The organism is Bradyrhizobium sp. BRP23, from assembly GCF_020194135.1.
Classification (GTDB): Bacteria; Pseudomonadota; Alphaproteobacteria; order Rhizobiales; family Xanthobacteraceae; genus Bradyrhizobium; species Bradyrhizobium yuanmingense.
In genome coordinates this window covers 340713-396323 of the sequence record NZ_JADYVW010000001.1, presented here as the reverse complement: position 1 = coordinate 396323, position 55611 = coordinate 340713, and the positions used below count along the sequence as shown (strand labels likewise).

Here is a 55611-nt window from a genome sequence, read left to right as displayed (position 1 = left end):
CCACGTCTCGGCATTGCCGGCCTCGACGATTCCGACGACATCGTGCAGGGCATCGTCCTGATGCGGCGCGGCGAGCAGAGCTCGCCGACCATCAAGCGTGTCCACGAGCTCGTTCAATCCATCAACAATTCCAGCATCCTGCCGCCTGGCGTGCGCATCGAGCGCATCTACGACCGCGGCGACCTGATCGAGCTCACCACCCACACCGTGCTGCACAACATGGTGGTGGGCATCCTGCTGATCGTGCTGTTGCAGTGGATCTTCCTCGGCGATCTCCGCAGCGCGCTGATCGTCGGCGCCACCATCCCGTTCGCGCTGTTTTTCGCGGTCATCATCCTGGTGCTGCGCGGGGAATCGGCCAACCTCCTGTCGGTCGGCGCGATCGATTTCGGCCTCATTGTCGATGCCACCGTGATCATGGTGGAGGCGATCTTCCGCCGCCTCACGCAAACGACGCCGATGTCGGAATCCGAGCATATGTCGCCCGAGACGCTGTTCGGCATGAAGAGCCATGCCATCCTCAGCGCGGCCGCCGACGTCTCCCGATCGATCTTCTTTGCCGCGGCGATCATCATCGCGGCGTTCCTGCCGCTGTTCACACTCTCGGGCGTCGAGGGCAACATCTTCGGACCGATGGCGCGGACCTATGCCTACGCACTGGCCGGTGGCCTGCTTGCCACCTTCACCGTGACTCCCGCGCTGTCCGCGATCATCCTGCCGGCGCATGTCGAGGAGACCGAGACGAAGGTGATGCTGATCCTGCACCGGCTCTACATGCCTGTGCTGAACTGGGCGGTCGCCAACCGCAACATCGTCCTCGGCGCCGCGGTCGGTCTGGTGTTGATGACGGTCGCGCTCGCCCGGCTGCTCGGCCTCGAATTCCTGCCGAAGCTGGAGGAGGGCAACCTCTGGATCCGCGCCACGCTGCCGCCGACCATCTCGCTGCAGGAAGGCAACAGCTACGTCAACGAGATGCGCAAGGTGATCCGCGCCCGGCCCGAGGTCGAATCCGTCGTGTCGCAACACGGCCGTCCCGACGACGGTACCGACGCCGCCGGCTTCTTCAACGCCGAGTTCTTCGCGCCGCTGAAGCCCGTGAGCCAGTGGCCCGGTACCCGCGACAAGGAAGAGCTGACCGCGCAGCTGCTCAAGCAGCTCGACGATCGCTTCCCCGGCGTCGAGTTCAACTTCTCGCAATATCTCCAGGACAACGTCTCCGAAGCCGTCTCCGGCGTGAAGGGCGAGAACTCGATCAAGCTGTTCGGTAGCGATCTCCAGGCGCTCACCGACACCGCCAACAAGATCAAGCAGGTGCTGTCGACCGTGCAGGGCGTCACCGACCTTGCGGTGTTCACCTCGCTGGGCCAGCCGACCGTTCAGATCGACATCGACCGCGCCAAGGCGGCGCGCTACGGCCTTGCACCGGGCGACATCAACGCGACCATCAAGGTCGCGATCGGCGGCGACACCGCCGGCGACCTCTATGAGCCCGGGAGCGACCGCCACTTCCCAATCATCGTGCGCCTCGCGCCGGAATACCGCCGCAGCGCCGAGGCGATCCAGAATTTGCGGATCGGCGCGCCCGGGCCGAACGGCTCCGTCACGCAGATCCCCTTAAGCGAGGTCGCGACCATCAGCCTCGTCTCGGGTGCGGCCTACATCTATCGCGAGCAACAGGAGCGTTATCTGCCGATCAAGTTCTCGGTGCGCGAACGCGATCTCGGCAGCGCGATCCGCGAGGCGCAGGACAAGATCGCCGCGCAGGTGCAGCTGCCGCCGGGCTCGCACATGGAATGGGTCGGCGAGTTCGGCAACCTCCAGGACGCGATCCGGCGGCTCTCGATCGTGGTGCCGATCTCGCTGGCGCTGATCGGCGTGCTGCTCTGGTTTAATTTCGGCTCGATGACCGACACACTGCTCGCGATGAGCGTGATTCCAATGGCGATCTTCGGCGGCGTGCTCGGCCTCTTGATCTCGGGCACCGCGTTCAGCGTCTCCGCGGCGATCGGCTTCATCGCGCTGTTCGGCATCGCGGTGATGGACGGCATCATCATCCTGTCGCAGTTCAACCAGCTGATCGAAGAGGGCATGGACCGCATGAGCGCGGTGGTGCGCACCGGCGAGCTGCAGCTCCGGCCCGTGCTGATGACTTGTGTGGTCGCGGGCGTCGGCCTCCTGCCGGCAGCGCTGTCCGAAGGCATCGGCTCGCAGGTGCAGAAGCCGCTCGCGGTTGTCGTCGTCACCGGCATGATGCTGGCGCCGGTCGTGATCCTGGTGACCTTGCCGGTGCTGATCTCCTTCTTCTCCCGCCGCGCGCGCTGACCGTCAGAACCCGTAGAGCCGCGCCGGATTGTCGACCAGGATCTTCTTGCGCACCTCGGCATCCGGCGCCCACACCGGAAGCTGGTTGAGCAGGCGACCGTCGTCGATCTGATAGAGCGGCGCGATGTCGGTGGGCTTGCGGCCCTCGACGCGGCTCGAATCCGGATGCGGCCAGTCGGTGCCCCAGACGATGCGGTCCGCATTGGCCGCGATCAGCGCGCGGGCATAGGGCACCATGTCCTGATAGTCGGGCGCCAGCTTCGACGAGCGATAGGCGCCCGAGATCTTCACATAGGCCTTGCCGGACTTCACCAGCGCGACGAGGTCGGAGAAGCCCGGCTGCTCCAGCCCGAGCGAAGCGTGAAGGCCGCCGAAATGGTCGAACACGACCGGCACCGGCGCCGTCTCGACGAGGTCCTTGATCGCGGAGATCATGGCCAGCGTGGTGTAGAGCTGCACGTGCCAGCCGCGCGCCTTCATGCGCTCGACGGCGGCGGTGAAGCGCGGCCGGCCGATATTGGGGTCATTGACGCCGCCGGTCGCCAGATTGAGGCGGATGCCGCGGAAGCCGTCCTGGTGCATCGTATCGAGCGCGCTCTCCGGCGTCTTGTCGTCGATTACGGCGACGCCGCGCGCGGTCTCGCCGCGCGCCTTCATGCCGAACAGTGTGGAGGAATTGTCGGTGCCGTAGACGCTCGGCGTCACGATCACCACGCGCTCGATATGCAGCGCCTTGTGCAGCGCCGCCATTTCTTCCGGCGAAGCCGGCTCCGGCGTATAGACGCGGCCCGTGAAGAACGGAAACTTTTCGACATCGCCATGAATGTGGGTGTGGCAGTCGCAGGCATGCGCCGGCACATCGAAATTGATCGGCGTCGCAGGCTGCGCCGCGCGGGCATGGGCTTTGCTGGTCATGGCTACTCCGGCCGCAAGGGAGGCAAGCAGGACGCTGCGTCGGCTGAGCACGGTTTCTCTCCCGGTTTGTTTTTTTATCGGCGAGTGGGAGGAGAATATCACATCAACCGGGCAACCGCTCCGCTTCGCTGCATAGCTGCTCGACAAGCTCCGCAAGCGGACGTGAGCCGTCCACGCGCACGACCGGGCAGGGCAGGCCCGAGAGCCACGCTTCGTGCTTGGCGAGACTGCGGCCTTCGCGATCGCCGGCTTCGTAATGGGAGGCCCATTCGACGAAGTCTTCGGTCTCGCCATGGCGCCAGCCGCCCGGCGCGACGGCATCAGCGCCGAAATGGGCGGCCTCGCGGGCGCGCAGTCGCATCATCCGGATCTCGCGCGGCACGCTCACGAAGACGACCAGGTCGAAGTACGAAACGAGCTCTTCGCCCCAGCCGGTGACGGACCCGCTCAGCACCCAGTCGAGACGCGGCAAGAACATCTCGCGCATCAGGCGCAGGCGGTCGGCGGCCGGGCGGGTCGTCCGATAGGGCGGCACGGTGGGCAGCCAGAAATAGTCGTCGCTGTCGTGATGCGGCAGCGCAAGCTGCCCGGCGAGCGCACGACCGATCGTGGTCACGCCGCAGCCCGAGGCTCCCATCAGATGGATGCGGCGGCTTTTCATCGGCCTCCACCAGAGAGATTTGAGGCTACTGCCCCGACGGCGTGCGCAGGCCGTGCCAAGCGTCGCGGACCTGGTGGTAGTGCACGTCGGGCAGATAATCCGGCGTGTTCAGGTTAAGCGTCTTGACGTCGAGATGGCCGATGGCGCTGAGCAGCGTGTAGGAGGCGATCACGCGGTCGCGTTGCGCGCCGATCAGGCGGGCCTTGGCCTGGATCAGGTCGGCCTGCGAGTTCAAGACGTCCACCGTCGTGCGCTGGCCGCCGGCGGCCTCGCGCTGCACGCCCTGCAGCGCGACGGTGGCCGCCTTCACCTCGGACTCCGAGGCCGAGACCGTGATCTTGGCGCCTTCGTTGGCAACCCAGGCGCTGACCGCCGCCGTACGCGCTTGATTGCGCACCTGGTCGAGCACGAGCCGGCTCTGTGCCGTGATCTCCTTGGCCTGCCGGGTCTGCGCCGCGGCCTGGCCGCCGTCGTAGATCGGCGCGGTGACATTGGCGACGATCGAAGCCTGGTCCTCGGCGAGGGTGCTGAGCGCCGGGTCGTTGTTGCGGCTTTTGCTGGCGCTGCCCTGGATCGTCGCGCTCGGCAGCAGCGTGCCTTCGGCGATGCGGATGTTGGTGGAGGCGACATCGACGTCGAAGCTGGCGGCCATCACCGCCGGATGCTGGCGGATCGCCATCGTCATGGCATCCTCGCGGCTCTTCGGCAGATAGCGGTCGACGGCCTCGGCAGGCCTGAGCTGCGAGGGCGCATTGCCGATCACCTGCGCATAGGTGGCCTGGCTGACCGCAAGCGCGACCTCGGCCGCGTTGAGATCGGCAAGGCCACGATTGAGGCGGGCCTCGGCCTGCGCGGTGTCGGTCGGCGTGACGTCGCCGGCATTGAGCCTGCGCTGGGTGACGGAGAGCGTCTCGCGCAGGAAGGCGACGTTGGAGCGCTGCGCCTCGACCAGCGACTGGTTGGCGAGAACATTGGTGTAGGCGGTGACCGCATCGAGCAGCACGCCCTGGCCGACGTTGCGGAGCGCTTCGCGGCCCGACTGCACCTGGAGCTCGGCGGCCCGCACGCCGTTGGCGGTGCGGAAGCCGTTGAACAGGCTCTGCGTCACGGTGACGCCGATGATCCAGGGCTTCAGATTGCCGGTCTGGATGGTGTTGTCCGGCAACAGATTGCGCACCGATTGCAGGCCGGCGCTGAGGCTCGCCACGATCTGCGGCCGGTAGCCGGCCAGCGCCTGCGGCACGTTCTCATCGGTGGCGCGCTGGCGCGCACGCTCGGCATTGAGCTGCGGATTGGTCTGATAGGCTTTTGCCAATGCGTCCGGCAGGGCTTCGGCCCATGCCGCGGAGGGAAGGGCGCACGAGAACGCCAGCGTGGTCCATGTCGCAAGCGCATGACCCGCGCTCGATCGACGTCGCGTCACCCCGCGACCAGCTCTGGCGGTACGCCCAATCATGTAATCTCGCTTAACCCCGGCTGTCCGCCCCCGCCGACGATGGCCTCTTAACTGTTTAGCCAGCCGAGGTCCCGCAGGCAAACTGCCGCGGGCAAAACTCCCATGTATTCCGTGCTTGTTGCAGGCGCGTCACAGGCTGTGCGCGGGAAAGCGCCAGAGCCTTACACCGGCCTGACCGGCTCGTGCGCTACCGGTTCTTGTTCACAGGCTTGCGCTTCTCGATGAACGCCGCCATGCCCTCCGAGCGGTCCTCGAGCGCGAAGGTCGAATGGAACAGGTTGCGTTCGACGCTCATGCCTTCGGAGAGCGTGGTCTCGAAGGCGCGGTTCACCGCTTCCTTGGCCATCGCGGCCGCAGGGCGCGACATCGCGGCGATCTTCTCGGCGGCCGCCATGACCTCGTCCATCAGCTTGTCGGCGGGTACGATACGGCTGACCAGGCCGGAGCGCTCGGCTTCGGCGGCGTCCATCATCCGGCCGGTGAGGCAGAGGTCCATGGCCTTGGACTTGCCGATCGCGCGCGTCAGCCGCTGGGTGCCGCCGATGCCGGGAATGGTGCCGAGCGTGATCTCGGGCTGGCCGAACTTCGCGGTGTCGGCGGCGATGATGAAATCGCACATCATGGCGAGCTCGCAGCCGCCGCCGAGCGCGTAGCCGGCGACCGCGGCGATGGTTGGCTTGCGACAGCGCGCGATGCGGTCGCCCCCGATCGCGGCGAAATCCTCGGAGAACATGTCGATGAAGCCCTTGGGCTGCATCTCCTTGATGTCGGCGCCGGCGGCAAAGGCCTTCTCGTTGCCGGTCACGACGATGCAGCCGATGGCGTCATCGGCCTCGAGATCGTCGACCGCAGCTGCGATCTCGCGGAAGACGCCGAACGAGAGCGCGTTGAGCATCTTCGGCCGGTTCAGCTTGACGATGCCGACCGCGCCGACGCTCTCGACGATGATGTGTTCGAACGTGCTCATGCTCCACCCACGCTTTCGATTGAGCGGGCAATGTGCCCGCTGGCGCGGATGCCTTCAAGGGGGCCGGACGCGGGACGCGCGCGGGGTCGCGTCCCGGCGGAACCGGCCATCAGGCCATGAACATGCGCGCGGCGGAGGCCAGGGTCAGCAATGTGCCGACGCCGATGAAGATCTTGCCGATCAGGGAGCTCTGGTCCCAGGCCGAGCTCTGCTGGCTGCTGGCCATCACCGGCGCCGGCCGCGGCTGCGCCTCGGTTGCGGCGATCACCGCCTTCTGCGGCGGCCGGGTCTCCTGCAAGGCCCGATCGATGTCGTTGAGTTGATCGGGCGCGACGACCTGGCTTTCGGGGCTCTCGGCGCTGGTATTATCGGCGGCTGCCTGGACGTTGTCGTTGGCGCGGTTCGTCATCGCGGAGGCTGCCGCGGCAGTCGGCGTGTCGGCGGCGAGCTGCGCATTGGCGTTGGCGACCTCCGGAGCCAGCTGGCTCGAGGCCGGGACCTGACTGTCGGCCTTGTCGTTCTTGGCTTCGTCGGGCTTGGCCGCCGTGTCCTTCTTGTCGGCCTTGTCCTCGGATTTCTGCCCCGTCTTCCTGCTGTCGGTGCGGCGCGAGTCTTGGCGCCGGTGCTTGGCCGTATCGGCCCCTTTGTCGGCGCTCTCCGATTTGTTGCCTGCGGCCGAGTTCGGCGCCGCCTGTGCGAGGCCCCCGGATAGCAAGACAAGCCCGGCCAAAACGATCAGGGCCGCGCGCGCGCTGGTTTTCATCATGTCGACGATCTCCCCAATTCCGCCCGTCCCGGCAGCGAACAGAGACCCCGGGGCGTGACGACAGCGGGGCAGAAAATGGGAATCTTCGGGCTACACCGGGCAAAAACGCGGCAGACCCCTCCCGCAGCCGCCCGCCCGATGCAGGACGCACCGATCGGTGTTAAGAGCCGTCGCAGATGTTTGCGGCCGCATCGGTCGCGCGGCCCGGATCTTGATCACGAGTTCGTGATATGTTTGGCGCCCGCGTAACAAATTGAAAGAGCGGCCGAATTGGATGGTGAGGGGCGCGCGTGCGCGGACGTGAGGACGAATGGACCGGCCTGATGCGGTCGGCCATGGCTGGCGATGATGCGGCGTATCATCGTCTGTTGAAGGCAGTCGCGCCGGTGCTGCGGGCCGCCGCGAGGCGTGGCTTGGCGCGGGCGGGTCAGCCGCCCGACCAGGCCGAGGATATCGTGCAGGAGATTCTGTTGGCGGTACATCTGAAGCGGCATACCTGGGACAGCGAAGCCCCCTTCGCGCCCTGGCTGTTTGCGATCGGCCGCAACAAGCTGATCGATGCGCTCCGGCGGCGCGGCAGGCGCGTGTTCGTCAACATCGACGATTTCGCCGAGACGCTGCCGGGCGAGGCGCCGCAGGACACCGCTTCAGCCGGCGAGGTCGCCGCCCAGCTCGGAACCCTGCCGCAGCGTCAGCGTGACGTGCTGCAATCGATCGCGGTCGAGGCCGCCTCGATCAAGGATACGGCGGCAAGGTTGTCGATGAGCGAGGGTGCGGTCCGGGTCGCGCTGCATCGCGGACTTGCGGCGCTGACCGCCAAATTGCGGGACCATTGATCATGGACACCGATCAACTCATTCGCTCGCTCGCCGCCGACAATCCGCACCGCGCGCCCCGCGTCGGCGCCGTGCTGAGCATGGCGCTGCTGGTGGCTGCGCCGTTGTCGATCCTGATCTTTGTGACGTTCTTCGGCGTGCGCGCCGACGTCATGAGCGCCATGCGCAACCCGTTCTTCGACATGAAGTTCGCGGTGACGTTGTCGCTCGCGATCCCCGCCATCATCGTCAGCCTTCATTTGTCGCGTCCCGAAGCCCTGCTGCGCGGCTGGGGCTGGCTGCTGCTGCTTCCCGTCGGGCTGCTCGCCGTGGCGATTGGCAGCGAGGCGATGATGGCGCCGGCGATGCCGATGACGATGCGCCTGGTGGGTAAGAACTCCAGGGTCTGCATGGTCGCGATTCCCGCAATGGCGCTGCCGCTGCTTGCGGGGGCGCTGTTCGGCCTGCGCCACGGAGCGCCGTCTCGTCCCGCGCTCGCCGGAGCGCTCGCAGGGCTGGTGTCGGCGGGACTTGCGGCGACCCTCTATGCCTCGCACTGCACCGACGATTCCCCGCTGTTCGTCGCGACCTGGTACACGCTCGCGACCGCGCTGGTGACGGCGATCGGCGCGGCGGTGGGATCGAGGGTGTTGCGGTATTAAAGCATGATCCGGAAAAGTGCGAAGCGGTTTTCCGGAAAGATCATGCGCAACCAACAACCTAAAGCGCGATGACGATTCAAAATCTCATCGCGCTTTAGCGCGCACGGCTTCATGCCGCCGGCGTCGCGTGCAACTGCATGCGGTGGAAGCGCAGCACCTGTTGCGCGGTCGATGAGCGCAGCGCCTCATAGGTGTCGCGCAGCTTCAGCATGTCGGTCTGCGACCCGCCGGAGAGCTTCTCGCGCAAGGCGATGATGGCGCGCACGCTCGACCATTGCATGCCCGCGGCCTTGGCGAGGATCATCACGCCTTCGGTGCGGCTCTCGATCATCATGGTCTCCGCCGTCTCGACCGCGATCCCCGCGAGCGCGGCCAGCGCCGCGTTCGTCTCGTCGAACTTGCCCTGCTCGGCGAAGGTGGCGACCTGGAGCTCGTTGAGGCGGCCGTCCTCGTGCAGCGACTTCACCAGCGCGCGAGCCATCTCCGTCTGTTTCGTCCTGGCGACGGCGCGAACCCGTTGGGCCGCTTCCTCGACGGCCCTCGACACCTCGTCCGCGAGCTTGGGATGCGCAGCCGCGAGCTTCCTGCGCACGCTCGAGGATGCCTTGGCGACCAGCCTCAGATAGTGATGGCGCGGCAGGTCGGGCCGCAGGCCGATGCAGCCGGCGAGGTCGTCGTCGCGCTCGGCGCGGACGACGAGGTCGGCGAGACACTCCTCCGAGAACCGCGCGCCCGGATTGCCGACCGTCGACTGCACCACGTCCTCATTGCCCCGCGCCACCAGCACGTCGGTCAGCGCTTCCGACAGCGCCCGCCGCAGCGAGATCGCCTTGAGATGCGCCTGGCTCCTGGTGCGCGCAATCTCGACCAATGTTGCCTCATCCAGCCGCTCCGACTTCGACAGCACGGGGCCGGAGACTTCGATCACCTCGTCGAGCGCGAGCGTGCGGATGATCTGCGGCGGCGCAGCCGCGATCGGCGCGAGCCGCTCGGCGAGCAGCGCCTTGGCCGACGTCTCGATCTGCTCGATCAGGCACTGGAACACGTCGTCGAACACGCGGATATGGTCGTCGGAATAGTCGACCGCGTTGCCCACGAAGAGATCGGTGACGCGGCGGAGCGTCTCCACCCGGCGCGCGACGGTGCCGTGCGAGAGGGCAGCCTGCAATTCCTCGAGCAGGCTTTCGGATGGTCTTGCGGAATTGGATCTCATTGCTCTGTCCTGGAGCGGTCGGTCCGGCAGCGGCTTCCGTCGCACCGGAGGAAAATGGATCGGTCAGCTCGTTGCAATGCAGTTGCGCCCTCGCGCCTTGGCGGAATAGAGCGCGCTGTCGGCGCGCGCGAGAAACGTGTCGGCAGTATCGACGTCGCGCAGCGTCACGACGCCCGCGGAAATGGTCACCCGCATGCTGGGGGAGAACGCGCCCCAGTCGAGATCGGCGACGATGCCGCGCAGGCGCTCGAGCGTGCGGAGCGCGACGTCACCCGACGTATCCGGCAGCAGCAGCAGAAACTCCTCGCCGCCGTAGCGGCCGAAACTGTCGGCCGGGCGGATGTTGGCGAAAATGGTGATCGCGAAGGTGCGCAGCACCTCATCGCCAATGGGATGGCCGTAAGCGTCGTTGATGCGCTTGAACCAGTCGAGATCGATCAGCGCGATCGCGAAGGGCGTGGATGCCCGCCGCGACTTTTCGATCTCGGTGTCGAGAAGCCGCATGATGCAGCGGCGGTTGTAGGAGCCGGTGAGCTCGTCGAGCTCGGCCAGTTCCTCGATGCGTCGATAGGCGGCCTTCAATTCGATGCTGCGATTGTACAGGATCTTGCGTAACGTGGCGCCGAACAGGCCGAGGAAGGCGCACTGCCCGATCACCAGCACGAAGCAGAGCATCGAGGCGGTCCGCTGCAGCCGGGTCGCGACCGGCAGTCCGATCGGCAGGTCCGACCCCAGGAACACCACGGTGAGCCCGCAGGTGGCGAGGCCCCAGGTGAGCATGGCCTGGCTCGACGTCATCCGCAGCGTGCCGAACGCGAAGATCAGAAACAATACGGCAAGGAACGCGACCCCGATGGTGGGCACCGCGAGCAGGAACACCAGTTGCAGCGCCATATGCGCCGAGATCTGATAGACGGTGAGGTAATGATCGTCGAAACGGTCGCCGAAACCGGCCTCCGACAGCACCGTGAAAGTCCCGATGATCAGAAGGCCGCCGAGCCAGAACAGCGTCGGAACGGCCATGGAGACCGCGCCGTCAAAGGCGTAGAGCAGCAGGACCGCGCCGCCCAGTGAGTAGCTCGCGACCTGGCCGATATACATCTGGCGGCGCTGCCAGACGCGGCGCGCCCTGACCTCGGGAGCCGTCGTCTCGGGCGCGAGGACGAGATCCGCGACCTCTGCGGCATTCCTCTCCGGAAAGGACGTCGCGGCCGTACCCATGGTCCCGCCAATGGTGGATGTCAGCGTAAAAACCTACGTGGCAAGCCTTTAGGTTTGGTATCCTTTGAAATCGAATCCGAACCGTGCAGCAGGGAACAAGGCGATCGTCTAGCGTGAGAATTTTACCGATGATCACGCATCGTGTGCGCTGCGGTCGAGCCGAAGCGAGGCTTGGCGCGACAAAGGTGGTGCGGGGCTACTATGGAACCGGATGAGGCCGGGCTGCCTATGTCCGGGCAGGCATTCCGCAGGGAATATCGCAGTATTATGGTACCGATTCGGATGAGCGACGCTGACCACCACGGGTGGGACAAGAAAAATGCCCGGATGTGGGGTAGCTCACACAAGCCCCCGTATGACTGCGGTAGGTTCAACAATTTTGCCCCCCACATCGAACCGGCCACCGCATCGACCCGACCAACCTTGCGAGACGGCCATTGAGCGCGACACAGGCGGCTTCAGACGAGATCCTGATCGCCAGGATCGCTCAAGGTGACCGGCTCGCCATGCAGGTGCTGTACGGGCGGCACCATGTCAGGGTTTACCGGTTCGGGCTGAGGCTCGTGCGGGACGAGCAGGCGGCGGAAGACCTCATCAGCGAGGTGTTTCTCGACGTCTGGCGTCAAGCGGGCAAATTCGAGGGCCGATCTGCCGTTTCCACCTGGCTGCTGGCAATCACCCGATTCAAGGCCCTGTCTGCGCTCCGGCGCAGGAAGGATTTCGAGCTGGACGAAGACGCCGCCAACGCGATCGAGGATACGTCCGACGATCCGGAAACGGTGGTGCAGAAGAAGGATACCAGTGAGGCGTTGCGGGAGTGTCTGACGGGCCTCTCGCCGGATCATCGGGAAATCGTCGATCTCGTCTACTACCACGAGAAGTCCGTGGAAGAGGTGGCCGAAATCGTCGGGATACCAGAGAACACTGTGAAGACGCGCTTGTTCTATGCGCGCAAGAAACTGGCCGAACTGCTGAAGGCAGCCGGCGTCGAGCGAGGCTGGCCATGATGGCTTTGAGCAAGAAGATGCTGGAGCAAGAGCCCAGTGAAATTGAACTGCTGCTGCCCTGGCACGCTGCCGGCACGCTGAACGCGCGCGATGCGCGCCGTGTCGAGGAAGCGCTGGCGCGCGATCCGGACCTGGCGAAGCAATATGCGGCGATCCGCGGCGAGTACGAAGAGACCATTCATCTGAACGAGAGCCTGGGCGCTCCGTCGGCGCGCGCGATGCAGAAGCTGTTCGCCGCGATCGATGCCGAGCCGGCGAGGGCGAGCGGCTCGCTGCCGCTGTCGGCGCGTATCTCGACCTTCTTCGCGAGCTTGTCGCCGCGCACGCTGGCGTGGTCGGCGAGCCTCGGTGCCGTCGCGCTCGTGCTGCAGGCCGGCATCATCGGCGCCGTGCTGATGAAGAACCAGCCGGCGACCTTCCAAACCGCTTCGCTCTCGACCAGCGCACCGATCACGCGCGAGCTTGGTAGCGCCGCCGCGCCGGCGCGCGCGCTGGTGCGCTTCACCCCTGAGGCGCGCGTCGCCGACATCACCGCGCTGCTCGACAGCTACCAGGCTTCGATCATCGGCGATGCCAAGGGCGGCATGTTCCGCCTCCAGTTCGACAAGGCGATGGGCCAGGACGAACTCGCTTCGCTGCTCGGCAGGATGCAGCGCGAGAAGTTCGTCAACCTCGCCGTCGCGGCGCCCTAGGCGCGCCGCCGAGCCAATGACGGGCAAATCCGAGAGCAGGGTGCGCACTGGGGCCCGCGCTTCATCCGTCGGCGTTGCGCTTCTGGTCGCCTTCTGTTTCGGCGTGGAGCTTGCGCAGGCGCAGGCGATCATGCGCACGCCGACGATCAGCGTTCCCTCGCGCACGCCGACCGTCTCTCCAAACATCACCCCGCGGGTCAGCCCGAACATCGCTGCGCGCGCGGTGAGCGTTGGCCGCGGCCCGCGGACGATGGCGAGCATTCCCACGACGTCGCGCATCCGGCCGACGACGCCGGTGCTGCCCCATGCGCGTTACTCGCCGAATCTCTATCCGGCCTGCACCGCAGCCTATCGCAGTGCCGACGGCGAATGTCTGGCGCAGCCGAACGCGGGCGGCGAGGGCACCGGAAAATCCGGCAAGAAGAGCGCCGGCAAAGGGCGTGGGAACAACACGCCGGTGGTGCTGACCTCGCGCAGCTTCGCAGGCGAATTCGTCGCCGAGATCGACGGCGCGCTGTCGACGGCCGAGGCCGACGAGCTGGCGCGTCGCCACGGCCTGACCCGCCTCGCTTCCGAGAATTTCCCGCTGATCGGAGCCACGTTCGGCCTGTTCCGCATCGCCGACGGCCGGCCCTATGAGACCGTGCGGCGCGAATTCGCGGCCGACGGCAGCGTGCGCTCGCTGCAGCCGAACTTCCGCTACGTGCTCCAGGACCAGAAATCGTCGGCCGCCACCGAGGGCGATCCTGCGCAATACGCGCTGGCAAAGCTGCGCCTGCCGCAGGCGCATACGTTGGCGCATGGGGCCAACGTCACGATCGCGGTAATCGATTCCGGCATCGACGCCCGGCATCCCGAGCTCGCCAATTCCATCGCCGACAATTTCGACGCGCTCGGCAGTGCCGAAGGGCCGCACGTCCATGGCACCGGCATCGCCGGGGCGATCGCGGCCCATGCCCGTCTGATGGGCAGCGCACCCGAGGCCCGCATCATCGCCATCCGCGCCTTCGGCGGTGCCAATGGCGGTGCAGAGAGCTCGTCCTATATCATCCTGCGTTCCCTGAATTACGCCGCCGAGCACGGCGCGCAGATCGTCAACATGAGCTTTGCCGGTCCGAAGGACGCGGTGATCGAGCGCGCGATCGCGGCGACGGCCGCGCGTGGTCTCATTCTGATCGCCGCCGCCGGCAATGCCGGGGCGAAATCGCCGCCGCTGTATCCGGCGGCCAACCCCAACGTGATTGCGGTCAGTGCGACGGATCGGCAGGACAGGCTGTTCTCCGCCTCCAACCGCGGCAACTACATCGCCGTCGCGGCCCCCGGCGTCGACATCTTCCTGCCGGCACCCGACGGCAAATACCAGGTGACGTCGGGAACCTCGTTCTCGGCCGCCTATGTCTCAGGCGTCGCGGCGCTGCTGCTCGAGCGCAACCACACACTCAAGCCGGAAGCGCTGCGCATGACGCTGGTCAAGACCGCACGCGACCTCGGCTCTCCCGGGCGCGACGACCTCTTCGGCGACGGCCAGGCCGACGCGTTTGCCGCCGTCATGGCTGTTCCTGCCGACAGCGCGACGCCGGTCGCTGCTGCCCCCGGTACAACAAAACGTGAAGATGCTCCGAAGCGTCGCGAGGAGCCCGGCGCACGCGCGATCGAGCAAACCTCGCTGTCGAGCGCGGAGGATAAATCCGCGGTTTCTCAGGCAGATAGGCCGCCGGCGCGATAGTCGCTGCGACAACTTTACGCTCACGCCAAAGGGTAAAAAATCAAACCGCGCATTTGAACGTTCAGCCCGCTGCCCCGACCAACTGATGTGGGAGCGGTCATCCCTCCCCATCAGTCATATCAGGCGCGAGCGCCCATCCACCCCAAGCGCCCATATGGCTCGACCCGTCCGGTTGTCCCCCCGGACGGGTCTCTTCTTTTCAGAGCGTTTTCGAGCGAAGTGGGTGCCGGTTCGCGTGAAGAAAACGCGTCAAGACAAGATTCTGGCGTCCGATTTTTCGAAGCTTCGCATCCGTTCAGCTTGCAGTTGAAGGTCGCCGTGGCTTCGGTCGCCGTCGCGAGCGAGTCCCGCCGCAACTCCGTCATGCTTGTGCGAAGCTTGACTCGAAAACACGGAAAATCACCGCACGACTACGGTGTTTGACGACGAATGCCGCGTCGTTGCTGGACAAGTCAAAACTTTTCCACAAAATATTCATGTCGCGTCTAAATTGATTCGTGTGCGTTGCGTCCCCCGCGTCCGTGTTTTCTCCTGACGGGCTGGTTCATGACACATCGCCAAGAATTTGCTCGCGAAGAGTTCGTTCGCGACGCGGCCGGCAGCCGCCAAATCGCGGCACGCTGGTGCGCTCTCGCCGAGCAGCGCCTGCAACATCTCTCCGAGATGTTTGAGACCGGCCGCTGGCGCCGCTATCATTCCGAGATCGCCTTCCTCGAAAACATCCAGGAAGCCAAGCGCGCCGTCCAGACTTGGCGCGCCCTTGCGACGGGGGCGGACGTCGCCGAGGCGGCTGCGAGCGTGACGCCGGCATTCGGTTGGTCGCCGGCGACGATGCCTCGCATGGCGCCGCGCGAGCAGCAGGCGCAAACGATGCAGCCCAAGGCCGTTCACATCGCTCCCGAGACCGTCATGCCGGTGAGGCTCGATCCGAAGCCCGACGTGCTCGCGGAGATCACCGAAGCCCCGATCGCGCCGCTTGCTATGCCCGTAGCTTGGCCGTCGTTCACCGCGCCTGCCGAGATGCCGCCGCTGAGGGCACCCGCTGCGAAGGCACCGTTCACTGCGCCTGCCGAGAGATCGCCGCTCGCGGAGCCGGCCGCAACACGGCCATTCGCCGCGCCGGAAGTGAGGCCGCCGGTGCCTGCCGCGAAGCCGCCGAAGACCGCGCCTGCAGCAATGGCGGCGCTCCTGCCGCAGTTCGCCCCGCCCGCCGAGGAAATCGTCGCCGCCCCCGAGCGCGTCGTCGAATTCACTTTCAGCCTCGACGGCCTGGAAGCGAAGTACCCGCTGCTGCGGAACGCCTTCTAGCGCCGCACCGCATTGCCGCCGACCACCAGCTGCGCAAAACGTTGTGCGCCGTCGGCGGATAGATCCGACGTCACCGCGCGGGCGTGATCGAGGCCGACCACGGCGCCGCGCGGCGTCTCGGAGATCATGTTGTTGTTGACGAGCGCGGTGCCGGCGCCCGGCAGCACGGAGACGCCGACGCCGGCCAGCGCCTTGCGGATCACGTTGCCCGTGATCGCGACGTCGCGCAGATATCTGCCCCAGCCGGCGACGATGCCGTAGGACGGTGCGTTCTCGATCACGTTGCCGGTCACCGAAGAATCCGCCTCGATGTAGATGCCGACGCCGGCATCATCGTCGGGCGCGGTGCCGATCGGCCGCTTCGGGATCAGGTTGCGGATGATGTTGCCCTGGACCACCGCGATGCGGCCGCCCTCGTTGAAATTGCAGACCGAGACGCCGACGGCCGCGCCGTCCACGATGTTGTTGGCGATCACCGCGGCCTCGAACGCGAACTCGGAATAGAGCGCGACCTCGCGCACGTCGCTGACGCTGTTGCCACTGATGTGGATGTTCGAAGCCGAGTTGCCGCGCACCGCCGAATAGTCGCAATTCCTGATACGGTTGCCGCGCACGATCACGTTGCTGGCGCGAAAGGCGTTAATGGCATTGCCGAACTGGCCCGAGCCGCCGGGGCCGGCCTTGATGTTCTCGATGCGGTTGTCGGCGACCAGCGTGCCGTCATCGCCGATCGCGGTGCGCAGGATCTCGATCCCGTTGTCGTTGGTGCCGAGAATCGTGTTGCGGCAGACGCTGAGGCCCCTGGCGTCGAACGACACGACCGCTGTCACCGCGATGTCGGTGAGGATATTGCCGGAAATGTCGCCCGCGACCTGCTCGAGCCAGATGCCGCTGCCGCCCGAGCTCGTGATAGCGCATTCGCTGATGCGCACGTCGCGCCCGCCGAGGGCGTGGATCAGGCCGCGCCGTGTCGGCAGCGGGATGCCGCCGCCGTCGAAGGTGATGCCGGTGAGGCCGATCGCATCGGAGCCGTCGCTCTGGATCGCCGAGGCGCCGCCGGTGAAGACGAGCTTGGTCGCGCCGCGCACGCCAATCAGCTGCGCGCCGTTTGGCAGCCGCAACAGACCGGTCCGGTACACGCCGGGTGGCAAGGCGAGCGGCAATTGCGCCCGCGCGGCATCGTCGATGGCACGCTGCAGCGCGCGGGTCTGGTCCTCGCTGCTGCCGGGCCGCACACCATATTGCGTGGCATCGCGGCCGAGCAGCGACGTCAGCGGCGCGGCGCGCGCGGCATCGGCCGGCATGGCCAGCGCACCGGCAATGCCCGCGGTCGAAGCCCCGATGAGATGACGGCGATTGAGGTTCATGACGCGTCCTCCGGCGGACGCGGGAGGTGTCCGCAGCGGTTTCGTAGCGCAGCAGGGCGAGGACCGTGAGGATTGTTCGCGGTAGGGTTAAATGTTTACGCAAAAGACGGTGCGTAGAGTGGGTTAGCCGTAGGCGCAACCCACCATGTCACCGCGAGTGTGGAACCGTTGATGGAGATGAGGTGGATTACGCTTCGCTAATCCACCCTACGAAGCGCGCGCCTTGCGCGCCAACTGCACCATCTCCATCAGCATCGCTTCCCCCGCATCCACCAGCTCCTCGAGCGTGATGCGGGCTGCGCCCTTGCGGCGCACGCCGCCGCTGCGCGCGAGCAGGGGAATGTGGATGAACGCCGCAAGCCTGGGTCCGCCCGCCTTCACGCGCTCGATCGCGCGCCAGCTTAAGTAGTTGCAGAGATAGGCGCCGGCGTCGCGCGAGGGGCGGGCGTCGATGCCGGTGAGGCGCGCGGCGCGCAGCAGCCTTGCGGTGTGCGGGCCGAACATCATCGCGTCGGCATGACCGGCGATACCGCGCTTGGTCGAGTGGGTGTTGGCGGCGTCGGGCCAGAGCATGGTGACGGCGTTGCGCGCCCGCGTCTCGATGCGCAGGTAAGGCGTGCGGGCGGCGAGGCCGAACATCAGCAGCGCGTCGGGCTTTTGCGCAGCGAGCACGTCGGGCAATTGCCGGTCGACCGCGGCATAGGTGACCGGGAAGATGTGGCTCGAGAGCACGACATCGTCGAGCGCGGGCCGGCGCAATTGCGCCAGCCGCGCCACCAGCGGCTGGGTCGGATTATGGGGCGCACCGGGAAACGGACCGAAGCCGGTGAGGAGAATGCGGAGCTTGTCGCTCATTGCAGCAACTCCAGCATCTGCTCGGCGGCGAGCGCCGGCGTAAGATGGCCATCGGCGACCTCGGCCTCGATCTTTCGGACCTTGCTCCGCACCGAGGCCTCGCTGCGCAGCCGCGCCAGCATGCGCTGCTCCAGCATCGACCACATCCACTTCACCTGCTGCTCGCGCCGCCGCGCGGCGAAATCGCCGGAGGCGTTCATCGCCTTGCGGTGATCCAGAACCTTCTGCCAGATCTTTGCGATGCCGTCGCCGGTCAGCGCCGAATAGGTCTCTACCGGCGGATGCCAATGCTCGGACCGCGGCGCCAGAATATGCAGCGCGCCGCGATAATCGGCCGCGGTGATCTTGGCGCGCTTCAAATTGTCGCCGTCGGCCTTGTTAATCGCGATCATGTCGGCGAGCTCGACCAGGCCCTTTTTGATGCCCTGCAGCTCGTCGCCGCCGCCCGGCAGCATCAGGGCAAGGAAGAAGTCGGTCATGTCGCAGACGGCGGTCTCGGACTGACCGATGCCGACCGTTTCCACCAGCACGACGCCGAAGCCGGCGGCCTCGCACAGCAGCATCGCCTCGCGCGTCTTCGCCGCGACACCGCCGAGCGTGCCCGAGGACGGCGAGGGACGGATGAAGGCTGCATCGGAAGCTGACAGCCGCGCCATCCGCGTTTTGTCACCGAGGATCGAGCCGCCGCTGCGCGCCGAGGACGGATCGACCGCGAGCACCGCGACCTTGTGGCCCTGCTCGATCAGATACGTACCCAGCGCATCGATCGTGGTCGACTTGCCGACGCCCGGCGATCCCGTGATGCCGACGCGAAACGCCTTGCCGGTGTCCGGCAGCAGCATCTGTACCAGCTCCCGCGCCAGCGCCTGATGGTCGGCGCGCCGGCTCTCCACCAGCGTGATCGCCCGGGCGAGGGCCGCACGACTGCCGGCGCGAAGGTCACGGGCGAGGGATTTGATGTCGGTGGATTTGGGACTGGTCATCGTTGCTTATGGGCGTGCGAGTCCACGTCAACTGGACGGTCGCATGCGCCCTTCGACGAAAGATTTCATTGGAAAGAGATGATCTTGAACGATCGCCCATACAATCCCAACATCCGTTGCATGATAGGCGTGGCGCAAACGATTCCCGAAATTCACCATTGCTTGCCAATCTATGCTCGACGCATCTTTCTTCATCTCGTCGGGCAACCGCCGTGCGGCCTCGCAAATGACTTCCAAATAGCGTTCAGTGGCCATACGGCTGGTCTTGTCGGCGGTGAAGCGCGCGAAGTCATAGCCCGCAAGCAACGCCTCGATCTCGACAATGGCTTCGAGAATGTCTCGCAACCGGTCCTCGACGGTGGGCCGCATTCAGAACACCTCGACCAAATCGTCGGCGATGCGTTCCGCCATGCGGGGCTTTAGTAAGTTTCGCATCGATATTTGAGTTTCGAGGCCGATGTGATCCTCGATCAGTTTCACAGCCTTGAAGTAATCGAAACGTGGCTCTTCCCCATGCGCAGTCGTCTCTACCAAAACATCGAGGTCGCTGTCGGGGCGCGCGTCGCCGCGCGCTCGGGACCCAAACACGGACAGGTGATTGATGCCCGCAGCCCTCAAGGCGGGAGCAAGCTCTCGGAGCTTCCCGACAATCGTCTGGAGTGGAATTTCTGCGACCTCAGTCATGGCCGGACATTAGCACAGGGCGAGGGCCCGGCCCAGCGATAGCGGGCCTGCTCGGCCTGCACCGGCGGGGCAGGCGAGGGCCGCCCGTTCGATATCACCGGGTCGTAGCCGCGGCGGTCTGCGGCTGTTTCACCTTGCGCCAGATCCACACCATGACCGGCCAGAGCAGCGCGCCGATCGCCATCGCGGCGAGGATGGCCGCGACCGGACGCTCGAAGAACGGCAAGATGCTGCCGTCCGACTTGATCAGCGAGGTGACGAAGGCCTGCTCCACCATGGTGCCCATGACGATGCCGAGCACCATGGCGGCGACGGGATAGCCGTTCGTCTCCATGACATAGCCGATCACGCCGAAGGCGGCGACGGTGACGACGCCGAACATGTTGTTGCCGATCGCGAACGAGCCAACCGCGCAGCACAGCATGATGATCGGCATGATCGCCGAGCGCGGTGCCAGCAGGATGTAGGTGGCGACGCGGATCATCGCGATGCCGAGCGGGATCATCAAGATATTCGCGATGATGAACATCAGGTAGATCGCATACATGCTCGACGCCTTCTCGGTGAACAGCGTCGGGCCGGGATTGAGGCCCTTCATGTAGAGCACGCCGATCGCGATCGCGGCGATGGTGTCGCCGGGGATGCCGAACAGCAGCGAAGGCACCCAGCCGGAGGCGATGCTGGCATTGTTGCTGGCGCCGGCCTCGACCAGGCCCTCGACATGGCCGGTGCCGAACTTTTCCGGCTCCTTGGAGAAACGCTTCGACATCGCATAGGAGACCCAGGCGGCCATGTCGGCGCCGGCGCCGGGCAGCACGCCGATGATGATGCCGACGATGTTCCCGCGCGTCATCTGCCAGCGATAGAGCTTGGTCAGCTTCCATTGGCCGGCCATGATGCTTCCGAATTTGCGCCGCGGCAGCGGCGGCGGTTCGGGCGTCAGCATCGCGCGCATCACCTGCGCCACCGCGAACACGCCAACGAGGGCCGGGATCGGCTCGATGCCGCCGAACAGGTCCGTAAGCCCAAAGGTGAAGCGCGGGATGCCGCCGGGATTCTCGATGCCGATGCAGGCGACGAGCAGGCCGATGAACATGCCAACGATCGCCTTCACGGGCGAGGAACGCGCCACCAAGGTGGCGCACATCAGGCCGAGCAGCGCCAACCAGAAATATTCGAAGGTCGAGAACGACAGCGCGATTTCGGCCAGCGGCGGCGCCAGGATCATCAGCGACAGCACGCCGGCGATGCCGCCGACCGCGGAGAACCAGACGCCGGCCCCTAGCGCGAGCTCGGCCTGGCCCTTGCGCGTCATGGCGTAGGCTTCATCCGCGTAAGCCGCGGATGCGGGCGTGCCCGGAATACGCAGCAGCGCGCCGGGAATATCGCCGGAGAAGATCGCCATCGAGGAGGCCGCGACGATGGTCGCGATCGCCGCGATCGGTGACAGATAGAAGGTGACGGGGACGAGCAGGGCGGTCGCCATCGTCGCCGACAGGCCCGGCAGCGAGCCGATCACCAGCCCGTACACGGAGGCTGCGAACATGGAGATGATGACCTCCCAGGTGGAGATCAGCGCGAACGCATCAATCAGGGTCTTCAACATCGATCACCAAGGCGTCGGCAGCAGGCCAACCGGCAGCGGCACGCGGAGCAGCTTGCCGAAGATGAGATGAATGGCGAACGGCGAGAGCACCGCGAGCGGCAGCGCCAGCTTCCATTTCGCCCCGAGCGCGGTCGAGGTCACGTAGACCATGATCGCCGCGGTGATGACGAATCCGAGCCGGTCGGCGGCAAGAACGTAGAACAGCAGCAGCGCCGGCGGCAGCAGCGCGCGCAGGCCGTAGAGCTTGCCCTGCGGTGGCGGGGCAGCCGCCTGGCCGTCCTCGAACGGGACCAGCTCTTCCTCCTCCTCGAAGGAGCGCCCGATGCCGAACACGATCGCGAGCCCGCACAGTGCAAGGCCGCAGCCGATCACCAGCGGAAATACATTGGGGCCGACCGGCTGCCCCGGCACCGGCGGCAGAATGTAGCCGCCGTAGGCGGCAGCCGCGCCGAGCGCGACGAGAAACGATCCCGTGACGGAGTCGGGAAGACGCATAGGGGAGTCCTACAGGAGGTGCGCTCCCTCTCCCCGCTTGCGGGGAGAGGGTTGGGGTGAGGGGAAGTCTCCGCGGGGGAGGTGAGAGATGGACTCGCGGAGAGTTCCTCGCACCCCGATCACGGCGTCGCAGGTGCGGATCACGCCTTGCTCAGGCCCGCGGCCTTCATCGCCTGGCCCATCTGGGCGTCGCCCTTGTCCATGAAGCCCGCGAAATGGGCCGCATCGCCCCACACGGTGCCGAAGCCGCGATTGCTCATGAAGTCCTTGAACTCGGCGGAGTCGTAGACCTTCTTCAGCGCCGCCGTGAGCTTGGTTGCGATCTCCGGCGGCAGATTTTTCGGCCCGGCAATGCCGCGCCAGGCGCCGGTTGCGTAGTCGATGCCCATGGCCTCCTTCAGCGTCGGCACGTCCTTGAACACCGGATTGCGCGCGGGCGCCATGATGGCAAGGCTCCTGGCCTTGCCGGCCTCGATGATGGCGCGCGCTTCCGGCACCGAGCAGGTGGTGAGGTCGACACCGCCGGCCGCGAGATCCTGCATTGCGGGTGCCGCGCCGTTCGACGGCACCCAGGCGACCTGGTTGGCGGGCAGGCCCATCGCCTGCATCCAGCCGACCAGCGCCAGATGCCAGATGCCGCCCTGGCCGGTGCCGGAAGCCTTGAACTTCCCCGGAGGCGCCGCCTTGATCGCGTCGGCGAGCTCCTTGACCGTCTTGTAGGGCGAGGAGGAGGAGACCTGGATGCCGGGCGGATCCTCGTTCATCAGCGCCAGCGGCGTGTAGCTCTTCGGCGTCAGGTCGGTGAGACCCTGCCAGTGCATCATTGAGATTTCGACGGTCAGCATGCCGATGGTGTAGCCGTCGGGCTGCGCGGTCGCGATCGCACTATGGCCGACCACGCCGGAGCCGCCGGTGCGGTTGACCACGTTGAAGGGCTGGCCGAGGTCCTTCTCCAGCAGCGCTGCGACAATGCGCGCAGTGGCATCGGTGCCGCCGCCGGCGCCCCAGGGCACGATCACGGTGACAGGCCGCGCCGGATAGGCTTGTGCGAGCGCGGGCTTGAAGCCGAAAGCGGCGGAGGCCGCGATAGCGGCGGTGGAAGCCGCAAAGCTGCGGCGCGAAATCTTGGACATTTAATGCCTCCCAGCGGCGCCCGTGATGTCGGGCGCTCTTGTCAACTCCGGCATTCTAGTCGGCTTTACGTCGCCGCCGCAAGGTAGCGCTACCAACTGGAATCGCCATGTTGTGTGAAAGCAGACGGGCCCGTCGAATGGGCGGTCGGAAATCGGGTGGGTTTTGTCCGCGCGCCTAGCCAACCTCTGCGCGCAACGAAAACAAAGGCAAGCCACCGATGACCCAAGCCTATTACAGCGCCGTGCTGGACCACCCGCTCGACGACGTCTGGTCCCTGATCCGCGATTTCAACAACTACCCCGCCTATATCGACGGCGTGAGCGAGAGCGAGATCGAAGACAACAGGCGCGGCGATGAAGTCGGCGCCGTCAGGCGCTTCTGCTATCTCGGAAACTGGATCCGCCAGCGCCTGGTCGATCACTCGGACCTGCAGCACAGCCTGACCTATGCCGGTCTCGAAGCGATACCCTATCCGCAAGACGACGCTAGCCCGAGTCCGGCGCCGACGCGCTACCAAGGCACCATGCATCTGCGTCCGATCATCGAGGGCAACCGAACCTTCATCGAATGGTCGGTTGCGCTCGAAACTGAACCTGCGGACGCCGAGCGCTGGAAAGCGCTGTTTGCCTCCTGGATTCCCGATTGGACGGATTCCCTCGCGCGGACATTGGCCCGGACCCGTTTGCGATCCCGTTAGCCTCAGCTCACGGCTCGTCCGCGTCGCCCTTGGGCCGCGCGCCGCCGAAGATGCGGGCGCCCTCCGATGTGAGGTAAGGCTTCAGCGTCTCCCACGGCACGAAAGCGACATACTCGCCCTCAGCGTAGGGGCCGACGGCATAGGGCGGATAGCGGAAGTTGAGGCCGGAACTCCTGCCGGCCTCGGTGGAGGGCGCGAGCGTCACCGCGCCGATCTTGAGGAGGCGCGGCTCCACGGACTTGAACCACTCGTCGGTCGCGGTCTCTCCGGCGCCGCGCTTCTTCTTCTCGTCCGTCAGCGAAGCGATGATGGCCTTCACCATCGCCTTCATGGTGGGGCCGCCATCGGCGGTCTCGGTGAAGAATGGACGGATCGAGATGCGCTTGTTGGCGGCCTTGTCCCACAGGATCGTGTTCACGTCCGAATTAGGATGGGCGCCGCGTGTGTTCATGTAGTCGTTGCGCAGGACGCTGACATAGCGGTCGGTAGCCACGGAGCGGATTTCATATTTGCGCTCGAACTCCCAGCCGCCCTCCTTGAAGAACTGCGGGTCCGCTTTGCGCGCGGCAGCGGCTTCCGCGGCATTCTTGTCGAGCCACTTCTTGCCCTCCGCGAGGCAGTCCGCCGCCAGCGCCGCATCCGCCTTGATCCTGTCGCCGAGGAAGACGCGCGCTTCGATGCTCTTGGTCTTGACGATCGCATCGGGTTTGGGATCGGCGGCGTGGGCGGAAAACGCACATGTTGCGCTCAGCGCCAGGGCGACGCTCAAACCGGCGATGAACTTCAAGGTTAGTGCTCCTGCGTGAGCGTCAGAATATTTCGACAATATCGTCTGCGATCCGCTCCGCAAAGCGGGGAGAGATGGAGCGGCGAACAGTTGCCTGTGCTTGCAAGCCAGTCGCATCCTCGATGATGTGCTCGACATCGATCAAGTTGAGCAGGGAAAACGAGGTGTCCGGCTCGATCTCGACGAGCACGTCGATATCGCTATCAGGCCGATAATCGTTGCCGGCTCGCGAGCCGAAGATGGCAAGCTTTGCTACGCCCTTGCCTCGGATGGCATCCGCGTTCTTGCGTATCGCAGCGACGATTTCGTCACGCGTCATGGACACACCTGGCCGTCACACGGCCAGTCTATCATCTACTCCGCCGCCTCGCTATGCCCCAGCCGGGCGTTCAGCTTGCGGATCAGCTCCTCGGCGGCGTCCGCGATCACCGTGCCGGGCGGGAAGATCGCCTCGGCGCCGGCGGCATAGAGCGCATCGTAATCCTGCGGCGGCACCACGCCGCCGACGATGATCATGATGTCGTCGCGGCCCTGCTTCTTCAGTGCGGCTTTCAGCTCCGGCACAGCGGTCAGATGGGCGGCGGCCAGCGAGGAGACGCCGAGAATGTGCACGTCATTCTCGACCGCCTGCCGCGCGGCTTCGTCGGCGGTGGCAAACAGCGGCCCGATGTCGACGTCGAAGCCGATATCGGCGAACGCCGAGGCGATCACCTTCTGGCCGCGGTCATGGCCGTCCTGGCCGATCTTGGCGACCAGGATGCGCGGGCGGCGGCCCTCAGCCTCCTCGAAGGCGTCGATCAGCGCCTGAACCTTCTCGACCTGGGTGCCCATGCTGGACGCCTCCCGCTTGTACACGCCGGTGATGGATTTGATCTCGGCGCGGTGCCGGCCGAACACTTTCTCCATTGCGTCAGAAATTTCGCCAACGGTCGCCTTGGCGCGGGCCGCATCGATCGCGAGCGCCAGCAGATTGCCGTTGCCTTCGCCGGCCGAGCGCGTCAGCGCGGCGAGGGCGGCATCGACCTCCTGCTGGTTGCGCTCGGCTTTCAGCCGCTTGAGCTTGTCGATCTGAAGCCGGCGGACATTGGTGTTGTCGACCTTCAGGATCTCGATTTTGTCCTCGTCGGTCGGCTTGTACTTGTTGACGCCGATCACCGCCTGCTTGCCGGCGTCGATCCGCGCCTGCGTTTTGGCTGAGGCCTCCTCGATGCGCAGCTTTGGCACGCCGGCCTCGATCGCCTTCGCCATGCCGCCGAGTTCCTCGACCTCCTGGATGTGGCCCCAGGCCTTGGCGGCGAGGTCGCGCGTGAGCCGCTCGACATAATACGAGCCGCCCCAGGGATCGATGATGCGGGTGGTGCCGCTCTCCTGCTGCAGGAACAGCTGGGTGTTGCGGGCGATGCGGGCCGAGAAATCGGTCGGCAGCGCCAGTGCTTCGTCGAGCGCGTTGGTGTGCAGCGATTGGGTATGGCCTTGGGTGGCCGCCATCGCCTCGACCGTGGTGCGCATCACGTTGTTGAAGACGTCCTGCGCGGTCAGCGACCAGCCCGAGGTCTGGCTGTGCGTGCGCAGCGACAGTGAGCGCGGGTCTTTCGGGTTGAACGGCTTGAGCAGCTTGGCCCAAAGCAGGCGCGCCGCGCGCAGCTTGGCAACCTCCATGAAGAAGTTCATGCCGATCGCCCAGAAGAACGACAGCCGCGGCGCGAAGCGGTCGACGTCGAGCCCTGCGGCAAGGCCGGCGCGTAAGTATTCGACGCCGTCAGCCAGCGTATAGGCGAGCTCGAGATCCTGCGTCGCGCCGGCCTCCTGCATGTGATAGCCGGAGATCGAGATCGAATTGTACTTCGGCATCTTTTGAGAGGTGTAGGCGAAGATGTCCGAGATGATCCGCATCGAGGGCGCCGGCGGATAGATGTAGGTGTTGCGCACCATGAACTCTTTCAGAATGTCGTTCTGAATGGTGCCCGACAGCTTCTCCGGCGGCACGCCCTGTTCCTCGGCGGCGGCGACATAGAGCGCGAGGATCGGCAGCACCGCGCCGTTCATGGTCATGGACACGCTCATCTGGTCGAGCGGAATCCCTGCAAACAGCGTGCGCATGTCGTAGATGGAATCGATGGCAACGCCGGCCATGCCGACATCGCCGCCGACGCGCGGATGATCCGAGTCATAGCCGCGATGGGTGGCAAGATCGAATGCGACCGAGAGGCCCTTTTGCCCCGCCGCGAGATTGCGGCGATAGAACGCGTTGGAATCCTCCGCCGTGGAGAAGCCGGCATATTGCCTGACCGTCCAGGGCTGGTTGACATACATGGTCGGGTAGGGGCCGCGCAGGTACGGCGCGATGCCCGGATAGGTCTCGAGGAAATCGAGCCCGGTCAGATCAGCCTCGCCATAAGCGGGCTTCACCAGGATGCCCTCCGGCGTCAGCCACGGCTCGGCGCTGCCGGCAGGGGTGGCAGTTGCAGCTCGCTCGAAAGCGACCTCGGCGAAATTGGGAATGCGGGTCATTCCTTGGAATCCTCAAACCTGCGATTGCGCTCGATCAGCTTTTGCACATTCTTCTTGTAAACGGGATCGTCCAGGCGGCTCTGAGTCATGCGGCCAGTCCCGTCCCAGAGCAGCCATGCGAGCAGCTTTTCAGTCTTCCATTCTGCCAGACCGAGCAACGTTTGTCCGAGCAGCTGAAACATGGATCGCCTCAATCATGATCCGGATGCTGATGGCTGACGATGGTCGCCATCTTCTCCGGTCCGTAATTCTGCTGTGTGGTCTGGCTCGGCAAATTGGCGATGCCGACGACCCAGCCGAGGCGGGATTCGATGCCGAACTGACGCGTCGGCACGACCCGGTCAGGGCGATCGAAGGTACCGGTCATGATCTCGATGCGATCGCCGTCGATGCGGCCGAAGCTCAGCGGCGTGCCGCAGGCGGCGCAATAGCCGCGATCGGCGATCGAGGAGGAGCGGAAGAACGACGGCTTGCCCTTGGTCCAGGCGAAATCGGTCTTGTTGATGTCGGCCAAAGAGGCGAACGGCGCGCCGCTCGCCTTCTGGCACATCCGGCAGTGGCAGATCGAAATCCTGGTCGGCGCCGTCATGACCGCAAATCGCACGGCGCCGCATTGGCAGCCGCCGGTGAGAACGGGTTTGCTGGTGTCGGTCATCGCTGTTCCATCCGTCGGTAGGCGTCCTGCAGTGCCGCAAGCGCATCGCCTCCGGCGAAGACAAAGCCCGTGACGCCGGCGGCTCGCAGCGCCGCCTCGGCCTCGGCCGGCCGGCCCGCCAGGTAGATATGTCGCCCGCCGGCCAATTGCAGGGCCTTTGCCGCGGCTTCGGCGTGTTCCGCATAGACCTTGTCGCTGGAACACAGACAGGCCAGCTCGGTGCCGGAGGCCTTGAAGGCCGCGGCCAGCTTGGCCGGATCGGCAAAGCCCTCGCTGTCGATGGCCTCAATGCCGCCCGCCTCGAAGAAGCTCTTCGCGAACGTCGCGCGCGCGGTGAAATCGGCGGGCGTGCCGAGATTGGCCAGGAACACCTTTGGCCGTGCGCCCCGCGCCTTCAAACTCGCGTCGGATTTGTCGCGCAGCGCCTCGAACGGTTCCGCGAGACGGATCGGAGGCAGCGCCTCAAACTTGTAGGTCTGTTCGCCGTAGGGTGGAAGCGCGATCGGCGCTGCCTTCAGGACAGTGGCTTCGCTCTCGTGCAGGTTCGGAAACTCGCTGGCGCCGGTCAGTATGTCCCGGCGCTTCGCGATATTGGCCTCGCGCGCCTTGCGCGTGGCCGCGACCTTGCTTTGGAACACACCCTGCTGAAGCGCCGCGAACGCGCCACCGGCGCTCTCGCTCTCCTGGAACAGGGCCCACGCGGCATCGCACAGCTGCGCCGTCAGCGTCTCGATGCCGCCAGCCCCCGCCGCGGGATCGCTGACCTTGGCGAGGTTGCATTCTTCCAGCAGCAGAAGCTGCGTGTTACGCGCCACGCGCCGCGCGAACGGATCGGGCAGGCCGAGCGCCAGCGTATGCGGCAGCACGGTGATGGCGTTGGCACCGGCCAGTCCCGCGGCAAACGCCGCCATGGTCGCGCGCAGCATGTTCACGTAGGGATCGCGTTGCGTCAGCATGCGCCAGGCGGTATCGGCCGCGATGAACAGCGGTTTCGGCGTCAGCCCGCAAGCGGTCTCGATGCGCGCCCATAGCAGCCGCAGGGCGCGGAACTTGGCCATGGTCAGGAATTGGTCGGCATCGGCGGCGAGCCGCGCATAGACCATGTCCTGCGCGGCTTTCAGCGGAATGCCCGCGCCTTCGATCGCGCGCAGGTAAGCGACGCCGCAGGCAAGCACGAAAGCGAGCTCCTGCACCTCCGAGCCGCCGGCATCATGGATCACGCGGCCGTCGGCGGAGGCGAACGGCCTCCTGAAGCCGAGCCCGGCGAGTCCCTTGATGGCGCCCGTAATCGCGGGGGCAATTTCGTCCCAGGTATAGGGGCTGTGGCCCCACACCGCGCCCGCCGCGAGCGGATCGAGCCCGAAGCGGATGTTGCAGGTGCCGGGATCGAGGCCGTTGCTCTTCACATATTCCGCGACATGGATCGCGGCCATCCGCGATTGCGGTCCGATCTCGAGCTCGATGCCGATGCCGGCGTCGAGGTGAATGTCTTTCAGGATCTTTGCCACCGCCTCGGCCGACGGTTCCAGGCCGAAACCGCGCGCGCCATTGGCGCCGGCGAACACCAGCGCGAGCCCGGTCGCACCGTTCTCCAGATCCTGCAGTGCCTGCGCATTCGCGATCCCCGCATCGGGATGGTCGATCCGCTGCACGACCTGCCACGGTGCGGCCGGCGGCCGGCCCATCACCGGCGCAACGCCCTTCGCGCGCGGATAGAGCGGTTCGATCTTGATGCCGTCATAGGTCTTGCCGACCAGCTTCTCGAACGGCGCGCCCTTCAGCACGCCGTCGACCAGCTTGCGCCAGTCCTCAGGCGTGGCCTTGGGAAAATCCGCCGCCAGCGGCAGGTCGTCAGTCACGGAGGTCATGCGGCGCGGGGCTCCCGAACGTCTTGTTATTCGCAGGCGAAATTGCCATGGCGGACCGTTCCTGCAAACGGTTGTTTTTGGTTAACCGGTATCCGGAAGCCGCTCAATGCCTTGCGCCGAGACGCTGGCGAGCCCGTCACGCACACGAATGCCCGAGATCACGCGGTCAGATGCGATTTCGGCCAGCGGCACCAGCACGAAGGCGCGCTCGAACAGGCGCGGATGCGGCAGCGTCAGGTCGGGCTTCTGCAAGGAGACGTCGTCATAGGCGATCATGTCGAGATCGAGCGTGCGCGGGCCCCAGCGCCGCCCTTTGGTTCGCGCGCGGCCGAACTTCTGCTCGACTTTCTGCAGCACGAACAATAGCGCATGCGGATCGAGGCTGGTCTCGATCTCGATGCAGGCATTGATGAAGGGATCCTGGTCCTCGTCGCCCCAGGGCGGGGTCGTATAGTCGGACGAGCGCGCGATCAGCGCCGCCTGTGCCATGCCGCAGATATGAGCGATCGCCTTCTTGAACGTCGCGCGGACATCGCCGACATTGCCGCCGAGTGCGATCAGCACGCTCGCCATGCTAGGGATGCCGCGAGCGCGTCAGCACGATGCCGACATCGTCGAAGATCGCGGCGATCGGCGCGTGCGGCTTGTGCACGGTGACCTTCACGGCGCGGATGCGCGGAAAGTGCGACAGGATGGCATCGGCCACCGCGCCGGCCGCGCGCTCCAGGAGTTTGTAATTGGTGTTCTTGAACGCCGCCGTCGTCGTCGCCACGACATCGGCGTAGGACACCGTGTCCGCGAGCCGGTCGCTGCGCGCAGGCTCGGACAGGTCGGTATAGAGCTCGAGATCGATGACGAAACGCTGGCCGACCTCGGTTTCGTGATCCATCACGCCGTGGCGGGCATGGATCGACAGGCCGGTGACGAAGATCGTGTCGGTCATTGCTTGCTCTCGATGGCCTGCGCCACCCGCAGGGCCTGCAGGGTTTCGGCGACGTCGTGGGTCCGGATGATCTTGGCGCCGCGCTGCGCGGCGATCAGATGCGCGGCGATCGAGCCGGCGAGCCGCTCCGATGGTTCCGACGGCGACACCGAGGCGATGAAGCGTTTTCGCGAGGCGCCGACCAGGATCGGCAGGCCGAACATGTCGAGCTCGCGCAAGCGCGCGAGCGCGGTCATGCTCTGCTCGGCCGTCTTGCCGAAGCCGATCCCGGGATCGAGCACGATCTTGTCGCGCGCAATGCCGGCTTTTGCGGCAAGATCCAGTGAGCGCAGGAAGAATGTCTTGATATCAGCGACGATGTCGATGGCGGGATCGACGCTGTCGCGGTTGTGCATGACGATGACGGGCACGCCCCTCGCGGCGATCAGCGGCGCCATGGCGGTGTCGTTTTGCAGGCCCCACACGTCGTTGGCGATCCCCGCGCCCTGGTCGAGCGCGAAGGCCACCACCTCCGCCTTCATGCTGTCGATCGAGACGGGCACACCGAGCGCCACGACGTCCGATAACACTGGCTTCAGCCGCGCGAGCTCTTCCGCCGCCGTGACCGGCCGGGCGCCCTTGTAGGGCCGGGTGGATTCGGCGCCGATATCGATGATGTCGACGCCGGCGGCGACCATCGCCCGCGCCCGCTCCAGCGCGCGCGCTGGCGCGATGAACTCGCCGCCGTCGGAGAAGGAATCCGGGGTGATGTTGAGCACGCCCATCACCGCAGGAAGCCGCCGGCCCACGAGCGTCCGCAGTGCGCCGATCCCGGCCGAGCCGGCCGGCGGGACGGAAGGGGAGGGCGAGGCATTCATGCGCGTGGCATTGCGCTGTCGGGCAGGGGGAGTCAAGACGGGATTGGGGCCATTCGCGGCCATTCCGATGCGTGCAGACGGCCGAGAGGATGCGATGTTCTTGCTCACCCTCCGTCAATTGCGAGCGCAGCGAAGCAATCCAGACTGGCACCGCGGCAAGATTCTGGATTGCTTCGCTGCGCTCGCAATGACGATCTGGGAGCAGTGGTACCCCAACCTCTCCAGCTTGGTCCGCAGCGCTAATACGTAATCTTCGGCGGCAGCTTCTTGGCCTTGGCGATGATGTCGCCGACCGACTTCTCGGAAGGCAGGACGCGGACCAGCTTCTTCTTCTCGTTGGCCTCGCGCATGCTCTGCGCCAACCTTGCCGGATTTCGATAGGCGAGCTCCCGCACCGTCGTGACGCCGGCGGCGCGGACGAGCCCGACCTTGGCCCTGCCCATGCCGGGGATGCGCATGTAGTCGGAGACGTTGGCCCATTCCAGCAATTGCTGCTCGCTGATGCCGGTCTTGGCCGAAAGCGCCTTGCGGCCCTTCACGGTGGACGCCGCCTCGAGCAGCGCGTCGGTGGTGCGGATTCCTTGCGCCTTCAACTTGTTGGCGGCAAAGGCCGGCAGGCCCTCAATCTCGGAAATCGGATATGTCATGATGCTCGATATGAAAAGCGTCGCTCAGGCGAACTGGCTGAGGCCCGGCGTCCCCGCGATGATCTTGCCCATCTGATCCGCTCCGATTTTGTCTCGCCCGTAGCGGAAAAGTTCACGGGCGACGTTTTGAATCTCGGACATGCCGAGCCCCAGGCCCATCAGGCGGGTGCCGACGGCCATCAAGCCGCCGCCCATCAGCCGCGACAGACCGCCACCGCTCTTGGAGGCTTCGATCGCAGCTTCCGCTCCGGGGATCTGGTCGATCAGGGCCTGCACACTGTCGGAAGGGCCCTCGTTGCGAAGGAAGGCCAGGACAATGCCGACGGTCTTTTCAGCGACAGCACCATCTATGCTGGCGTTTGTCGCCAGCCGTCCGATCAGCTCGTCCATAAGACCCCGCCCCTCAGCCGGTTTGCATGCCGGAATATTGCTTTCGAAAATGATCTTGAGCCGGTGTGACGTGAAATACAAGCGATGAACGCAGGCGCCGTCGCGAACGCGCGAAAAGTGTTGCCGCCGTGCAAGAGCCTAGAACGAATCGGCAAAAAATTGCCGCTATGCGAACGCCCCATTCCGACTTTCGGCCGATGTTGTCCGTCTGTTTCCGACAATGTCGCATGCGCAGGAGCCGCTGAACCGATTTAATCGGCGCACGAGATGCGTTAAACTGCGGAATTGGTGCATTGGGGTTTCGCGACGCGAAACTCGGCAGAAAGATCAGAGAGAATAATGACCGCACAGGACAGCAAGCTCGGCGATACCGACGACAAGATCTTCGTCGGCAAGGGAGACGAGCAGGCTTGGCTGACGCTTGCGCTGGCCAATCGCCACGGCCTCGTCACGGGTGCAACGGGAACCGGCAAGACCGTGTCGCTGCAAGTGATGGCGGAAGGATTTGCGCGCGCCGGTGTTCCGGTCTTCGCGGCCGACATCAAGGGCGACCTCTCCGGCATCTCGGAAGTCGGCGAGGCCAAAGACTTCATCCTCAAGCGCGCCGGCGAAATGGGTCTCAAGTTTCAGCCGGACCAGTTCTCGACCGTGTTCTGGGACGTGTTCGGCGAGCAGGGCCACCCGGTGCGCGCGACCGTCACCGAAATGGGGCCGCTATTGCTGGCGCGGATGCTCGACCTGAACGAGGTGCAGGAAGGGGTTCTCAACGTCGCATTCCGCGTCGCGGACGAGAACGGCCTGCCATTGTTGGACATGAAGGATCTGCGATCGCTGTTGGATGCGATCGTGCCCGCCAGCGGCAAGAAGGGACCGGATGCTGAGGAAGATCCGTTAGCCGAGATCCGGAAGGCCGCGCAGAGCTTCGGTAATGTGAGCAAGGCGACGGTTGGAACCATTCAACGCCAGCTGCTGGTGCTGGAAAACCAGGGCGGAACGAAATTCTTCGGTGAGCCTGCACTGGAGCTGAAGGATTTCATGAAGACCGATAGCGACGGTCGCGGCATCGTCAACATCCTGGTTGCCGACAAGCTGATGGAGAGCCCCAGGCTTTACGCTACCTTTCTGTTGTGGTTGCTGTCGGAGTTGTTTGAGGAATTGCCGGAAGCCGGCGACCTGCCGAAGCCAAAACTGGTGTTCTTTTTCGACGAGGCGCATCTGCTGTTCAACGATGCGCCGAAGGCGTTGATGGACAAGATCGAGCAGGTGGTTCGTCTGATCCGCTCCAAGGGCGTCGGTGTCTATTTCGTCACCCAGAATCCGATCGACGTGCCGGACAAGGTGTTGGCCCAATTGGGCGGTCGCGTGCAGCATGCGCTGCGCGCCTTCACGCCGCGCGACCAGAAGGCGGTCGCCGCTGCGGCGCAGACCTTCCGGCCCAACCCGAAGCTCGACACCGCCAAGGTGATCACGGAGCTCGGCAAGGGCGAGGCGCTGGTGTCCTTCCTCGAGGGCAACGGCACGCCTTCGATGGTGGAGCGGGTGATGATCCGGCCGCCGACGGCGCGGATCGGGCCGATCACGCCCGAGGAGCGCAAGGCGATCATGAGCAGGAGCCCGGTGAAGGGCAAATACGATACCGCGGTGGATCGTGAGTCCGCCAATGAGATGCTGCAGAAGCGCGTAGCCGGCACGGCTGCGCCTGCCGACGCACAAGATGGTGGAGCCGGCGCAGGCGGCGGCGTTCTCGGCCAGATCGGCTCGATCGTCGGCACCATCTTCGGCACCAACGTCAAGCGAGGTCGTCTGTCGACCGGCCAGGTCATTGCCCGCGACGTGACGCGATCGGTCACCAACCAGGTGATCGGCGGGATGGCCGCCAATATCGGCAAGTCGCTCGGCGGCCAGCTCGGCGGCTCGATCGGCCGTACGCTGGTCCGCGGCGCGCTCGGCGGATTGCTACGGCGTTAGGCAGAGCGCCCGGTTTGAGGCAGTCGTCGTATGCGGTGAAGCTCTAGAACGTTGACCGTCGCCTGATATCTGCTCGTCCGAGCTACCACGGCGCACAAATTCAGGTGAAGGGCTCTGCAAGCCTTCGCCGGTCTGCTAGGTCCTGTGTCGTCGCCGCTCAGGACTACATCGTGACCCCGCCCGCCCCGTTGGCCAAGCCTGACGCACCCAGACGCCCGTCGCTGGTTGCGCCGCTGGATCTGCTTTTTCTGCTCTGCTGCGTCCTCCTGATCGCCGACGTGCTTGTCCCCGAGATTTTCGGCCGCGGCAAGACCAAGGACTACTCGCTCTGGTACTGGGCCGGACAGCAGGTCCTGGAGGGTGGGCCGCTGTATCCTGCCACGGCCGTCGAGCATTTCGATTTCATCTATCCACCGCTGCCGGCAATCCTGCTGGCGATCCCGAGCTGGTTCGGCAAGATCCCGCTCTATGTCGTCCTGTCGATCTTGAACGCCGTGGCGTGGTGGTACACCGCGGCGTTCTCCCAGGTCATGACCGGCTCGGACCGCGCGCCGGGTCGTTGGCTCGAGGCGCTGCCGGTCGTCGCCACCGTGACCTTCGTGTTCGACATGTTCGACCTCGGCCAGCCGAACCTCCTCCTTCTGGCGATGATGCTCTACGGCTTCTGGAGCTTGCGGCATCAGCGATCGTGGCTGGCCGGCTTCATGTTCGCGCTCGCCGCCGCCATCAAGGTGTTCCCGATCGCCGTGCTGCCCTATCTGGCCTGGCGGCGCAAATGGGCGGCCCTGGTCAGCGCGATCGTCTTCACCGGCATTCTTCTCTATGTCGTGCCGGCACCGATCCGCGGCTTCGAGCGCAACGCGGCCGAGCTGGCGACCTGGTACCAGGGCATGGTCGGGACCAGCTCGGAAAAGGGCTTTGGCCAGCGTGACGAGCAGAACTGGTCGTGGGTCAACCAGTCCCTCATTGCCGTCACGCATCGGCTGGTCCGGCCGATCAACTACAATCAGGACGATCCCAGCAAGCCGCCGCGCACCATGAATCTGATCGAGGTCGACTACAGGACGGCGAACTGGATCGTGCTCGCGCTGTCGGCGCTGCTCGGGCTCGGCTTCGTTGCGGTCATGCCGCGGCAAGCGCGGCGGACGGCGCGCTCGGATGCCGAAGAGCTCGGCATCTTGTTCTGTCTCATGACGGTCGCCTCGCCTCTGGCCCGGCAATACTATTTCATGTGGCTGTACTTCCCGGTGACGGTGTTGATGCATCGGGCCGCCTTCGACGAGCGAGCGCATGTGCGCCTGGGAACCTGGCTTGCCCTCAGTGCGGCCGGCATCCTCATGGTGTTGTCGCTGCCGTGGTTTCCGCTCGCCTTCCAGGCTTGGGGCAACAACCTCGCTGCGACCGCCATCCTCGCAGGGTGTCTCGCCTGGCACATCCGGCATCCGCCGCTTGCGGCTAGCCCTAAGGCCGCACCGGCGCTAAAACCCGGACCTCTTGAGACTCAACAATCAGGATAGCAATCATGGCCAACGCGCAGCTCCAATCCGTGCTCGACCACATCGACAAGGATTTCGATAACAGCCTGGAGCGCCTGTTCTCGTTGCTGCGGATCAAGTCGATCTCGGCCGATCCCGCCTTCGCCGATGATTGCAAGGCTGCCGCCGAGCATCTCGCCAGGGACATCGCCAGCCTCGGTGTTGCCACCGAGGTGAGGCCGACCGCGGGTCATCCCGCCGTCGTCGGCAAGACCGGCGCGGGCGGCCGGCCGCACGTGCTGTTCTACGGCCATTACGATGTGCAGCCGGTCGACCCGCTCGATCTCTGGCACCGTCCGCCGTTCGAGCCCGTCGTCACCGATCATGCCGACGGCCGCAAGATCATCGTCGCGCGCGGCGCCGAGGACGACAAAGGGCAGGTGATGACGTTCGTCGAGGCCTGCCGCGCCTGGAAGAAGGTGACGGGCTCGCTGCCGGTCGACGTCACCTTCCTGATCGAGGGCGAGGAGGAGGTCGGCTCGAAGAACTTCGTGCCCTTCATCGAGGCCAACAAGGACGAGTTCAAGGCCGATTACGTGCTGGTGTGCGACACCAGCATGTGGGACCGCAACACGCCGGCGATCACGACCTCGCTGCGCGGCCTGCTCTATGAAGAGCTCAAGATCACCGCCGCCAATCGCGATCTGCATTCCGGCGTGTTCGGCGGCACCGCGATGAACCCGATCCGCCTGCTCACGAAGATCCTGGGTGGCCTGTTCGACGACGACAACCGCATCACCATCCCCGGCTTCTATGACGGCGTGAAGGACACGCCGCCCGATATCCTGGAGCAGTGGAAGAAGCTCGATTTCACGCCCGAGACCTTTCTCAAGCCGGTCGGGCTGTCGCTCCCGGCTGGCGAGAAGGGCAGGCTGTTGGTCGAGCAGGCCTCGACGCGCCCGACCTGCGATGTCAACGGCATCTGGGGCGGCTATATCGGCGAGGGCTCCAAGACCGTGATCCCCTCGCATGCCTCGGCCAAGGTCTCGTTCCGCCTGGTTCAGGGCCAGGACCCGCAAAAGATCCGCAAGGCCTTCCGTGATTACGTGACGGCGCGCATTCCCGGCGACTGCAAGGTCGAGTTCGGCGACCATTCCGCCGCGCCCGCAGTCGCGCTCGACTGGACCATGAAGCCGCTCGCCGCCGCCAGCAAGGCGCTCGCGGAGGAATGGGGCAAGGAGACCGTGCTGATGGGCTCGGGCGCCTCGATCCCGATCGTCGCCGACTTCAAGCGCACGCTCGGCCTCGACTCGCTGCTGGTGGGGTTTGGCCTCGACGACGACAACATCCACTCGCCGAACGAGAAATACGACCTGCAGAGCTTCCAGAAGGGCATCCGCTCCTGGGCAAGGATCCTCGCCGCGCTGGCGGAGGTGAAATAGGCGCGGTGCGGTAGGGTGGATTAGCCGAAGGCGTAATCCACCAACTCTTGCGGGCTGCACCAAGAGAAGAGGTGGATTACGCTTCGCTAATCCACCCTACGAAGTTCACGAAACAAAAACGCCGCCCGGAATTGGGCGGCGTTTCATTCCAATACGTGCAGAGGTAGTTCGACGGAAACACTACCTCAATTTCGTGAATATCTCAAGACCGGTAGCCGGGATTGACGCGGTCGAGCTTGCGCAGCAAGGGCGGCCACACGAGGTTGTTTGCGCGCAGCTCGGCGCGGTCGCGGTTGGCGAGCAGCTCGGTGTTCTTCTCGATCGCGATCTCCTCGACCGGATAGACCGGCGTGCCGAGCGCGCGCGTGCGCACCTGCATCGAGCAGGCGCGCTCGAGATGGTACATGCGCTCGAACGCGGAGGCGACCGAGCGGCCGACCGTCAGCGTGCCGTGATTGCGCAGGAGCATGTGGTTGTGGTCGCCGAGATCCTTCTGCAGCCGTGGCCGCTCCTCGTGGTCGAGCGCGATGCCTTCATAGTCGTGATAGGCGAGGTCGTGGGTGACGAGCTGGGCGGTCTGGTTCAGGGGCAAGAGCCCTTCCGCGCTGCTCGACACCGCGGTTCCGTCGAGGGTGTGGAGATGCAGCACGCAGATCGCGTCCTCGCGCACCTCGTGGATCGCCGAATGGATGGTGAAGCCGGCAGGATTGATGCTGTACTCGCTCTCGGAGAGCTGATTGCCGTGCAGGTCGACCTTGACGAGGCTGGAGGCCGTGATTTCCTCGAACATCAGCCCGTAGGGATTGATCAGGAAGTGATGGTCGGGACCGGGCACGCGCGCGGAGATGTGGGTGTCGACCAGATCGTCCCAGCCGTACAGCGCGACCAGGCGATAGCATGCGGCGAGATTGACCCGTTGCTGCCACTCCGCCTCCGTCATGTTGGAGGGGACTTCCCTCAGGCGGGCTTCTGCTGGCGACATGGCTGATCTCTCCGAACCTCGTTGTTGCGGAGGAGGAGCGTAGTACCGCTCGCCGCTGGCAGCAAGGCGCGTCGGGAGCGCGGCAGTTCAGCGTAGCCCGCATGGAGCGAAGCGAATGCGGGGCCGCTCGCGCGACACGGCAGGTCCCGGATTACGCTTCGCTCCATGCGGGCTACGGGGAGATGACTACGGTGCCGGGATCGACAGCAGGCTGGAAATGCCGCGCCCCCGGATGTCGTAGACGCGGGCGAACACCACGTCGTCGCGCTTGATCTCGACCATGACCGGGGCGGTGAGGCCCTTGCAGTAGAACTCGCCGAGCGTCATGGCGAAATCGGCCGCGTTGGAATCCCAGCCGATGGTGAAGTCGGGCCCGAGCGCCACCTGGGCCGGGCGCTGCGGACCGCACACCGCCACCTTCCATTTGCGGTTGCCGGGCGGCACTTCCTGGCGCTCGACGAGCTGCTCGCGCAATCCGTCGGAGGCCTGCTTCAAGGCGAGGCCCCAATAGTCCAGCATGAAGCGGTCGTCGGCGCCGCGCACGGTGCCGGCAATGTGGTTGAAGTGCGTGTATTGATAGGGGTGCAGCCGGATCATCTCGGCGAGCGACAGCGCAAGGCCGAAGCAGAAGGTGGCGAGCACGACCGGCTGCCAGGTGCGGTGATTGGCCCGCAGGCGCTCCATGGTCCAGGCGAAGGCGACGCCGCCGAGCACCGCCATCGGCGGGATCACGAAGACGAAATGGCGGATGCCGTTGTAGAGCGCCGGGCGCTTCACCATCGCGATCGCGAGCGGCAGGGTAGCAGCCAGCGTCAGCATCAGGAGGATGGTCTTGCGGCGTGCCGGAACCTCGCGCCGCGGCAGCATGGCGAAGGTGCTGACGATCGCACCGCCCATCAGAACCAGCATCACCTCGGGCAGCTGCAGGGCGAACAGCGTCGGCAGATACGACCAGGGCATGTCGGGCACCGATACGATCGCACCGTCGAACATCTCCTTCCACGGCTTCTCGAAGAAATGCGAGAAGTAGGTCAGCGCCGCCAAGGGATTGCCTGGCTCCATGATCGACCACGGCCAGATCAGGCCCATCACGAGGTAGCCGAGCACGAGGCCTGGCAGCAACACATAGACGACATGGGCGAAGCGGCGAACGGATTCGCGCGGACCTTCGGTGCGCAATTCCTCCAGGAACAGCGGCACGAAGCCGACCACGGCGTAGACGAGCGCGAGTCCGCCGAGAACACGGCAGCCGAGCGAAAGGCCGGCCCCCAAGCCGACGATCAGGATCGTGCGCGGCGATGGCTGCGGATATTCCTCGGCGAGGCGGACGAGGCCGAGCATCAGGACGACCATGGCGACCGCGAAGGGTGCATCCTTCGGGTTCATGAACATGTGGCCGTAAAAGGTCGGGCAGAGCGCAAGCAGGAGGAGGGAAGCCAGACCGGCAAGCGGTCCGCCGATGCGGCGGCCGAGCCGCCATGTCACGGCAAGCCCGATTACGCCGACGATGGCGCCGACCAGACGGCGGGTCTCGAACAGCTCGAGCGGAATGACCTTGTGCAGCAGGGCCGCGACCATGTCGAAGCCGCCGCCATACATGTAGAGATTGGCGAAGGAGAGCGCCGCGGTGTCCTTGAAGCCGGAACCGAACATGCGCAGCAGCAGGTCGGCATATTCGGCGTGGGTGTAGTCGTCCCAGCCGAGCCCGTAGTCGCGGAAGGTCAAGCCTGCAATGACGGCGACCGCGGCCAGCACCAGCATGGCGAGATCGTCGCAAGTCCGTTCGATCGAGCGCCGCTGAGGCGTGTCGATCGCCGAAGTCGTGATGGATGTCATGGCTATCGGTGCCCCGGAATCCCCTTTTGGCCCTGCTGGCGCGCGCGGGCCTCAACCCCGGACTCCCTATAGCGCAGTTCCATTACCAAGTAATTGGGCATTATGGCTAAATTCCTGATGCGACGCAGCAATTCCGGTTGGCACCCATTCAGCTGACTTTGCGAGCAGCTTTAGCAGTAGCGAGCCCCGGCTGAAGGGAATGTGAATAAGTCCCTGATTTCCTTCCCTTTAGGAACACTGCCCAGAATTGGCCGTTGGCGTGGAACAGCGTATGACGGTATCGTGGCGTAGCGGTTCTCGCGCGTGATGCGCGGCCGGGGGTGAGTTCGATGAATTTGGCATTGCTGATCGTGGGGATTTGCGCCGTGCTGGCGGGTCTCCTCGCGGTGATTTTCGGCATGACGATCAGGGAATTCAGCCTCGGTGGGACTCTCATAGTCTCCGGCACCATTGGCGTCTGCTCCGGAATGTTACTGGTCGGCCTGCATCTGGTGCTGCTCGAGCTCAGGGGCATCGCACGCCGGCTGGCCGGTGCGGTCGCGCCATCCGAGGTTCGGGTCAGGCCCGCGCTGCCGGGCCTCGCTGTGCCTGGCGTAGTCGCGCCCGAGCCGGTGCCCGCTGCGGCGGTGAGAGCCGAGCCGGCGCCGCCGCCACCGCCCGCAAGTCCGCCGCCGTGGCAGAGCGAAGCTGCAGCGCGCGAGCGGCCGCGTGCCGAGGCACCGCAGCAGGAGCCGGAAGCCCCGACACCGCCTCCCGCTCCGGAAGCGTCGCGCCGGCGCAACCTGCTGTTCGCCTCGACCTCGCGCAAGGAGCGCGAGCGCGCGGAGGCAAAATCCACTGAAACTCCCCCGCCGCCCGCGGAGCCCAGCGAGGCCCCGAACCTTTCGCCCCCTGCGAGCTTCGACGTCGCCTGGCCGAAGCCGGACCGTGCGCGCCCGCCGGAGCCGCCGGCCGCCCAACGCCGTCCGCCGCCGCCGCGCTCGCCGTCGACCTTGGCGGAGACCGCTCCTGAGCCGGCGCCCGAGCCGCCGCCGCTCGTGGAGCCCCCGCCGGTGACGGTGCTCAAGTCCGGCGTCGTCGATGGCATGGCGTATTCGCTCTATTCCGATGGCTCCATCGAGGCGCAGATGCCGGAGGGCATGATGCGCTTTGCCTCGATCGACGAGCTCCGTGCCCATCTCGACCAGCGCGGTTGAAGCGACCGCGCGCTCAAGTAGACGGGCGCTTTTAACCAGTAATCAGTGCCTCGCCGTCAGTCATCGTGTTTCAGCCGAATGTATTCTTGACAGGGAATACTTCGGTGTCGTCAATCCTGTAAGCCACAAGCGGACAAGGGAGGGCGCATGTCGGATGCGGGGGCGAAGAATTTCATCGAGCTGACCGCGAGCATCGTGTCGGCCTATCTCAGCAACAATCCGACGCCGGCGGCCGAGATTCCGAACCTGATCAGTCAGGTGCATGGCGCCTTGGTGCGGGTTTCGTCAGGCCGCACCGAGACTGCGCCGCTGGAGCCGGCCAAGCCCGCCGTCTCGCTCAAGAAGTCGATCGCGCCCGATTATCTCGTGTGCCTCGAAGACGGCAAGCGCTTCAAGTCGCTGAAGCGCCATCTGCGCACGCAGTACAACATGACGCCGGAGCAGTACCGCGAGAAGTGGGGCTTGCCGGCCGACTATCCCATGGTCGCCCCGAACTATGCGGTGGCGCGCTCGCAACTGGCCAAGCAGATGGGCCTCGGGCAGCAGCAGCGGAAGCGGAAGTAGTCGGGGTCTTGTAGCAACCATTAAGTTGCGGCGGTATTTTCACGCCAGGGCGTACCTCGGGCAACAACGGTGTTGGCGTAGATAAGGAGCTTCCTGGCGCAAGCGATCAGGGCGACGCTGTGCGCTTTTCCTGCGGCTGTCAGGCGGCTGTAGAGGCCGATCAGCGCCTTATTCCAACGAAAGGCTGCTGGGAGCGCCGCGGCGTAGAGGGAGCGCCGAAGGCGGCCCCGGCCGCCGGCGATATGGCGCTGGCCCCGGTGTTTTCCGCTGTCGTCATCGAAAGGAGCTAGGCCGGCGAGTGCCGATGCCTGCTCTCGGCTGATCTGGCCGAGCTCCGGCATCCGGATGATCAGGGCCAGCGCGGTGCGTTCGCCAATGCCTGGAACGCTAAGCACGAGATCAAATCGAACAGCGAGATCGTGGTGAGCGCGCAATTGCTTGGCGATGAGGCGCAGCTGCGCGAGTCTTCGTACCTTGAGCCGCGCAATGTCGGCGAGAACCATTCGTTTAAGGCGTGGTTCACCGATGTGCTCGAGCCTGGTCTTGAAGCGAGCGATATCCTCCTCGATCTGTTCGACGAAGGTGAGGGCATCGGCAAGCGCAGTCAGTCGCGGATCTGGCGCAATCTCATGCGGTTCGATTGCAGCCGCACAAGCGGCAATCAAGGCCGCATCGAGAGCATCATTCTTGGCTCTCTGGCGGTGCAGGCGCGCAAAAGCCCGCACCTGGATTGGTTGGAGAACCAAAACAACAAAACCCGCTGCCCGCAGGTGGTTGACCACACCACGCTCGTAACCACCGGTCGCCTCGATTCCGACGCGTTCGACGCCCGCTTTTGTCAGCTCTGAGCGTAGTTGCTTTCAGCCCCGCATTGAGTTTGCGACCTGCAAACGCAGAACCTGTCCGCAAACCGCAACGTCCAGCTTGTCTTTGGCCGTATCGATACCGGCCGCAATCGTGGTAGTCTTCGTCATCTTCGCCGACCCCTGCCTTGTGAAGCGAACCAGATTGTTCCGGCAACCATCCGGGTCCGATGAAGGTGCTGACGCGATCACGCTACCGGGCAGCCACAAACTGCTCTGGGTGGGCTCGATCCGATCGCCAGCGGCCTGCCGGGGTTGCAGCCCCGGCAGGCCATTCCTCTCGGAACACCCCAATCAATATCCGATTGCGCTATTACAAGGGTGGGCAAAGGCGCAAAGCGCCGTGCCCACGAGTTTTCATTATACACAGGAGGTGGGCACGCTCCGCTTTGCCCACCCTACGAGAGCATCTTACGACGCTTCCGCGAGCGCCTCTCTCGCATCGGTCTTGATGCGCTCGACCATCGAGCGCAGGCCATTGGAGCGCTGCGGCGTCAGATGATCGCGAAAGCCGAACTCGTTGAACACGGCGATCGCGTCGGTATTGAGGATCTCCCGCGGCGTGCGGCCCGAATACAGCGCGAGCACGATCGCGACCAGCCCGCGCACGATATGGGCGTCACTGTCGCCGCGATATTTCAGGACCGGCTCGCCATTGCTGCGATCGACCGTCTTCTGCAGCCAGACCTGGCTGACGCAGCCCTGCACCTTGTTCTCGGCCGAGTGTTCCGCCTCCGGCATCGGTTCCAGAGTGCGGCCGAGCTCGATGACGTACCGGTAGCGGTCGTCCCACTCGTCCAGAAGCTCGAAATTATCCCTGATGTCGTCGATCGTCGTCATATCGGCCCGCAGTTCCCGCTTACCGCCAATATAGAGACGCGAAGCCCTGAAATCGATAGGGCCTGGACGCTTAATTCGCCGGCCCCGGTCCGCGCCATTCGAGCGCAAGGTCGTCCTGGGTCAGGGTATCGCGCGGCGCCTCGCTCGCTGCAAGATCGCCTTCGCCGGCCAGCGCGATCGAGCCGGTATGGTCGGGCGCCTTCTTGCTGTCGGTCTTGCTGCCGTCGTTCCTGCCGCCGTCGTTCTTGTCGTTGGTGATCTGCTCTTTCTTGTCGTTGATGATCTGATAGAGCTTCTTCGCGCCGTCCTGGGCGCGCTGGCCGATGATGGTCGCGGCCTGGCCGCCGACCTCGCAGGCCGCCGGCTGGCGCTTGCAGAACTGGGTCACGTCGGAAACGGCCGCGGTCGCGGCCTGCACCGCATCGGCGGCGCCGATCTGCGGCAGCTTGTCCGATTCGGGCGTCTTGTCCCGCGGCAGGAGCACCAGCACCAGCCCGAGCCAGAATGTGATGCGGAGCAGAAAGCGCATCTTATCGACCTGTCCGTTAGACTCCGCCCGCGGCGATCTCCCGCGGATGTCGGACCTAGCGATCCTCGATAAATCGCAAGTGATTGCCTTGAGCTTAATTCGCGGAAAATTGACGTCAGATTCTTCGGGAGCGACGTTCCGGTAAATTTTCGATTGACGCCCGTACCCATGGTTCTGCCGGCCGCCCGCATCCACCAATTCGAAACCATGCGGAGCAGGGTGAAACCCTGCGTTCACCATTCGCAGCGAAGACGTCGCCAAATCGTCTAAAAAGCTCCGCGATAACGCGGTGTCCGGCCACACGCTGTGCCGCCTTAGCACTCGTTTAAGGTCGCTCTGACACGGTGGCTCAACGACAAGGAGGCGTTCCGGCGCGTCTTCCAAGAGACGATTGAGCCGAAGCGCGAGACCCGTGACAGTTTTGAGTATCATCCGCGATTGTCTCGATGCACTGCTGCATCCCTCCGCGCGCTACGATGCGCTGATGCGCGCGCGCCATCGCGCCTTCATGGCACCGCGGCTGCTCGGCAGCCTCGGCGCCTTCGCTGCATTTCCGGTCTATCTCGCCATGCGCGGCGCGCCGAGCGCGATCGAGGTCGCGGCCTTTGCCTGGCTGATCGCGCCGATCATGTTGTCCTGGTTCCTGTCGCGCACCGGCCGTTACGAGGGCGCGCACGTGCTGTCGTCGCTGGCGCTCGCCGGCCTGATCATGGCTGTCGCGATCACGACGGGCGGCATCGAATCCTTCGCCGCGGTCTGGCTGATCGTGGTTCCGCTCGAAGCTGCGCTGTCGGCCTCGCGCCGCGTCGCGGCGTTTGCCTCGCTGCTTGCGCTGTCCTGCGCCGGAATGCTGATTCTGGTCAGCCAGCTCGGCTGGCTGCCGGTGGTTGAGCCGAGTGCCGCCGAGCGCGGCGTGCTGATGGCTTTCGGGGTCACGTCTGCCACTCTTTATGCCGCCGGCCTCGCCTTCGGCGCGGAATCGCTCGCGCGCACCAGCGTCGCGCTGTTGTCGCGCGAGGAGGAGCGTTACCGCCTGCTGGCGCGCAACATGAGCGATGTCATCTCGCGGCATCAGCGCAACGGTGCGGTGCAATTCATCTCGCCGGCGGTGGAGGCCATGCTCGGAGCGCAGGTGGCGCAACTGCTCGGCCACGGCCTGTTCGACCGTGTCCATGTCGCCGATCGGCCGGCCTATCTCACGGCACTGTCCGACGCGGCGCGCGGCGAGGTGCGCAGCGTCGAGTTCAGGCTGCGGCGCGAGCCCGCCGCCGAGCGCGGCCAGATCGATTTCATCTGGGTCGAGATGCGCTGCCGTCCGCTCGATCAGGACAGCGCGCGTGACGTCACGTGCGAAGCCGAAGTCGTCGCGGTGATGCGCGACGTCACCGACCGCAAGCTTTTCGAGCAGGCGCTGGACCAGGCGCGCAGCGCCGCCGAGGCGGCCGATGCCGCCAAGACGCGCTTCCTTGCCACCATGAGCCACGAGCTGCGCACGCCGCTCAACGCCATCATCGGCTTCTCCGAGATGATCGCGCAGGAGCAGGCCTTGATGCTGGGTGCTGCGCAGCGCAAGGAATACGCCCAGCTGATCAACGATTCCGGCCAGCACCTGCTGTCGGTCGTCAACGGCATCCTGGACATGTCGAAGATGGAATCGGGCAATTTCGAGATCGCGTCCGAGCCGTTCGCGCCGCGCGCTTCGCTATTGCATTGCTGCAATTTGCTGGCGCTGAAGGCGCGGGAGAACGGCATCGACCTGATCACCGACGCGCCGCAGGACCTGCCCGTCATGACCGGCGATCCCAGGGCCTTCAAGCAGATCGTGCTCAACCTCGTCGCCAACGCCATCAAGTTCACAGAGCGCGGCGGTCAGGTCTGCGTATCGGCCGCGGTGTCCGGCTCGCAGCTGACGCTGCGCATCAGCGACACCGGCGTCGGCATCGCGCCCGACGATCTCAAGCGCATCGGCGCGCCGTTCTTCCAGGCCGGCACGACCTATCAGCGCCGGCACGAGGGCACCGGCCTTGGACTTTCGATCGTGAAGAGTCTCGTGGCGTTGCATCTCGGCGAATTGACGGTACAAAGCAGGTTGGGCGAGGGCACGGCGGTCACCGTCAAGCTGCCGCTCGTCTACACGCCGCCGCAAGCCAAGCCGGCCGAGCGCAAGATTGCGACGCTGACGCCGGCGCTGCGCCAGGATCTTCAAGGTCAGGATCTTCAAGACCAAGCTCACGATCAGTCTCAGGACCAACCCGCTCTGGTGAAGAAAAGTGCCTAAGAAGTCTGCCAAGGACGAAGCCGCTCCGCGCCGCCGTGGCGCCAAGGCTGCGGTTGTCGACGTCGAGACCGAGCGCAACCTCGTGATGCGCGTGCTGCTGCACAGCCCCAAGGACACGCTGGCCGGCCTCGTCGCCGTCGCCGCGATCGCCGCGATCGTTGCCAATGCGCTGTTCCTACAGACCGGCCGGCATCCCGCGCCGATGTTCGGCACGGTGATCAATCTTCCCGCGCCGTCGTCCGTGCCGCTGTCGAATCCCATGCCGCGTCCGCGCCCCGTCGGCGCCGATACCTCGCCGCTCGAGCCGCGCGCGACGGAGTTCCGCGTGGAGCCCAAGCCGGTCGAGCCCAAACCCGCCGAGCGTGCTGCCGAGAAGCCGCCCGAAAAGCCGGTCGAGGCGACCGCATCGACGCGCTCGAACGATCCGATGACCAATCTGGTCAAGGCGACCACCTCGACACCGCCCGCGGCCCTGCGTCCGCCGGCGCCGATCCCGGCGCAAAGCCCGGCCGCACGCCGCATTGCCGGCGTGCAGCGCGCGCTGTCCGAATACGGCTACGGCAATCTGAAGATCACGGGCACCATGAGCGGCGAGACCCAGGCCGCGATCCAGAAGTTCGAGCGCGAGCACAAGATGCAGGTCACCGGCCAGGTCTCGGACCGGCTGCTGCGCGAGCTCGCCGCTGCGATCGGCCGCCCGGTCGAATAGCCGCACGTCGAGTGTCGTTGACGCAGGTCAATTGCCGGCGCCGGCACGATGGACCGGATCCGATACGATTGCGATTTGAGTGGGATCAATGACGGCCGGCGGCCGCAGGAACAAGATGGCTCATCTCATCAAGGAAGAGAGGTCGTCATGTTCAAGGTCTCGATTCTCGTCTGGATCATGCTCGGCACGACGCTGGCGGGCATCAGCCTCATCGTGGTGCTGATGGTCCCGAGTTTTGCCGCCGACGCCATCAGGAACATCCCCTATGCCGTGGCGGTAGGATTTGCACTCGCTATGCCGCTGTCATACTTCATCGCAACGCAGATTCGCGGTGGTCAGGACGGCACGCGCAAGGCGTGAGACGTAAAGCTGGCGTGAGGCCTCGCACTGGCCTATCGTCGAATTCATGCGTTTGAAATCCAATATTTGGGTGGCGGCTTACTTGCGCCGGTGCCAGACCGAGGGCGTGTTCGGCGCCGTGCGGCGTCGCGGTGCCGAGGAGGCGGGCGCGGTGTTCGTGAAGGTGTCGCTGCTCGACGGCAATGCGATGCTGTATGCGCCGGCGCCGCAGACCGTCTATGACGATGGCCGGCCGGTCGATCGCTTCTTCGTCCCTGTCGCGCCGCAGCCTCTGCCGGATCACACGATCGAGGAGCGGCTGATCAAGGAAATCCGCTTCGATCCGGATGCCTGGATCGTCGAGACCGAGGATCGCGCGGGCCGGCATTTTCTGGAATTGGCCAAGGCGTAGCCTCAACCGTCATTGCTCGCAATGACGGGGTTGGAGTTCGTTGCGTGCCTCACCGCTGCCGCTCGCTGAGGCGGCGTAAGCAAATCAGCGATCCGACGGATTAGTCCCCGTCCGCACCTCCGGGCTCGAGCCGGGCTGCACGCCCGGCCGCGTCTGGCTCGCGCCGGCGCGTGCGCGCTGGCGCTCCCCGTCATGCAGCGAGGACTGATACTTCGCGCGGGTGACCGCGAGCGTCGAGCCGCGCCAGGCCGCCAGCATCACCAGCGCCGATCGCTCGGCGAGACGGTCATAGAGCCGCGACAGGCGGTACACGGCGTTCACGGACGTTCCGATCTCCGGCTTGAAGAACAAGAGAATGCGCTGGAACACCGGGCTCGGCATGTCGAGCGCGCGTGCGGCAACGGCAAGCGCCTCGCCGCCGGCATCGTCGACGATCTGGGCTGCGACGCGCGAGGGCAGGATCAGGCTGTCGCCGAGCTCGAAGGTGAAGCTTTCGATATCGCCCGCGATCGCCGCCATCTCCAGGATCTGGATCGCGCGCTTGGCGCGCACGGTCGGAATACGGGGGGCGGCTTTCAGCGGGGTCTGCGCCAGATTATGCAGGATCAGCGCGCGCTCGGAGGCGCCGGCGCGGAAGAACATGTCGTGGATCTCGGCCGCCTCTTTCGGCTGCATCGCCAAGTTGGCGGCCATGCGTTGCTCGGCCTCGGTCGGCACGCGCGCCGGAGCAGACGCGCGCGGCGGGGCGGGGATCTCCCGGGCCAGTGGAACCCTGCGGCCTTCCTGGGTGGCGACCAGGCCGAGCTTCTGCAGGATCGGGACGGGCGTCTGCGGATAGACCGCGAGGCGGGCCTTGACGGCCGCGCGCGTCGCATCGTCGACTTGGTCGATCAGCCGCGTGGCGAGCTCGACGAATTGCCGCTGCTCGTCGTCGCTGTGGGTGCTCGTCTGGACATAGAGGTCGGTCAGCACGCGCAGCAGCGTCGGACGGACATCGACACCTTCGCGACGGGACAGGGTCATCAGCCCGTCGAATCCGGGAAACAGCGACTTGGTCATGGAGGCGTACGCAACTCGGGAAAGATACTTGGGGGCGAGCCTAGCGCAGCTTCGTTTAAAGCCTCGTTAAGGAAAACGAGGCGTGAAGCCGGCCCTGCAATTTGAGGCGTTGTCGTGCCGCAACGGGACGGCGCGGCGCGGTCCGTGCGGCTACGGTTGAAGCGGCCCGTTTACACCCCGTTAACCATGAGCTGATCTTAATGAATGCATGTTGCTGGGGCGCGTTCGGTCGCGCGGCAATTGAAGAGAGCTGACATGGGGACCATCATCGAATTTCCGGCCGGTCGCCGGGTGGGCTCGTCCGGGGATGTCGCTCCGCGCGCGGACATGGGAACGGTTCTGATCCTTCCCGTGATTCGAATCGAGCGCGAGGCGGACGAAACCAGCGGCGATCGCGGACCGGAGCAGGGCACAGCGCCGGGGCGCCGTCGTCGCCGCCGCTGACATTCGGCTTCATGCAATGCCGGACGTCATCCGCCAGATCCGGCCTGTCCTATCGGCCGTCCTGCTCACGCTGCTAGGCGCGTTGCTCGCGGCGTGTAGCGGCGGCGACTTCGGCCGCACCCGCGAGAGCATGCGCAGCGACGACATGCATCGCTGGCTCGGTGCGGAGGTCACCTCCAGCGTCGGCCTGAGACCATCGCAATTCCAGCTCACCGACGAAGAGCGCCAGCTTCGCGATCTCGCCTATCCCATGATCGAGCCGCCGCTGTCGCGCCCCGCATGGAAGAGCGTGTTCGGCGACTACAAGGCGCTGCCCTCGCCGTGGCGGCAGAAGGTCGTGTTCGACCGCACCATGTACGGGCGCACCCTGATCGACGAGCCGCACCGCTCGCATTCCTCGCGCTATGCGCAGCTGATCGAGGACGTGCGCAACGACATCACCCGCTTCGAGCCGTTCTTCGCATCCGCGATCCGCGTCATCGATCTCGACAGGAAGCGCGATGCCAGCATGGCGCGTGTCTCCGCGCTGTCGCCGAGGGAGAGGGACGACGCGGTCGCGCGCATGCAGGAGAACTCGCTGATCATCCAGTGGGTGCAGCAATGCCTGGAGCAGCGCATCTCGTCCTATCGCTGGGCGCTGGAGCGCCTGGTGATCCAGGCCCCCGACGGCATGGCCGCCGATGCCGACCGCCTGATCGGCGAGCTCGCCGCCCAGACCGCCAATCCGCCGGTCCAGGGGCAACCGCCCTATGGTCGCGCGGTGGTCTCGAAGGGCTAAGCACGGGTCCTCAGCCCTTTGAGCGCGGCCGCCCCGCGGCCGATCGGCCCGATTCCCCGGGCCGCCTGACCGGTTCCACGGGAGTGCGCCGCCTGCCGCCGCCCACCTGGTTGAGGTTCTCCGGGAACCGCATTGATGGCCCTTGTCCTTCCGCGCCGGCCGGATAGGATCGCATCGTTTCTTCGAATTCATTTTATCCAAAGGTCCTTCGAGATGAGCTTAAACGCCGCGCATCCGCGCAAGAGCCGTCTGGACATTTCCTCGGGCCGCCTGTTGGCAGTTGCCATTCTGCTCGGATCGACTGGCTCCGCGGCCGCGCTGACCAAGGAAGCAGCGCTCGAGAATTGCCGGATGAGGGTCGGCAAGCCGATCGTGCAGGCCTGCATGCGCGCCGGCGGCGGACCTGCCGGAGGCGCAAATCTCGAAGCCTGCCGGGCAAAAGCAACGCCGCAGGTCAGGGCCTGTGTCATGGCGGCGCTCAATGCCGCCAATGGCCGCGCCAATGTCGCCGTCGAGCTTCCCAAGGAAACGGCGCCCAAGCTCGAGGCAGGCACGGCACTGCCGAAGGATTTCGTCGCCCCGCCGCGCAGCATCTCCGACATCACGGCGATCCTCGACGGCGACAAGCCCAACGAGAAGATGATCGCGGAATTGAAGTCGGAGGCCGACGCCGTGCCCACGGGCAAGGAGTCCCGCCAGGACCTCGCGCAGCTCTATTTCGATCGCGCCAATGCACGCGCGCAGCTCGGCCGGCTCGCCGAAGCGATGGCTGACGCCGACAAGGCCGTGGAGGTCGGGCGCGGCGCAGTCGGCCCGAATTTGCTGGGGCGCATGTTGCAGCTCCAGTCCCTGCAACACTCGCTCGCGGGCGATCCGAAGCGCGCGCTCGAGATCATGCAGAGACTTTTGCGCGAATCGGCCAGCATGCCGGGCGCCAAGGGATTTCAGTTCGTGACGAACCGTGGGATCGCGGTCGTTCTCATCCAGATGGGCGACCTCGCACAGGCCGAAGCCTATCTCCGCCGCACCCAGACCGCGATCCAGGAGGCCCGCACCAGCGGCCATCCCAATTGGCGTGCGGCCTATGCGAAGTTCGGCCAGAGCTGGGAAGGCGAGCTGGAGCTCACTCGCGCCGCGATCTTCGAGGCACGCGGACAGTTCGCCGATGCCGAGGCCGCCTATCGCACCGCCGAGCTGCGCAAGCGCGCAAGCACGAAGGCCATCATGGCGTCGGACAGTGCGCCGGCCGAGACCCTTCTGCTGCAGGCGATCGATGGCACCGTGTTGAGCCAGGCGCGCATGAAGGCGAAGCAGGGCAAGCTGGCCGAGGCCGAGGTGGATGCGCGCCGCGCGCTGCTGTCGCGCCTGAAGGATACCGGCAAGTACAATCCGGTCACGCCGCGCTTCGTCATGGGGATGGCGGGCATTTTGGTCGACCAGGGCCGCTACGAGGAGGCCGAGAAGCTCGGCCGTGTCGCCCTCGACATCAACAAGACGGTGGGTGTGCCCGAGGATTCGCAGGCGACGGTGCAGTTGCTGTCGCAGCTTGCGGGCATCCTGACGCTTCGCCGCCAGAACGCCGAAGCGGGCGAAATGTTTGCGAGGATAGAAAAGGCCGTCGCCGGCTGGGACCCGCAGCGCCGCCAGGTGTTCGAGCTCAATCCCTCTCGCATCCTGTCCCTCTATGATTCCGGGCAGCTGGACGCCGGCATTGCCGCCGCGGAGCAGCTCGTGAAGAGGCAGATCGCGCGGGTGGGGGAGAATCATTTCGACGCCGCCTCGGCACGCGGCACGCTGGCGGTCGGATTGATGCGCGCCCGCCGCGATGCCGACGCGATCAGGGAGTTCAAGGCCGCCATTCCGGTGATGATGGCGAGCGCCAACGATAACGCCGACGACGAGAACACGACCGTGGTGGCCGCGCGCAGCCAGCGGCTGCAGACCATCGTCGAGAGCTATCTGCTGCTGCTCGGCAGGGTGGAAGGAGGCGGCACCAATGTCGGCGAAGAGACATTCAGCCTGGCCGATGCCGTCCGCGGCCGCTCGGTGCAGCAGGCGCTGGCTGCCTCGAGTGCGCGTGCGGCGGCAAAGGATCCCGCGCTGGCCGAGCTCGTGCGCAAGGAGCAGGATCTGAGCAAGCAGGTCAACGCCCAGCTCGGTACGCTCAACAACGTGCTCGCGCTTCCCGCAGCGGAACGCGACGAGAAAGGCGTGCAGCAGATACAGGCCTCGATCGCGGCGTTGCGCGGCCAGCGCGACAAGGCGCGCCAGGAGATCAAGCAGAAATTCCCGATCTATGCCGATCTCGTCTCGCCCAGGCCGCCGAGCGTCGCCGAGATCCGCGCGACGCTGACCGACGGCGAGGCCATGCTGTCGTTCTATTTCGGCCAGAACGGCAGCTTCGTCTGGGCCGTGCCGAAGTCGGGGCCGGTGGCATTCGCCGCCGTCCAGGCCAGGATCGGCGACATCGAGAGCAAGATCCGCAAGCTGCGCGAGGCGCTCGAGCCGCAGGCGGCGATGATCTCGGACATTCCACCGTTCGATCTCAAGCTCGGCCATGAGTTGTACGAGCTGCTGCTCAAGCCGGTCGAGAGCGGCTGGAAGCCGGCCAAGAACCTGATCGTTGTCACCAACGGTGCGCTGGGCCTGCTGCCGCTCGCCTTGTTGCCGACGGCACCGGCGGAGGTGGCCGCCGACGAAGACCCGCTCTTCGTCGGTTATCGCAACGTGCCGTGGCTGGCGCGAACCCATGCCGTGTCGACGGTGCCGTCGGCGGCGGCGCTGCGCACGCTGCGGCAGTTGCCGCCGGGCAAGCCCGGCCGCGGCGACCTCGTCGCGTTCGGCGATCCCTATTTCAACAGCGATCAGCACGCCGAGGCGGAAGGCACGGGTGAGAAGATTCAGCTGGCCGATGCCGGCGGCAACATCACGCGCGGCGGGCCGCTGAAGCGGCGCAACAGTCCCAAGCTCGACGGCGTCGATAGCGCCGAACTCGGTCTGCTGCCTCGGCTTCCCGATACCGCCGATGAGTTGAAGTCGATCGCGCTGGCCTTGCAGGCGGATCCCTCGAAGGTGCTGTTCCTCGGCAAGAGCGCGACCGAGAGCGCGGTGAAGACGATGAATCTCTCCGGCTTCAGGATCCTGGCCTTTGCGACCCACGGTCTGGTCCCGGGCGAACTCAACGGGCTGACGCAGCCGGCGCTCGCTCTGTCGTCGCCGGTGGTGACGGGCGAGGGCGGCGACGGACTGCTGACGATGGAAGAGATTCTCGGTCTCAAGCTCGATGCGGACTGGGTCGTCCTGTCGGCCTGCAATACCGGCGCCGGCGCAGGCGCAGGGGCCGAGGCGGCCTCCGGGTTGGGCCGCGCGTTCTTCTACGCCGGCACGCGCGCCCTGCTGGTGACGAACTGGTCGGTGCACTCCCAGTCGGCGCGGCAATTGGTGACGGACCTGTTCAAGCGGCAGGCCGACGATCCCAAGCTGTCGCGCAGCGAAGCGCTGCGCCAGGCGACGATGGCTCTTGTCGATGGTCCCGGCTATCTCAACAGCGAGGGCAAGACCGAGTTTGCCTATGCGCATCCGCTGTTCTGGGCGCCTTACACGATCATCGGCGATGGCGGCTTGCGTTGACGAATGGGAAAGGGGGCAAGGAAAATGAAGCGGAATGCTCTACTGGCTCTGGTGGTTGCGGGTCTGTTGGCCGCGGGATCCTCGCTCGCCGCGCCATTGATCACGGAAGAGGAGGCCAAGCTGCCGCCTCCCAAAGGCGCGGTCGCCGTCGATCAGCGCGGCATCATGCGCGGCCCGAAAATTGAGTTCGTCTCGCCGGGCGCTCCCGCGAATTCTCCTCTGCGGCTGGTGTTGAAATTCCAGTCCTATGGCGGGGCCAAGATCGATCCGGAATCGGTCAAGGTGATCTTCCTCCGAACGCCGAACGTCGACCTGACGCCTCGGGTCAGGCCCTTCGTGCAGCCAGATGGCATCAACATGCAGGATGCGGAGTTGCCGCCGGGGGAGTACACGATGCGTGTCGACATCAAGGACAGCGATGGCCGGCCGGGCACGACCGTCTTCACCCTGAAGGTTGCGCCCAAGTGAGCTCGCAGGTGAACTCGCAAGTGGCGTGCCTCTACTGCCGGTCGGAAAATGCCGAGGGTGCGCTGGTCTGCGCCTCGTGCGGGCGCGACATCGCCGTTCCCGCCACGTTGCTTGCCGAGCGCGACGATCTCTTGCGCAAGCGCGAGGATCTGCGCGATGAACTGAAGCGGGCCAGAGGCGAGATCGAAGCCATTATGAGGCGAGGGAAGTCGCGCTAGCGATGGAATGTCCGTTCTGCGCCGAGACGATCAAGGACGAAGCCATCGCGTGCAAGCATTGTTCGCGCGACTTGCGCGTCGTGCGACCGACGCTCCTCGAGATCGACGAGATCGTTGCCGAGCTGGACAAGCTCAGGCGGGATCTCGATCGCGTCAACGTCCGTCTCGAGCGCTACAACAATCCGCTGCGCTATTACGGAACGCATGCGGTGCTCTATGTGGTCATTCCAGCCCTGCTGCTGGTGATCGCGCACGTGCTCGTGACCATCACCTTCAACGTGTCCCCCATCCCGCTCCGGATTGCATCGATCGCCATACCGCTGCTGTTCGGCTTCGTGGCCTATCCGTTGCACCGGGTGTCCGCCCTGACGGCGTTCGTGCTGGCGTTCCTGGCAGCGGCCGTCAGCGTCCTATCGATGCTGACGGTTACGGGGATCCATGACCATGTTCCGATCCTTCCGACGATCTGGATCGAATGGCGTGAAGTGTTCGAATATGGCGCGAGCATCCTGCTCGCCTTCGTCTCCGGCAACATTCTCAGCGTCGTGATCTTCCAGATCCTGCCGCGTGTGCTGACGCAGGGAGGCAAGCCGAACGCTTTCGCATTCAGGGTGGCGCGGCTGCTCGGGCAGCATGTCGGCGAGGAACAGCTGCGCCGTCGTGCCCGCTTGATTCAGGATCTCATGCAGACCGTCGGGCCGCTCGCGGGCGTTGCTGCGACCGGTATCGGCTCGATCTATGCGGGGTTGAAGGGCTTGCTGGGCTAGCTCGACTGCATCTGTCTCACGGCGCGCCTTCAGGCCTAGCGCGCTTCCACCACCTCGCCGTCCTCTTTCACGAACCGGCCAACCGGATTGTCCAGGAGATCGACCACGGCTTCCGACGGCCGGCACAAGCGCGTGCCCTTTGGCGTCACCACGATCGGCCGGTTGATGAGGATAGGGTGGGCGATCATGACATCGAGGAGCTGCTCATCGCTCCATTTGGGGTCGTCCAGGCCGAGCTCCTTGTAAGGCGTTCCCTTCTCGCGCAGCAGCGCGCGGACCGGAATGCCCATGGTCGCGATCAGTTCCTTGAGCTTGTCCCGCGAGGGTGGAGTCTTCAGATATTCGATGACATCAGGCTCGACGCCGCTCTGCCGGATCATCGCCAGCGTGTTGCGCGAGGTGCCACAGGCGGGATTGTGATAGATCGTGACGGTCATCGAACTGTCTCCGTGATTGCGACCGAGGCGGACGCGCGTGAGCGGCCGAGCAACCAGTTCATCAGCAGCATGCCCGCGAAGGCGCCGCAGAGTTCCGCGAGGATGAATCCGGGCAGGTCAGCGGGGCGAATGCCGGCGAACGTGTTCGTCAGCGACCTTGCGATGGC

The 55611-nt window shown here is 65.5% G+C and carries 57 protein-coding genes (2 of these 57 running past the window's edge); 23 read left to right on the top strand and 34 right to left on the bottom strand.

Going from position 1 to position 55611, the window contains the following annotated elements; all coding sequences use genetic code 11:
- Positions 1–2322 carry the 3' portion of a CusA/CzcA family heavy metal efflux RND transporter gene (locus tag I6F24_RS01845; protein ID WP_225149885.1) on the top strand. It extends 795 nt beyond the left edge of the window, so 2322 of the gene's 3117 nt are visible here — the last part of the coding sequence; its start codon lies beyond the left edge, outside the window; its stop codon occupies positions 2320–2322.
- 3 nt (positions 2323–2325) lie between these two features.
- On the opposite strand, the gene I6F24_RS01840 is transcribed toward I6F24_RS01845, so the two are convergent.
- The 5 genes from I6F24_RS01840 to I6F24_RS01820 all read right to left on the bottom strand — a co-directional run bounded on the left by I6F24_RS01840 (position 2326) and on the right by I6F24_RS01820 (position 7087).
- Positions 2326–3288 (bottom strand): amidohydrolase family protein, encoded by a 963-nt coding sequence (locus tag I6F24_RS01840; RefSeq protein ID WP_109144415.1) that lies wholly within the window; start codon positions 3286–3288, stop codon positions 2326–2328.
- A gap of 52 nt (positions 3289–3340) precedes the next feature.
- Positions 3341–3898, bottom strand: a complete 558-nt coding sequence (locus I6F24_RS01835) for a hypothetical protein (RefSeq protein ID WP_225139511.1) — start codon at positions 3896–3898, stop codon at positions 3341–3343.
- A gap of 25 nt (positions 3899–3923) precedes the next feature.
- Positions 3924–5354 carry a TolC family outer membrane protein gene (locus tag I6F24_RS01830; protein ID WP_225149884.1) on the bottom strand — a complete coding sequence of 477 codons (1431 nt, stop codon included), beginning with the start codon at positions 5352–5354 and terminating at the stop codon, positions 3924–3926.
- Between the two features lie 187 nt (positions 5355–5541).
- Positions 5542–6321: an enoyl-CoA hydratase gene (locus I6F24_RS01825; protein ID WP_036006037.1), complete on the bottom strand. Its 780-nt coding sequence runs from the start codon at positions 6319–6321 to the stop codon at positions 5542–5544.
- Between the two features lie 109 nt (positions 6322–6430).
- Positions 6431–7087 carry a hypothetical protein gene (locus I6F24_RS01820; protein ID WP_109144412.1) on the bottom strand — a complete coding sequence of 219 codons (657 nt, stop codon included), beginning with the start codon at positions 7085–7087 and terminating at the stop codon, positions 6431–6433.
- A 290-nt stretch (positions 7088–7377) separates the two neighbouring features.
- Here I6F24_RS01820 and I6F24_RS01815 point away from each other — a divergent pair, with 290 nt between their 5' ends.
- Both I6F24_RS01815 and I6F24_RS01810 read left to right on the top strand, forming a co-directional pair.
- Positions 7378–7923, top strand: coding sequence for a sigma-70 family RNA polymerase sigma factor (locus I6F24_RS01815; RefSeq protein ID WP_036006032.1), 546 nt, complete (start codon positions 7378–7380; stop codon positions 7921–7923).
- Positions 7924–7925: 2 nt separating this feature from the next.
- A complete protein-coding gene (locus I6F24_RS01810; protein ID WP_109144411.1) occupies positions 7926–8564 on the top strand; it encodes a DUF1109 domain-containing protein in 639 nt (212 codons plus the stop codon).
- Positions 8565–8673: 109 nt separating this feature from the next.
- Here I6F24_RS01810 and I6F24_RS01805 read toward each other — a convergent pair whose 3' ends face one another.
- On the bottom strand, positions 8674–9777 hold the full coding sequence (locus I6F24_RS01805; protein ID WP_225149883.1) for a DUF2336 domain-containing protein: 1104 nt from the start codon (positions 9775–9777) through the stop codon (positions 8674–8676).
- Between the two features lie 63 nt (positions 9778–9840).
- Positions 9841–10998 (bottom strand): GGDEF domain-containing protein, encoded by a 1158-nt coding sequence (locus I6F24_RS01800; protein ID WP_225149882.1) that lies wholly within the window; start codon positions 10996–10998, stop codon positions 9841–9843.
- Positions 10999–11435: 437 nt separating this feature from the next.
- On the opposite strand from I6F24_RS01800, the gene I6F24_RS01795 reads away from it, so the two are divergent.
- From I6F24_RS01795 to I6F24_RS01780, 4 genes are all read left to right on the top strand, one after another.
- Complete coding sequence (locus I6F24_RS01795; protein ID WP_036006024.1) at positions 11436–12005, top strand: sigma-70 family RNA polymerase sigma factor; 570 nt, start codon at positions 11436–11438, stop codon at positions 12003–12005.
- A complete protein-coding gene (locus I6F24_RS01790) occupies positions 12002–12697 on the top strand; it encodes a hypothetical protein (RefSeq protein ID WP_036023136.1) in 696 nt (231 codons plus the stop codon). Before I6F24_RS01795 ends, I6F24_RS01790 begins: the two co-directional genes overlap by 4 nt.
- Before the next feature lie 16 nt (positions 12698–12713).
- Positions 12714–14423: a S8 family serine peptidase gene (locus I6F24_RS01785; RefSeq protein WP_036023137.1), complete on the top strand. Its 1710-nt coding sequence runs from the start codon at positions 12714–12716 to the stop codon at positions 14421–14423.
- Positions 14424–14969: 546 nt separating this feature from the next.
- Entirely contained in the window at positions 14970–15731 is a 762-nt protein-coding gene (locus I6F24_RS01780; RefSeq protein WP_050995884.1) for a TIGR03809 family protein, read from the top strand.
- On the opposite strand, the gene I6F24_RS01775 is transcribed toward I6F24_RS01780, so the two are convergent.
- The 8 genes from I6F24_RS01775 to I6F24_RS01740 all read right to left on the bottom strand — a co-directional run bounded on the left by I6F24_RS01775 (position 15728) and on the right by I6F24_RS01740 (position 22854).
- On the bottom strand, positions 15728–17098 hold the full coding sequence (locus tag I6F24_RS01775) for a TIGR03808 family TAT-translocated repetitive protein (protein ID WP_225149881.1): 1371 nt from the start codon (positions 17096–17098) through the stop codon (positions 15728–15730). The genes I6F24_RS01780 and I6F24_RS01775 overlap by 4 nt on opposite strands.
- Before the next feature lie 207 nt (positions 17099–17305).
- Positions 17306–17953: a pyroglutamyl-peptidase I gene (locus I6F24_RS01770; protein ID WP_225149880.1), complete on the bottom strand. Its 648-nt coding sequence runs from the start codon at positions 17951–17953 to the stop codon at positions 17306–17308.
- Positions 17950–18936: a methylmalonyl Co-A mutase-associated GTPase MeaB gene (gene meaB / locus I6F24_RS01765; protein ID WP_225149879.1), complete on the bottom strand. Its 987-nt coding sequence runs from the start codon at positions 18934–18936 to the stop codon at positions 17950–17952. The genes I6F24_RS01770 and meaB overlap by 4 nt, the downstream gene beginning before the upstream one ends.
- A 27-nt stretch (positions 18937–18963) precedes the next feature.
- Positions 18964–19305 (bottom strand): DUF86 domain-containing protein, encoded by a 342-nt coding sequence (locus tag I6F24_RS01760; RefSeq protein ID WP_074447491.1) that lies wholly within the window; start codon positions 19303–19305, stop codon positions 18964–18966.
- Positions 19306–19620, bottom strand: a complete 315-nt coding sequence (locus I6F24_RS01755; RefSeq protein ID WP_036023146.1) for a nucleotidyltransferase domain-containing protein — start codon at positions 19618–19620, stop codon at positions 19306–19308.
- 94 nt (positions 19621–19714) lie between these two features.
- Positions 19715–21226 carry a tripartite tricarboxylate transporter permease gene (locus I6F24_RS01750; protein WP_225149878.1) on the bottom strand — a complete coding sequence of 504 codons (1512 nt, stop codon included), beginning with the start codon at positions 21224–21226 and terminating at the stop codon, positions 19715–19717.
- A gap of 3 nt (positions 21227–21229) precedes the next feature.
- Entirely contained in the window at positions 21230–21721 is a 492-nt protein-coding gene (locus I6F24_RS01745) for a tripartite tricarboxylate transporter TctB family protein (protein ID WP_074447490.1), read from the bottom strand.
- A 140-nt stretch (positions 21722–21861) separates the two neighbouring features.
- Positions 21862–22854, bottom strand: a complete 993-nt coding sequence (locus I6F24_RS01740) for a tripartite tricarboxylate transporter substrate binding protein (RefSeq protein WP_225139504.1) — start codon at positions 22852–22854, stop codon at positions 21862–21864.
- 218 nt (positions 22855–23072) lie between these two features.
- On the opposite strand from I6F24_RS01740, the gene I6F24_RS01735 reads away from it, so the two are divergent.
- Positions 23073–23552, top strand: a complete 480-nt coding sequence (locus I6F24_RS01735; RefSeq protein WP_128262638.1) for an SRPBCC family protein — start codon at positions 23073–23075, stop codon at positions 23550–23552.
- A gap of 7 nt (positions 23553–23559) precedes the next feature.
- Here the strand turns inward: I6F24_RS01735 and I6F24_RS01730 are convergent, their stop codons facing one another.
- The 11 genes from I6F24_RS01730 to I6F24_RS01680 form a co-directional block, all read right to left on the bottom strand.
- On the bottom strand, positions 23560–24339 hold the full coding sequence (locus I6F24_RS01730; protein ID WP_225149877.1) for a DUF3298 and DUF4163 domain-containing protein: 780 nt from the start codon (positions 24337–24339) through the stop codon (positions 23560–23562).
- Between the two features lie 22 nt (positions 24340–24361).
- Positions 24362–24658 (bottom strand): nucleotidyltransferase domain-containing protein, encoded by a 297-nt coding sequence (locus I6F24_RS01725; RefSeq protein WP_109144401.1) that lies wholly within the window; start codon positions 24656–24658, stop codon positions 24362–24364.
- Between the two features lie 35 nt (positions 24659–24693).
- A complete protein-coding gene (scpA, locus tag I6F24_RS01720; protein WP_225149876.1) occupies positions 24694–26850 on the bottom strand; it encodes a methylmalonyl-CoA mutase in 2157 nt (718 codons plus the stop codon).
- Entirely contained in the window at positions 26847–27032 is a 186-nt protein-coding gene (locus I6F24_RS01715) for a hypothetical protein (RefSeq protein ID WP_225149875.1), read from the bottom strand. Before I6F24_RS01715 ends, scpA begins: the two co-directional genes overlap by 4 nt.
- Positions 27033–27040: 8 nt before the next feature.
- The gene (locus I6F24_RS01710) at positions 27041–27505 is read right to left on the bottom strand and encodes a GFA family protein (RefSeq protein ID WP_057027174.1); all 465 of its coding nucleotides are present in this window, start codon (positions 27503–27505) and stop codon (positions 27041–27043) included.
- The gene (locus I6F24_RS01705) at positions 27502–29373 is read right to left on the bottom strand and encodes a methylmalonyl-CoA mutase family protein (RefSeq protein WP_225149874.1); all 1872 of its coding nucleotides are present in this window, start codon (positions 29371–29373) and stop codon (positions 27502–27504) included. The genes I6F24_RS01710 and I6F24_RS01705 overlap by 4 nt, the downstream gene beginning before the upstream one ends.
- A gap of 81 nt (positions 29374–29454) precedes the next feature.
- The gene (gene folK / locus I6F24_RS01700; RefSeq protein WP_036023159.1) at positions 29455–29946 is read right to left on the bottom strand and encodes a 2-amino-4-hydroxy-6-hydroxymethyldihydropteridine diphosphokinase; all 492 of its coding nucleotides are present in this window, start codon (positions 29944–29946) and stop codon (positions 29455–29457) included.
- A gap of 1 nt (position 29947) precedes the next feature.
- Complete coding sequence (gene folB / locus I6F24_RS01695) at positions 29948–30316, bottom strand: dihydroneopterin aldolase (RefSeq protein ID WP_036005989.1); 369 nt, start codon at positions 30314–30316, stop codon at positions 29948–29950.
- Positions 30313–31173: a dihydropteroate synthase gene (folP, locus tag I6F24_RS01690; protein ID WP_036023162.1), complete on the bottom strand. Its 861-nt coding sequence runs from the start codon at positions 31171–31173 to the stop codon at positions 30313–30315. Before folP ends, folB begins: the two co-directional genes overlap by 4 nt.
- A 239-nt stretch (positions 31174–31412) precedes the next feature.
- The gene (locus I6F24_RS01685) at positions 31413–31820 is read right to left on the bottom strand and encodes a DUF4332 domain-containing protein (protein ID WP_036005985.1); all 408 of its coding nucleotides are present in this window, start codon (positions 31818–31820) and stop codon (positions 31413–31415) included.
- Between the two features lie 24 nt (positions 31821–31844).
- Positions 31845–32210 carry a hypothetical protein gene (locus I6F24_RS01680; RefSeq protein ID WP_036005983.1) on the bottom strand — a complete coding sequence of 122 codons (366 nt, stop codon included), beginning with the start codon at positions 32208–32210 and terminating at the stop codon, positions 31845–31847.
- A gap of 339 nt (positions 32211–32549) precedes the next feature.
- Here I6F24_RS01680 and I6F24_RS01675 point away from each other — a divergent pair, with 339 nt between their 5' ends.
- The 3 genes from I6F24_RS01675 (at position 32550) to I6F24_RS01665 (ending at position 37095) form a co-directional block, all read left to right on the top strand.
- A complete protein-coding gene (locus tag I6F24_RS01675; RefSeq protein ID WP_074447487.1) occupies positions 32550–34178 on the top strand; it encodes a helicase HerA-like domain-containing protein in 1629 nt (542 codons plus the stop codon).
- Positions 34179–34348: 170 nt separating this feature from the next.
- The gene (locus I6F24_RS01670; RefSeq protein ID WP_225149873.1) at positions 34349–35695 is read left to right on the top strand and encodes a glycosyltransferase family 87 protein; all 1347 of its coding nucleotides are present in this window, start codon (positions 34349–34351) and stop codon (positions 35693–35695) included.
- Positions 35696–35700: 5 nt separating this feature from the next.
- Positions 35701–37095 (top strand): M20/M25/M40 family metallo-hydrolase, encoded by a 1395-nt coding sequence (locus tag I6F24_RS01665; protein WP_128262629.1) that lies wholly within the window; start codon positions 35701–35703, stop codon positions 37093–37095.
- 202 nt (positions 37096–37297) lie between these two features.
- On the opposite strand, the gene I6F24_RS01660 is transcribed toward I6F24_RS01665, so the two are convergent.
- Both I6F24_RS01660 and I6F24_RS01655 read right to left on the bottom strand, forming a co-directional pair.
- Positions 37298–38077 carry a class II aldolase/adducin family protein gene (locus I6F24_RS01660; RefSeq protein ID WP_036005973.1) on the bottom strand — a complete coding sequence of 260 codons (780 nt, stop codon included), beginning with the start codon at positions 38075–38077 and terminating at the stop codon, positions 37298–37300.
- 186 nt (positions 38078–38263) lie between these two features.
- Positions 38264–39913 (bottom strand): glycosyltransferase family 39 protein, encoded by a 1650-nt coding sequence (locus I6F24_RS01655; protein ID WP_074447486.1) that lies wholly within the window; start codon positions 39911–39913, stop codon positions 38264–38266.
- Between the two features lie 329 nt (positions 39914–40242).
- On the opposite strand from I6F24_RS01655, the gene I6F24_RS01650 reads away from it, so the two are divergent.
- Together I6F24_RS01650 and I6F24_RS01645 are read left to right on the top strand one after the other, a co-directional pair.
- Positions 40243–41109 (top strand): DUF308 domain-containing protein, encoded by an 867-nt coding sequence (locus I6F24_RS01650; RefSeq protein ID WP_225149872.1) that lies wholly within the window; start codon positions 40243–40245, stop codon positions 41107–41109.
- Positions 41110–41256: 147 nt separating this feature from the next.
- The gene (locus I6F24_RS01645; protein ID WP_036005917.1) at positions 41257–41673 is read left to right on the top strand and encodes a MucR family transcriptional regulator; all 417 of its coding nucleotides are present in this window, start codon (positions 41257–41259) and stop codon (positions 41671–41673) included.
- A 20-nt stretch (positions 41674–41693) separates the two neighbouring features.
- On the opposite strand, the gene I6F24_RS01640 is transcribed toward I6F24_RS01645, so the two are convergent.
- From I6F24_RS01640 to I6F24_RS01630, 3 genes are all read right to left on the bottom strand, one after another.
- On the bottom strand, positions 41694–42485 hold the full coding sequence (locus I6F24_RS01640) for a transposase (RefSeq protein ID WP_346656897.1): 792 nt from the start codon (positions 42483–42485) through the stop codon (positions 41694–41696).
- 462 nt (positions 42486–42947) lie between these two features.
- The gene (locus I6F24_RS01635; protein ID WP_057027182.1) at positions 42948–43376 is read right to left on the bottom strand and encodes a SufE family protein; all 429 of its coding nucleotides are present in this window, start codon (positions 43374–43376) and stop codon (positions 42948–42950) included.
- A gap of 70 nt (positions 43377–43446) precedes the next feature.
- Positions 43447–43905, bottom strand: a complete 459-nt coding sequence (locus I6F24_RS01630; protein ID WP_036042942.1) for a DUF5330 domain-containing protein — start codon at positions 43903–43905, stop codon at positions 43447–43449.
- A 412-nt stretch (positions 43906–44317) separates the two neighbouring features.
- On the opposite strand from I6F24_RS01630, the gene I6F24_RS01625 reads away from it, so the two are divergent.
- The 4 genes from I6F24_RS01625 to I6F24_RS01610 all read left to right on the top strand — a co-directional run bounded on the left by I6F24_RS01625 (position 44318) and on the right by I6F24_RS01610 (position 47643).
- Positions 44318–46183 (top strand): ATP-binding protein, encoded by a 1866-nt coding sequence (locus I6F24_RS01625; protein ID WP_225149871.1) that lies wholly within the window; start codon positions 44318–44320, stop codon positions 46181–46183.
- Entirely contained in the window at positions 46176–46892 is a 717-nt protein-coding gene (locus I6F24_RS01620) for a peptidoglycan-binding domain-containing protein (protein ID WP_225149870.1), read from the top strand. The genes I6F24_RS01625 and I6F24_RS01620 overlap by 8 nt, the downstream gene beginning before the upstream one ends.
- A gap of 147 nt (positions 46893–47039) precedes the next feature.
- Positions 47040–47252: a hypothetical protein gene (locus tag I6F24_RS01615; protein ID WP_024339804.1), complete on the top strand. Its 213-nt coding sequence runs from the start codon at positions 47040–47042 to the stop codon at positions 47250–47252.
- A gap of 46 nt (positions 47253–47298) precedes the next feature.
- Positions 47299–47643 (top strand): DUF1491 family protein, encoded by a 345-nt coding sequence (locus I6F24_RS01610; RefSeq protein WP_225149869.1) that lies wholly within the window; start codon positions 47299–47301, stop codon positions 47641–47643.
- A gap of 84 nt (positions 47644–47727) precedes the next feature.
- Here I6F24_RS01610 and I6F24_RS01605 read toward each other — a convergent pair whose 3' ends face one another.
- On the bottom strand, positions 47728–48702 hold the full coding sequence (locus I6F24_RS01605) for a DUF2336 domain-containing protein (protein ID WP_225149868.1): 975 nt from the start codon (positions 48700–48702) through the stop codon (positions 47728–47730).
- Between the two features lie 255 nt (positions 48703–48957).
- Between I6F24_RS01605 and I6F24_RS01600 the strand changes: the two genes are divergently transcribed.
- From I6F24_RS01600 to I6F24_RS01575, 6 genes are all read left to right on the top strand, one after another.
- Positions 48958–49146: a hypothetical protein gene (locus I6F24_RS01600; protein WP_036005903.1), complete on the top strand. Its 189-nt coding sequence runs from the start codon at positions 48958–48960 to the stop codon at positions 49144–49146.
- 16 nt (positions 49147–49162) lie between these two features.
- Positions 49163–49924: a hypothetical protein gene (locus I6F24_RS01595; protein WP_036023191.1), complete on the top strand. Its 762-nt coding sequence runs from the start codon at positions 49163–49165 to the stop codon at positions 49922–49924.
- Between the two features lie 213 nt (positions 49925–50137).
- Positions 50138–53554, top strand: coding sequence for a CHAT domain-containing protein (locus I6F24_RS01590; protein WP_225127219.1), 3417 nt, complete (start codon positions 50138–50140; stop codon positions 53552–53554).
- Between the two features lie 24 nt (positions 53555–53578).
- Positions 53579–54022, top strand: coding sequence for a hypothetical protein (locus tag I6F24_RS01585; RefSeq protein ID WP_036023194.1), 444 nt, complete (start codon positions 53579–53581; stop codon positions 54020–54022).
- An 8-nt stretch (positions 54023–54030) separates the two neighbouring features.
- Entirely contained in the window at positions 54031–54240 is a 210-nt protein-coding gene (locus tag I6F24_RS01580; RefSeq protein ID WP_036005954.1) for a hypothetical protein, read from the top strand.
- A 2-nt stretch (positions 54241–54242) separates the two neighbouring features.
- Positions 54243–55007, top strand: coding sequence for a hypothetical protein (locus I6F24_RS01575; RefSeq protein WP_036005895.1), 765 nt, complete (start codon positions 54243–54245; stop codon positions 55005–55007).
- 35 nt (positions 55008–55042) lie between these two features.
- Here I6F24_RS01575 and arsC read toward each other — a convergent pair whose 3' ends face one another.
- Together arsC and I6F24_RS01565 are read right to left on the bottom strand one after the other, a co-directional pair.
- Positions 55043–55444, bottom strand: coding sequence for an arsenate reductase (glutaredoxin) (gene arsC / locus I6F24_RS01570; protein WP_225127217.1), 402 nt, complete (start codon positions 55442–55444; stop codon positions 55043–55045).
- Positions 55441–55611, bottom strand: the 3' end of a protein-coding gene (locus I6F24_RS01565) for an MIP/aquaporin family protein (RefSeq protein WP_036005890.1). The gene runs 531 nt beyond the window's last position; the window shows 171 of its 702 coding nt (coding positions 532–702); its start codon lies beyond the right edge, outside the window; it ends in the stop codon at positions 55441–55443. Before I6F24_RS01565 ends, arsC begins: the two co-directional genes overlap by 4 nt.

What these genes read in the sequence shown, in the direction of transcription:
- I6F24_RS01735 (WP_128262638.1), top strand. Translation starts at nt 23,073, where the DNA reads ATGACCCAAGCCTATTACAGCGCCGTGCTGGACCACCCGCTCGACGAC.
- I6F24_RS01775 (WP_225149881.1), bottom strand. Translation starts at nt 17,098, where the DNA reads ATGAACCTCAATCGCCGTCATCTCATCGGGGCTTCGACCGCGGGCATT.
- I6F24_RS01605 (WP_225149868.1), bottom strand. Translation starts at nt 48,702, where the DNA reads ATGACCAAGTCGCTGTTTCCCGGATTCGACGGGCTGATGACCCTGTCC.
- I6F24_RS01755 (WP_036023146.1), bottom strand. Translation starts at nt 19,620, where the DNA reads ATGACTGAGGTCGCAGAAATTCCACTCCAGACGATTGTCGGGAAGCTC.
- I6F24_RS01610 (WP_225149869.1), top strand. Translation starts at nt 47,299, where the DNA reads ATGCGTTTGAAATCCAATATTTGGGTGGCGGCTTACTTGCGCCGGTGC.
- I6F24_RS01820 (WP_109144412.1), bottom strand. Translation starts at nt 7,087, where the DNA reads ATGATGAAAACCAGCGCGCGCGCGGCCCTGATCGTTTTGGCCGGGCTT.
- I6F24_RS01835 (WP_225139511.1), bottom strand. Translation starts at nt 3,898, where the DNA reads ATGAAAAGCCGCCGCATCCATCTGATGGGAGCCTCGGGCTGCGGCGTG.
- I6F24_RS01805 (WP_225149883.1), bottom strand. Translation starts at nt 9,777, where the DNA reads ATGAGATCCAATTCCGCAAGACCATCCGAAAGCCTGCTCGAGGAATTG.
- I6F24_RS01650 (WP_225149872.1), top strand. Translation starts at nt 40,243, where the DNA reads ATGAATTTGGCATTGCTGATCGTGGGGATTTGCGCCGTGCTGGCGGGT.
- I6F24_RS01655 (WP_074447486.1), bottom strand. Translation starts at nt 39,913, where the DNA reads ATGACATCCATCACGACTTCGGCGATCGACACGCCTCAGCGGCGCTCG.
- I6F24_RS01790 (WP_036023136.1), top strand. Translation starts at nt 12,002, where the DNA reads ATGATGGCTTTGAGCAAGAAGATGCTGGAGCAAGAGCCCAGTGAAATT.
- arsC (WP_225127217.1), bottom strand. Translation starts at nt 55,444, where the DNA reads ATGACCGTCACGATCTATCACAATCCCGCCTGTGGCACCTCGCGCAAC.
- folK (WP_036023159.1), bottom strand. Translation starts at nt 29,946, where the DNA reads ATGGCGAGCGTGCTGATCGCACTCGGCGGCAATGTCGGCGATGTCCGC.
- scpA (WP_225149876.1), bottom strand. Translation starts at nt 26,850, where the DNA reads ATGACCCGCATTCCCAATTTCGCCGAGGTCGCTTTCGAGCGAGCTGCA.
- I6F24_RS01630 (WP_036042942.1), bottom strand. Translation starts at nt 43,905, where the DNA reads ATGCGCTTTCTGCTCCGCATCACATTCTGGCTCGGGCTGGTGCTGGTG.
- I6F24_RS01770 (WP_225149880.1), bottom strand. Translation starts at nt 17,953, where the DNA reads ATGAGCGACAAGCTCCGCATTCTCCTCACCGGCTTCGGTCCGTTTCCC.
- I6F24_RS01575 (WP_036005895.1), top strand. Translation starts at nt 54,243, where the DNA reads ATGGAATGTCCGTTCTGCGCCGAGACGATCAAGGACGAAGCCATCGCG.
- I6F24_RS01585 (WP_036023194.1), top strand. Translation starts at nt 53,579, where the DNA reads ATGAAGCGGAATGCTCTACTGGCTCTGGTGGTTGCGGGTCTGTTGGCC.
- folB (WP_036005989.1), bottom strand. Translation starts at nt 30,316, where the DNA reads ATGACCGACACGATCTTCGTCACCGGCCTGTCGATCCATGCCCGCCAC.
- I6F24_RS01675 (WP_074447487.1), top strand. Translation starts at nt 32,550, where the DNA reads ATGACCGCACAGGACAGCAAGCTCGGCGATACCGACGACAAGATCTTC.
- I6F24_RS01590 (WP_225127219.1), top strand. Translation starts at nt 50,138, where the DNA reads ATGAGCTTAAACGCCGCGCATCCGCGCAAGAGCCGTCTGGACATTTCC.
- I6F24_RS01710 (WP_057027174.1), bottom strand. Translation starts at nt 27,505, where the DNA reads ATGACCGACACCAGCAAACCCGTTCTCACCGGCGGCTGCCAATGCGGC.
- I6F24_RS01800 (WP_225149882.1), bottom strand. Translation starts at nt 10,998, where the DNA reads ATGGGTACGGCCGCGACGTCCTTTCCGGAGAGGAATGCCGCAGAGGTC.
- meaB (WP_225149879.1), bottom strand. Translation starts at nt 18,936, where the DNA reads ATGACCAGTCCCAAATCCACCGACATCAAATCCCTCGCCCGTGACCTT.
- I6F24_RS01750 (WP_225149878.1), bottom strand. Translation starts at nt 21,226, where the DNA reads ATGTTGAAGACCCTGATTGATGCGTTCGCGCTGATCTCCACCTGGGAG.
- I6F24_RS01760 (WP_074447491.1), bottom strand. Translation starts at nt 19,305, where the DNA reads ATGCGGCCCACCGTCGAGGACCGGTTGCGAGACATTCTCGAAGCCATT.
- I6F24_RS01780 (WP_050995884.1), top strand. Translation starts at nt 14,970, where the DNA reads ATGACACATCGCCAAGAATTTGCTCGCGAAGAGTTCGTTCGCGACGCG.
- I6F24_RS01715 (WP_225149875.1), bottom strand. Translation starts at nt 27,032, where the DNA reads ATGTTTCAGCTGCTCGGACAAACGTTGCTCGGTCTGGCAGAATGGAAG.
- I6F24_RS01645 (WP_036005917.1), top strand. Translation starts at nt 41,257, where the DNA reads ATGTCGGATGCGGGGGCGAAGAATTTCATCGAGCTGACCGCGAGCATC.
- I6F24_RS01595 (WP_036023191.1), top strand. Translation starts at nt 49,163, where the DNA reads ATGCCGGACGTCATCCGCCAGATCCGGCCTGTCCTATCGGCCGTCCTG.
- I6F24_RS01635 (WP_057027182.1), bottom strand. Translation starts at nt 43,376, where the DNA reads ATGACGACGATCGACGACATCAGGGATAATTTCGAGCTTCTGGACGAG.
- I6F24_RS01685 (WP_036005985.1), bottom strand. Translation starts at nt 31,820, where the DNA reads ATGACATATCCGATTTCCGAGATTGAGGGCCTGCCGGCCTTTGCCGCC.
- I6F24_RS01825 (WP_036006037.1), bottom strand. Translation starts at nt 6,321, where the DNA reads ATGAGCACGTTCGAACACATCATCGTCGAGAGCGTCGGCGCGGTCGGC.
- I6F24_RS01600 (WP_036005903.1), top strand. Translation starts at nt 48,958, where the DNA reads ATGGGGACCATCATCGAATTTCCGGCCGGTCGCCGGGTGGGCTCGTCC.
- I6F24_RS01785 (WP_036023137.1), top strand. Translation starts at nt 12,714, where the DNA reads ATGACGGGCAAATCCGAGAGCAGGGTGCGCACTGGGGCCCGCGCTTCA.
- I6F24_RS01745 (WP_074447490.1), bottom strand. Translation starts at nt 21,721, where the DNA reads ATGCGTCTTCCCGACTCCGTCACGGGATCGTTTCTCGTCGCGCTCGGC.
- folP (WP_036023162.1), bottom strand. Translation starts at nt 31,173, where the DNA reads ATGAATGCCTCGCCCTCCCCTTCCGTCCCGCCGGCCGGCTCGGCCGGG.
- I6F24_RS01740 (WP_225139504.1), bottom strand. Translation starts at nt 22,854, where the DNA reads ATGTCCAAGATTTCGCGCCGCAGCTTTGCGGCTTCCACCGCCGCTATC.
- I6F24_RS01705 (WP_225149874.1), bottom strand. Translation starts at nt 29,373, where the DNA reads ATGACCTCCGTGACTGACGACCTGCCGCTGGCGGCGGATTTTCCCAAG.
- I6F24_RS01660 (WP_036005973.1), bottom strand. Translation starts at nt 38,077, where the DNA reads ATGTCGCCAGCAGAAGCCCGCCTGAGGGAAGTCCCCTCCAACATGACG.
- I6F24_RS01725 (WP_109144401.1), bottom strand. Translation starts at nt 24,658, where the DNA reads ATGACGCGTGACGAAATCGTCGCTGCGATACGCAAGAACGCGGATGCC.
- I6F24_RS01680 (WP_036005983.1), bottom strand. Translation starts at nt 32,210, where the DNA reads ATGGACGAGCTGATCGGACGGCTGGCGACAAACGCCAGCATAGATGGT.
- I6F24_RS01665 (WP_128262629.1), top strand. Translation starts at nt 35,701, where the DNA reads ATGGCCAACGCGCAGCTCCAATCCGTGCTCGACCACATCGACAAGGAT.
- I6F24_RS01615 (WP_024339804.1), top strand. Translation starts at nt 47,040, where the DNA reads ATGTTCAAGGTCTCGATTCTCGTCTGGATCATGCTCGGCACGACGCTG.
- I6F24_RS01810 (WP_109144411.1), top strand. Translation starts at nt 7,926, where the DNA reads ATGGACACCGATCAACTCATTCGCTCGCTCGCCGCCGACAATCCGCAC.
- I6F24_RS01830 (WP_225149884.1), bottom strand. Translation starts at nt 5,354, where the DNA reads ATGATTGGGCGTACCGCCAGAGCTGGTCGCGGGGTGACGCGACGTCGA.